Annotated in this window: 56 protein-coding genes and 5 pseudogenes (2 of these 61 cut by a window edge); 28 read left to right on the forward strand and 33 right to left on the reverse strand. The window is 59.6% G+C overall.

The features are described from left to right. The 3 genes in view from G6N74_RS21250 to G6N74_RS21260 are tightly spaced (at most 27 nt apart) and all read right to left on the reverse strand, a layout consistent with a single transcriptional unit that may run on beyond the window. On the reverse strand, positions 1–241 hold the start of the coding sequence (locus G6N74_RS21250) for an ABC transporter substrate-binding protein (protein WP_165120015.1). The gene continues 1,037 nt to the left of window position 1, outside the view; only the first 241 of its 1,278 coding nucleotides appear in the window; its start codon is at positions 239–241; its stop codon lies off the left edge, out of view. A 27-nt stretch (positions 242–268) separates the two neighbouring features. Beyond that, positions 269–1,330, reverse strand: a complete 1,062-nt coding sequence (locus tag G6N74_RS21255; RefSeq protein ID WP_165120016.1) for a maleylacetate reductase — start codon at positions 1,328–1,330, stop codon at positions 269–271. After that, entirely contained in the window at positions 1,327–2,187 is an 861-nt protein-coding gene (locus G6N74_RS21260; protein ID WP_165120017.1) for a dioxygenase family protein, read from the reverse strand. The genes G6N74_RS21255 and G6N74_RS21260 overlap by 4 nt, the downstream gene beginning before the upstream one ends. Positions 2,188–2,267: 80 nt before the next feature. Here G6N74_RS21260 and G6N74_RS21265 point away from each other — a divergent pair, with 80 nt between their 5' ends. Then, the gene (locus G6N74_RS21265) at positions 2,268–3,218 is read left to right on the forward strand and encodes a LysR family transcriptional regulator (protein ID WP_165120018.1); all 951 of its coding nucleotides are present in this window, start codon (positions 2,268–2,270) and stop codon (positions 3,216–3,218) included. Between the two features lie 39 nt (positions 3,219–3,257). On the opposite strand, the gene G6N74_RS21270 is transcribed toward G6N74_RS21265, so the two are convergent. The 10 genes from G6N74_RS21270 to G6N74_RS21315 all read right to left on the reverse strand — a co-directional run bounded on the left by G6N74_RS21270 (position 3,258) and on the right by G6N74_RS21315 (position 12,594). After that, positions 3,258–3,854 carry a flavin reductase gene (locus tag G6N74_RS21270; RefSeq protein WP_165120019.1) on the reverse strand — a complete coding sequence of 199 codons (597 nt, stop codon included), beginning with the start codon at positions 3,852–3,854 and terminating at the stop codon, positions 3,258–3,260. Next, the gene (locus tag G6N74_RS21275) at positions 3,851–5,077 is read right to left on the reverse strand and encodes an acyl-CoA dehydrogenase family protein (protein ID WP_165120020.1); all 1,227 of its coding nucleotides are present in this window, start codon (positions 5,075–5,077) and stop codon (positions 3,851–3,853) included. Before G6N74_RS21275 ends, G6N74_RS21270 begins: the two co-directional genes overlap by 4 nt. An 80-nt stretch (positions 5,078–5,157) precedes the next feature. After that, complete coding sequence (locus G6N74_RS21280) at positions 5,158–5,937, reverse strand: alpha/beta fold hydrolase (protein ID WP_165120021.1); 780 nt, start codon at positions 5,935–5,937, stop codon at positions 5,158–5,160. A 25-nt stretch (positions 5,938–5,962) separates the two neighbouring features. Next, positions 5,963–6,976 (reverse strand): zinc-dependent alcohol dehydrogenase, encoded by a 1,014-nt coding sequence (locus G6N74_RS21285; protein ID WP_165120022.1) that lies wholly within the window; start codon positions 6,974–6,976, stop codon positions 5,963–5,965. Further along, positions 6,973–8,010, reverse strand: coding sequence for a branched-chain amino acid ABC transporter permease (locus G6N74_RS21290; RefSeq protein WP_165120023.1), 1,038 nt, complete (start codon positions 8,008–8,010; stop codon positions 6,973–6,975). The genes G6N74_RS21285 and G6N74_RS21290 overlap by 4 nt, the downstream gene beginning before the upstream one ends. Before the next feature lie 4 nt (positions 8,011–8,014). Then, positions 8,015–8,872 (reverse strand): branched-chain amino acid ABC transporter permease, encoded by an 858-nt coding sequence (locus tag G6N74_RS21295; protein ID WP_165120024.1) that lies wholly within the window; start codon positions 8,870–8,872, stop codon positions 8,015–8,017. Further along, positions 8,859–9,587, reverse strand: coding sequence for an ABC transporter ATP-binding protein (locus G6N74_RS21300; RefSeq protein WP_091918264.1), 729 nt, complete (start codon positions 9,585–9,587; stop codon positions 8,859–8,861). Before G6N74_RS21300 ends, G6N74_RS21295 begins: the two co-directional genes overlap by 14 nt. Further along, a complete protein-coding gene (locus G6N74_RS21305; protein WP_165120025.1) occupies positions 9,584–10,312 on the reverse strand; it encodes an ABC transporter ATP-binding protein in 729 nt (242 codons plus the stop codon). Before G6N74_RS21305 ends, G6N74_RS21300 begins: the two co-directional genes overlap by 4 nt. Positions 10,313–10,407: 95 nt before the next feature. Then, the gene (locus G6N74_RS21310; protein WP_165120026.1) at positions 10,408–11,706 is read right to left on the reverse strand and encodes an ABC transporter substrate-binding protein; all 1,299 of its coding nucleotides are present in this window, start codon (positions 11,704–11,706) and stop codon (positions 10,408–10,410) included. 69 nt (positions 11,707–11,775) lie between these two features. Continuing rightward, on the reverse strand, positions 11,776–12,594 hold the full coding sequence (locus tag G6N74_RS21315) for an SDR family NAD(P)-dependent oxidoreductase (protein ID WP_165120027.1): 819 nt from the start codon (positions 12,592–12,594) through the stop codon (positions 11,776–11,778). 293 nt (positions 12,595–12,887) lie between these two features. Here G6N74_RS21315 and G6N74_RS21320 point away from each other — a divergent pair, with 293 nt between their 5' ends. The 7 genes and pseudogenes from G6N74_RS21320 (at position 12,888) to G6N74_RS21350 (ending at position 17,152) form a co-directional block, all read left to right on the forward strand. Beyond that, a complete protein-coding gene (locus G6N74_RS21320) occupies positions 12,888–13,238 on the forward strand; it encodes an MbcA/ParS/Xre antitoxin family protein (protein ID WP_165120028.1) in 351 nt (116 codons plus the stop codon). 8 nt (positions 13,239–13,246) lie between these two features. Further along, positions 13,247–13,759, forward strand: a complete 513-nt coding sequence (locus tag G6N74_RS21325) for an RES family NAD+ phosphorylase (RefSeq protein WP_165120029.1) — start codon at positions 13,247–13,249, stop codon at positions 13,757–13,759. 640 nt (positions 13,760–14,399) lie between these two features. Beyond that, positions 14,400–14,587 (forward strand): annotated as a pseudogene (locus G6N74_RS21330) (ATP-binding protein); the annotation flags it as partial. Next, positions 14,564–14,881: pseudogene (locus G6N74_RS21335) on the forward strand (transposase); the annotation flags it as partial. The pseudogenes G6N74_RS21330 and G6N74_RS21335, both read left to right, overlap by 24 nt. 284 nt (positions 14,882–15,165) lie before the next feature. Next, positions 15,166–16,086 (forward strand): ABC transporter substrate-binding protein, encoded by a 921-nt coding sequence (locus G6N74_RS21340; RefSeq protein ID WP_165120030.1) that lies wholly within the window; start codon positions 15,166–15,168, stop codon positions 16,084–16,086. Positions 16,087–16,099: 13 nt separating this feature from the next. Beyond that, on the forward strand, positions 16,100–16,795 hold the full coding sequence (locus G6N74_RS21345) for a L,D-transpeptidase (RefSeq protein WP_165120117.1): 696 nt from the start codon (positions 16,100–16,102) through the stop codon (positions 16,793–16,795). A 6-nt stretch (positions 16,796–16,801) separates the two neighbouring features. Further along, positions 16,802–17,152, forward strand: coding sequence for a hypothetical protein (locus tag G6N74_RS21350; protein ID WP_246245848.1), 351 nt, complete (start codon positions 16,802–16,804; stop codon positions 17,150–17,152). Positions 17,153–17,241: 89 nt separating this feature from the next. Here G6N74_RS21350 and G6N74_RS21355 read toward each other — a convergent pair whose 3' ends face one another. The 3 genes from G6N74_RS21355 to G6N74_RS21365 form a co-directional block, all read right to left on the reverse strand. Then, the gene (locus G6N74_RS21355; protein WP_165120031.1) at positions 17,242–18,126 is read right to left on the reverse strand and encodes a hypothetical protein; all 885 of its coding nucleotides are present in this window, start codon (positions 18,124–18,126) and stop codon (positions 17,242–17,244) included. 502 nt (positions 18,127–18,628) lie between these two features. Next, the gene (locus G6N74_RS21360) at positions 18,629–18,913 is read right to left on the reverse strand and encodes a YMGG-like glycine zipper-containing protein (RefSeq protein ID WP_165120032.1); all 285 of its coding nucleotides are present in this window, start codon (positions 18,911–18,913) and stop codon (positions 18,629–18,631) included. 172 nt (positions 18,914–19,085) lie between these two features. Then, positions 19,086–20,279: a M14 family metallopeptidase gene (locus G6N74_RS21365; protein ID WP_165120033.1), complete on the reverse strand. Its 1,194-nt coding sequence runs from the start codon at positions 20,277–20,279 to the stop codon at positions 19,086–19,088. 205 nt (positions 20,280–20,484) lie between these two features. On the opposite strand from G6N74_RS21365, the gene G6N74_RS21370 reads away from it, so the two are divergent. The 3 genes and pseudogenes from G6N74_RS21370 to G6N74_RS21375 form a co-directional block, all read left to right on the forward strand. After that, on the forward strand, positions 20,485–20,805 hold the full coding sequence (locus tag G6N74_RS21370) for a hypothetical protein (RefSeq protein ID WP_246245849.1): 321 nt from the start codon (positions 20,485–20,487) through the stop codon (positions 20,803–20,805). 115 nt (positions 20,806–20,920) lie between these two features. After that, positions 20,921–21,085: pseudogene (locus G6N74_RS31550) on the forward strand (alpha/beta-hydrolase N-terminal domain-containing protein); the annotation flags it as partial. A 49-nt stretch (positions 21,086–21,134) separates the two neighbouring features. Continuing rightward, positions 21,135–21,767: pseudogene (locus G6N74_RS21375) on the forward strand (alpha/beta-hydrolase family protein); the annotation flags it as partial. Between the two features lie 366 nt (positions 21,768–22,133). Here the strand turns inward: G6N74_RS21375 and G6N74_RS21380 are convergent. Further along, on the reverse strand, positions 22,134–23,204 hold the full coding sequence (locus G6N74_RS21380) for a helix-turn-helix domain-containing protein (RefSeq protein WP_165120035.1): 1,071 nt from the start codon (positions 23,202–23,204) through the stop codon (positions 22,134–22,136). A 771-nt stretch (positions 23,205–23,975) separates the two neighbouring features. Between G6N74_RS21380 and G6N74_RS21385 the strand changes: the two genes are divergently transcribed. Next, the gene (locus G6N74_RS21385; protein WP_165120036.1) at positions 23,976–24,491 is read left to right on the forward strand and encodes a DUF1269 domain-containing protein; all 516 of its coding nucleotides are present in this window, start codon (positions 23,976–23,978) and stop codon (positions 24,489–24,491) included. A 41-nt stretch (positions 24,492–24,532) separates the two neighbouring features. Next, positions 24,533–24,871, forward strand: a complete 339-nt coding sequence (locus G6N74_RS21390) for a hypothetical protein (RefSeq protein WP_165120037.1) — start codon at positions 24,533–24,535, stop codon at positions 24,869–24,871. 12 nt (positions 24,872–24,883) lie between these two features. Here G6N74_RS21390 and G6N74_RS21395 read toward each other — a convergent pair whose 3' ends face one another. The 5 genes from G6N74_RS21395 to G6N74_RS21415 form a co-directional block, all read right to left on the reverse strand. Beyond that, a complete protein-coding gene (locus tag G6N74_RS21395; protein ID WP_165120038.1) occupies positions 24,884–25,945 on the reverse strand; it encodes an AI-2E family transporter in 1,062 nt (353 codons plus the stop codon). Positions 25,946–25,951: 6 nt separating this feature from the next. After that, positions 25,952–27,787, reverse strand: coding sequence for an SLC13 family permease (locus tag G6N74_RS21400; RefSeq protein ID WP_165120039.1), 1,836 nt, complete (start codon positions 27,785–27,787; stop codon positions 25,952–25,954). 85 nt (positions 27,788–27,872) lie between these two features. Beyond that, positions 27,873–29,075, reverse strand: coding sequence for a M20/M25/M40 family metallo-hydrolase (locus G6N74_RS21405; RefSeq protein WP_376767736.1), 1,203 nt, complete (start codon positions 29,073–29,075; stop codon positions 27,873–27,875). A 53-nt stretch (positions 29,076–29,128) separates the two neighbouring features. After that, positions 29,129–30,679, reverse strand: coding sequence for an AbgT family transporter (locus tag G6N74_RS21410; RefSeq protein WP_165120041.1), 1,551 nt, complete (start codon positions 30,677–30,679; stop codon positions 29,129–29,131). Between the two features lie 180 nt (positions 30,680–30,859). Next, positions 30,860–31,012: an MFS transporter gene (locus G6N74_RS21415; protein ID WP_165120042.1), complete on the reverse strand. Its 153-nt coding sequence runs from the start codon at positions 31,010–31,012 to the stop codon at positions 30,860–30,862. A 615-nt stretch (positions 31,013–31,627) separates the two neighbouring features. Here G6N74_RS21415 and G6N74_RS21420 point away from each other — a divergent pair. From G6N74_RS21420 to G6N74_RS21460, 9 genes are all read left to right on the forward strand, one after another. Continuing rightward, positions 31,628–32,557 (forward strand): TIR domain-containing protein, encoded by a 930-nt coding sequence (locus G6N74_RS21420; RefSeq protein ID WP_165120043.1) that lies wholly within the window; start codon positions 31,628–31,630, stop codon positions 32,555–32,557. Between the two features lie 1,090 nt (positions 32,558–33,647). After that, positions 33,648–35,870 carry a TonB-dependent receptor gene (locus tag G6N74_RS21425; RefSeq protein ID WP_246245850.1) on the forward strand — a complete coding sequence of 741 codons (2,223 nt, stop codon included), beginning with the start codon at positions 33,648–33,650 and terminating at the stop codon, positions 35,868–35,870. 181 nt (positions 35,871–36,051) lie between these two features. Next, on the forward strand, positions 36,052–36,861 hold the full coding sequence (locus G6N74_RS21430; RefSeq protein ID WP_312857903.1) for an iron-siderophore ABC transporter substrate-binding protein: 810 nt from the start codon (positions 36,052–36,054) through the stop codon (positions 36,859–36,861). Beyond that, positions 36,858–37,907, forward strand: a complete 1,050-nt coding sequence (locus tag G6N74_RS21435; RefSeq protein ID WP_165120046.1) for a FecCD family ABC transporter permease — start codon at positions 36,858–36,860, stop codon at positions 37,905–37,907. Before G6N74_RS21430 ends, G6N74_RS21435 begins: the two co-directional genes overlap by 4 nt. After that, a complete protein-coding gene (locus G6N74_RS21440) occupies positions 37,904–38,890 on the forward strand; it encodes a FecCD family ABC transporter permease (RefSeq protein WP_165120047.1) in 987 nt (328 codons plus the stop codon). The genes G6N74_RS21435 and G6N74_RS21440 overlap by 4 nt, the downstream gene beginning before the upstream one ends. Continuing rightward, positions 38,877–39,674 carry an ABC transporter ATP-binding protein gene (locus tag G6N74_RS21445; protein ID WP_165120048.1) on the forward strand — a complete coding sequence of 266 codons (798 nt, stop codon included), beginning with the start codon at positions 38,877–38,879 and terminating at the stop codon, positions 39,672–39,674. The genes G6N74_RS21440 and G6N74_RS21445 overlap by 14 nt, the downstream gene beginning before the upstream one ends. Before the next feature lie 323 nt (positions 39,675–39,997). Further along, complete coding sequence (locus G6N74_RS21450) at positions 39,998–40,537, forward strand: RNA polymerase sigma factor (RefSeq protein WP_165120049.1); 540 nt, start codon at positions 39,998–40,000, stop codon at positions 40,535–40,537. A 53-nt stretch (positions 40,538–40,590) separates the two neighbouring features. Then, positions 40,591–41,562 (forward strand): FecR family protein, encoded by a 972-nt coding sequence (locus G6N74_RS21455; protein ID WP_246245851.1) that lies wholly within the window; start codon positions 40,591–40,593, stop codon positions 41,560–41,562. A 278-nt stretch (positions 41,563–41,840) separates the two neighbouring features. Continuing rightward, entirely contained in the window at positions 41,841–42,380 is a 540-nt protein-coding gene (locus G6N74_RS21460; RefSeq protein WP_446685593.1) for an IclR family transcriptional regulator domain-containing protein, read from the forward strand. Positions 42,381–42,491: 111 nt separating this feature from the next. On the opposite strand, the gene G6N74_RS21465 is transcribed toward G6N74_RS21460, so the two are convergent. Genes G6N74_RS21465 through G6N74_RS21485 form a run of 5 tightly spaced genes read right to left on the reverse strand, consistent with a single transcriptional unit; the run spans position 42,492 to position 45,809 of the window. After that, a complete protein-coding gene (locus G6N74_RS21465) occupies positions 42,492–42,740 on the reverse strand; it encodes a M20 family metallopeptidase (protein WP_165120051.1) in 249 nt (82 codons plus the stop codon). After that, a complete protein-coding gene (locus G6N74_RS21470) occupies positions 42,737–43,522 on the reverse strand; it encodes an ABC transporter ATP-binding protein (protein ID WP_246245852.1) in 786 nt (261 codons plus the stop codon). The genes G6N74_RS21465 and G6N74_RS21470 overlap by 4 nt, the downstream gene beginning before the upstream one ends. Positions 43,523–43,532: 10 nt before the next feature. Beyond that, complete coding sequence (locus G6N74_RS21475) at positions 43,533–44,255, reverse strand: ABC transporter permease (RefSeq protein ID WP_165120052.1); 723 nt, start codon at positions 44,253–44,255, stop codon at positions 43,533–43,535. Next, positions 44,255–44,971: an ABC transporter permease gene (locus G6N74_RS21480; RefSeq protein WP_165120122.1), complete on the reverse strand. Its 717-nt coding sequence runs from the start codon at positions 44,969–44,971 to the stop codon at positions 44,255–44,257. Before G6N74_RS21480 ends, G6N74_RS21475 begins: the two co-directional genes overlap by 1 nt. Positions 44,972–45,011: 40 nt before the next feature. After that, positions 45,012–45,809 carry an SDR family NAD(P)-dependent oxidoreductase gene (locus G6N74_RS21485; RefSeq protein ID WP_246245853.1) on the reverse strand — a complete coding sequence of 266 codons (798 nt, stop codon included), beginning with the start codon at positions 45,807–45,809 and terminating at the stop codon, positions 45,012–45,014. A gap of 33 nt (positions 45,810–45,842) precedes the next feature. Between G6N74_RS21485 and G6N74_RS21490 the strand changes: the two genes are divergently transcribed. From G6N74_RS21490 to G6N74_RS21505, 4 genes are all read left to right on the forward strand, one after another. After that, positions 45,843–46,634, forward strand: coding sequence for an IclR family transcriptional regulator (locus G6N74_RS21490; RefSeq protein WP_165120053.1), 792 nt, complete (start codon positions 45,843–45,845; stop codon positions 46,632–46,634). A gap of 1 nt (position 46,635) precedes the next feature. Next, a complete protein-coding gene (locus G6N74_RS21495) occupies positions 46,636–47,403 on the forward strand; it encodes an SDR family NAD(P)-dependent oxidoreductase (protein WP_165120054.1) in 768 nt (255 codons plus the stop codon). Between the two features lie 59 nt (positions 47,404–47,462). Continuing rightward, entirely contained in the window at positions 47,463–48,302 is an 840-nt protein-coding gene (locus G6N74_RS21500; protein WP_165120124.1) for a polysaccharide deacetylase family protein, read from the forward strand. Positions 48,303–48,557: 255 nt separating this feature from the next. Then, positions 48,558–49,406: a transporter substrate-binding domain-containing protein gene (locus tag G6N74_RS21505; protein ID WP_165120055.1), complete on the forward strand. Its 849-nt coding sequence runs from the start codon at positions 48,558–48,560 to the stop codon at positions 49,404–49,406. A 393-nt stretch (positions 49,407–49,799) separates the two neighbouring features. Here G6N74_RS21505 and G6N74_RS21510 read toward each other — a convergent pair whose 3' ends face one another. Then, complete coding sequence (locus tag G6N74_RS21510; RefSeq protein ID WP_165120056.1) at positions 49,800–50,324, reverse strand: DUF1993 domain-containing protein; 525 nt, start codon at positions 50,322–50,324, stop codon at positions 49,800–49,802. A gap of 120 nt (positions 50,325–50,444) precedes the next feature. Here G6N74_RS21510 and G6N74_RS21515 point away from each other — a divergent pair. Together G6N74_RS21515 and G6N74_RS21520 are read left to right on the forward strand one after the other, a co-directional pair. After that, positions 50,445–50,546 (forward strand): annotated as a pseudogene (locus G6N74_RS21515) (IS5/IS1182 family transposase); the annotation flags it as partial. A 217-nt stretch (positions 50,547–50,763) separates the two neighbouring features. Then, positions 50,764–51,657 carry a LysR family transcriptional regulator gene (locus G6N74_RS21520; protein WP_165120057.1) on the forward strand — a complete coding sequence of 298 codons (894 nt, stop codon included), beginning with the start codon at positions 50,764–50,766 and terminating at the stop codon, positions 51,655–51,657. A 146-nt stretch (positions 51,658–51,803) separates the two neighbouring features. Here G6N74_RS21520 and G6N74_RS21525 read toward each other — a convergent pair whose 3' ends face one another. The 5 genes in view from G6N74_RS21525 to G6N74_RS21545 are tightly spaced (at most 36 nt apart) and all read right to left on the reverse strand, a layout consistent with a single transcriptional unit that may run on beyond the window. Beyond that, complete coding sequence (locus tag G6N74_RS21525; RefSeq protein WP_165120058.1) at positions 51,804–52,718, reverse strand: TIM barrel protein; 915 nt, start codon at positions 52,716–52,718, stop codon at positions 51,804–51,806. A gap of 23 nt (positions 52,719–52,741) precedes the next feature. After that, positions 52,742–53,512, reverse strand: a complete 771-nt coding sequence (locus G6N74_RS21530; protein WP_165120059.1) for a glycerophosphodiester phosphodiesterase family protein — start codon at positions 53,510–53,512, stop codon at positions 52,742–52,744. A 36-nt stretch (positions 53,513–53,548) separates the two neighbouring features. Continuing rightward, on the reverse strand, positions 53,549–54,430 hold the full coding sequence (locus G6N74_RS21535) for an ABC transporter permease (RefSeq protein ID WP_165120060.1): 882 nt from the start codon (positions 54,428–54,430) through the stop codon (positions 53,549–53,551). Between the two features lie 10 nt (positions 54,431–54,440). Continuing rightward, on the reverse strand, positions 54,441–55,367 hold the full coding sequence (locus G6N74_RS21540) for an ABC transporter permease (protein WP_165120061.1): 927 nt from the start codon (positions 55,365–55,367) through the stop codon (positions 54,441–54,443). A 9-nt stretch (positions 55,368–55,376) separates the two neighbouring features. Further along, a protein-coding gene (locus G6N74_RS21545; RefSeq protein ID WP_165120062.1) for an ABC transporter ATP-binding protein crosses the window boundary here: on the reverse strand, positions 55,377–55,466 show its final stretch. Its footprint extends 894 nt past the window's final position; the window shows 90 of its 984 coding nt (coding positions 895–984); its start codon lies beyond the right edge, outside the window; it ends in the stop codon at positions 55,377–55,379.

Here is a 55,466-nt window from a genome sequence, read left to right on the forward strand (position 1 = left end):
TCGACTGGCTGTCCTTGACGATGACCTCGATATCGAGCCCGGCCGACTTGGCAGCGCTCTTGAAGCCGTCAACGATAAACTTGTCGGCCTCGGCAAAGGCCGCGAGCGGCCCGGTCTGCGGGCTGACATAGCCGAGCTTGATCTTGGCGCCTTGGGCAATGGCCGGCATGGCTAGACCCGACGTCGCGACAAGCGCGCCGGTGGCGGCTGTATTCTTCAGCAGTTCGCGTCTGGTAATCATGTGCTTTCTTCCTCCCAAAAGAAACATTCAAAGCGGCGGGCGCCGTCCTCCCCAGGCATCCTGGAGCAGAGAACGGATGGAATCGCGGTCGATCGGCCGCGGATTATCATAGGGATTACGGGTGGCGATCTCGGCGGCGCGGTCGAGGTCACTCTCCGAAAGCCCGAAATCCCTGAGTGCCAGCGGCGAGCCGATGGACTTGGCGAAATCGTAAAGGCTCTGCCCCGGCGTACCGCCGAAGATATCGGAAACCGGCTGCAGCAGTTCCGGTACAGCCGCCGCGTTGAAGCCGATCGTGTGCGGCAGCATGATCGCGTGCGTTTCGGCGTGCGGGGTATCGAAACTACCACCCAATGTGTGGCAGATCTTGTGATGCAGCGACATCGCCACCTGGCCGAGCACGGTGCCGCACAGCCACGCGCCATAGAGCGCTTTTTCCCGCGCTTCCATGTCTTGCGGCTTATCGACGATGATGGGCAGAGCCTCCTTCAGCGCGCGAATGCCGTCCACGGCCATCATGTTGGTGATCGGGTTGCGGTCGCTGGCATAAAGCGCCTCGGCGGAATGGGCGATGGCGTTGAGCCCGCTCGTGACGCTCATGGCGACCGGCAGGCCGATGGTCAGCGCGGCATCGTAGATCACCACCTCCGGCACGACCTTCGGGCTGCGCAGCGTTGTCTTGATGCCGCCTTCGGTCTGGCCGAGGATCGGGGTGACTTCCGAGCCGGCATAGGTCGTCGGGACGACGATCTGCGGAATATCGGTACGATAGGCCATCGCCTTGCCGAGGCCGGTGGTGGAGCCTCCGCCGAGCGAAACCACACAATCGGCATCGAGTGCCGCTGCATGCGCGATGGCGCGTTCCGTCACCTCGACCGGCGTATGCATTGTCGCGCCGGGGAATACGCCGACCGCCAGGCCACCGAGACGCTTCGCCAGCACCTCGCCGTCAGCCGCCTGATGCGGTGTGGACAGAACCAACGCACGCTTGCAGCCCAGTTCCACGAGCCATCTGCCGACATCGGCACTGGCGCCCAAGCCGAAAACGATGCGGGCAGCGTTTCCCTGATACAAGAATTTCATCGTCATGCCGACTGACGCTCCTTCCTTGCCCGGATCATCACGAAGGTGAAATCAAGCGACCATCTGCCGTGTGACTGTTCCGGCATGAAGGCACCGATCAGTTCCTGCTTGACGCCGAAAAGAGCATCTTCGCCCAAATGGGGGTCGGCTCCGTCATAGACATGCGTTCTTATCGCCTCGAAACCCTCAGCCTTGACGATGAAGTGCAGGTGAGCCGGCCGACGCAGCGGGAAGCCGACAGCACCAAGCATCTGTCCCACAGGACCATCGCACGGAACGGCGTATCCCGCAGGCTTGACCGTGCGGTAATGGAAAGCGCCGTCGGCACTGGTCGTGAACACGCCGCGCAGATTGAATTCCGGCTGCATGTCCGGCTGCTGGTTCTCGTAGAAACCTTGGGCGTTCGCCTGCCAGGTCTCGATCGCCGCGCCTGAGACCGGCTTGCCATCGAGGTCGATGACATGGCCCGACACCTCCAGCGGCTCGCCTAAACCATCCAGGGAAATATTGGCGCCCAGCGGAAGCCTTGGCGCGTCCGGCCGGTAGAACGGTCCCCGGACCGTATTCGGGGTCGCGCCCTTTGGCCTGCGAGAATTGATTTCCTCCACTAGTGCCGTGATGCCGAGCAGATCCGACATAAGCACCCATTCCTGGCGCTTTTGATCGCTTGCGTGACCGACCTCCGTCAGGAACTCGATGGCTTTGCGCCATTCGGCGGAAGTGGGACGCGTTTCGACGATGAAACGGTGAAGGTGATCTACAAGGGACGACAGTGCCTTAGGCAGCTTCCCCGAGGAGTGCCGCGCCAGACGCTCCGCCACGATTTCCGCAGAATTGTTCTCGCTGAACGATAGAGCTGCCATGGTTCCTCCCACGGCTGCACGGTATCAACAAGTTGCGTAGCACTTGATAATTTTTTTGATCATTAATATTCCTTATTGCTATGAAGATCGATGAAAAGCATCTCATCCAGCTTGCGGCTGTCGTGCAGGCGGGCGGCGTCACCGAAGGCGCAAGCCTGCTCGGGCTAACCCAACCAGCCGTTTCGCGCACCATCGCGCAGCTGGAGAGGCGGGTGGGCGAGCCTCTGTTCGTCAAGGGCCGACGGCCGCTGCAGCCAACGCCGCTGGGTCGCGCGCTTGCCGACCACGGTCAGGCGATGCTGACTGCCTCGCGCAAGGCCTCCGCGCTGGTCGACGGCTTCCGCCATGGGCGCACGGGCGTGGTTCGTATCGGCGGCAGCCCCTTCTTCACCGACGCCCTCGTCGCCGGCATGATCGCCGAGTTCCAACACGCCTATCCCGAAGTCCGGGTCGAACAGAGTTATGGCTACCTTCCCGAACTGCGCGCCGCGATCAACGCCGACCGGATCGATCTTGCCGTCTGCCCCATCGACATTCTGGAGGAAGGCTCCGGCCTGCGCTTCCAGGAAGTTCTTCCGGGCCGCAACGTCGTCGCCTGCCGCGTAACCCACCCGCTGTTGATGCGGCGCAAGCTCGATCCCAAGGAGCTTCTCGACTATCCGTGGATTTCCCCGCCGCCAGGCAGTCCGCTTATGGCCGACCTGCGCAGCCTCGTGCTGTTCCTCGGCGCCACGGAGACGAAGATCCGTTATTACGGCGGCTCGCTGACTGCTGCGATCAACTACATGAAGGCAAGCGACGCATTGACGATCCTGCCGCACAGCGTGGTTTTCGCCTACCGCAACGAAAAGGCGATAACGGCGCTTCCGATCAACATTCCGCATCCCGAACGGGCTCTGGGCATCCTTCACCGTGCCGAGGACCTGGGCGCGCCGGCGGTCGAGGCCTTCTCGAACCACATCCAGAAAAGCTTCGAGAACCTGAAGCACCTGATCAAACGCCACGAGAACGCGGTCGTCTGGGGTCTGTGATGTTTGACGCACGCAGCGGCGAGGCCGCAAGCTGGCGCGTCAGAAGGTGGCCGAATCGTCGGGCCAAAGCAGGATCGGCACCCGGCTTGCGCCCGTGAGTGGATGCAGGCCGTGCCATCTCCGGTTGGCATAGACGAGCGTTTCCGCAAGGTGCATCTCTTGTGCGAATGGCGAGACCCCCAGCAGCTCGGCAGTGACGATGCAGGCGCCCGGAACCGGGAAGCGCTCGCGAACAGCCGCCCGAAACCACAGGTCGACCTGCGGGTAGTACGGCTCGCCGCTTGCGAGCCGCTCCCACCGCACACCATCGCCGAAACGGTCCTTGCCGCTCGTCGCACACAGTTGCGCAAGCTGCATGTCGTCCTGCCGCGCGAAATGCACCACGACGGTTTCGGCCCGTTTCGCCGCTGCCGCACTTGACGAGTTGTCCGACAGCGAGAAAGCGACGGTCGGCGGCGAGACGCTGATCGAGATCAGCGAACTCACCGTGAGCGCGACCGGCCCGTCACCAGGATCGGCCGTGATGATTGCAACCCCGGATGGATGATGACGGAAGGCCGTCAGGAACGCCTCCGCCACCCCCGCCTCTCCCACCGGAGCTGCCGGCCGAACCTGTTGATCCGGACGTGCGCTCATCTCTTTTCGACCAGATCGTAGAACTGCCAGGCGCGATCGCTCCACAGCCCACCGATCTCGCGGCCAGCCGCCGACACCATGTTGTTGTTGATCGTGAAGTGGTTGGCGGCCGTCAGCATCTCGCGATAGATGCGCTGCATGACGCCCTTGCGCAGCGATGCGCCCCCTGCTGCGCGATAGACGAACTGGCAGGCGTCGACGCCAGCCTCGTGAACTTCCGATTTCGCGAGATGGATCAAGCTGATCTGCCGGGTTGAAACCCGATTCCCTGCCTCGATCGACGCTTCCACCTCGTGCCATATCTCGAACAGGAAGGCGCGGGCGGCACGAACGCGTGCTTCAGCGCGTCCGTAGTCGAACCAGAATTTCTCGCTCTCGCCAAGCAGCCCCGCCCTGCCCGTCTTGGTCAATGCGAACTTGGCCACTTCGTCCAGCATGCGGCGTGACGCGCCGATCGCCCAGCCCGAATGGCCGATGGCGGCAAGACCGACGACGCCAAGGCTGAAGAACTCCTTCTGGCGCTGCGGCTCAGCGGTCAGGATCGGGAACACCATGTCATCGGCGATGAAGACATCCTTGGCGGCATAGTCGATGCTGCCGGTGCCCTGCAGGCCGAGCACCTCCCAGTTGCCGAGAAGGTCGTGGTCTTCGACGGGTGCGTGGGCACAAAGCACAATCACGTTGCCGTTCTCGTCCTTTGCGGGCTGGCCGTTGCCGTCATCGAGAAGCGCTGCGGTGTGGGTGTAGGTCGCGTGGTAGATACCGCTCGCGTAAGACCACTTGCCGTTCAGGCGATAACCGCCATCGACCTTCTTCAGCATACCGGTTGGCGTGCCTTGCCCTGAAAAGCGATTATCCTCGCCTGGCACGAACAGGCGCGCGATGGCGCTATCGGGCAGGAAGGCTGCCGACATGGCGCCGATGCAGGCATGCACCATCGACACCCAACCAGCCGCGCCGCTGTGGTAGGTGATCGCCTCGATAAGCTTCAACCCTTGTGTCGGCGAAAACTGGGCTCCGCCCTGTTCCTCACTGGCGAAGATATGCGACATCCTCAGCGGTGCGAGGGCTTTGAACGTCGTCTCGTCGAGACGCCCGAGCGCTTCCGTCTCCGCTGCATGTTCCTCAAGGACCGGTCCGATCTTGCGAACCTGTTCCATAAGAGCGTTGAAATCGGTCTTTGTCCCCCAATAGCCGGATGCGTGTTTCAGCGGTGCGTTCATCTCAATTCCTCCTTCGTCGATGGGTTGCGCGAGGTGCAGCGTTAGTCTGCCAACCCCGCAGTGAGGCGGTCCGCGAGGCTTCAGCCTGCGAGAAAATCGCCAAGCGCGCTTACGGTCTCCGGCTTCTCCTGCATTGCGAAATGGCCGGCGTCTGGAATGATCAACAATCGGGCATTGGGTATGCGTTCAGCCCAGATCGCAGCTTGCGGGGCCGGCAGCATGCGGTCCTTCTCACCCCAGACGACGAGCGTCTCGTTGGGTATCCGGCTCAGCCACCGTCCGAGATTGGGATGCCCCATGCCGTGGACACCGAGAATGCGTCCCAACGCCTGGCCTTCCTTTTCCCGGGCGGCCAGGAATTCATCCAGCGGCGGACATTCGGCACCGCCGGGGAAATAGCGCAGCGCGACATCGACATTGTGGGCGAGGTAGGCTGGAAGCGCTTCCGGGCCGATACTGGCGAGATCGGCGCCAGGGTGTTCGGGATGGTTGAGACCGGCAGGCGCATTCAGCACCAGCCGCGAAAACCGCTCACCGGCAACGACAGCCATCTCGGCGGCCATCCAGCCACCCATCGAATGGCCGACGAGATGCGGGCGGTCGAGACCGAGCGCGGAAACGAGGCGCAAATTGTGGGCAATCATGTCCTGCATGCCCACGAAATGGGACGCCTCGTCACTCTCGCCGAACCCTGGATGAAAAGGCAGATAGATGCGGAAGCGATCCGCGAGGCCTCGCGCCCAGTTGTGCCCCTCGAGAGTGGCGGCGCCATGCAGCGCGAGAACGGCGGGACCATTGCCGATCGCCTTGACGACCGTGCGCACGCCGTCGATGTCCAAAGTCAGGGTCTCGAATTCCATTTTTACTCCTCCACCGATCGTCAGTTCACCCGAGCGCGGGCGTAATCAGAACCTTGCATTGCGTTGTGCGGCGTCGCAGGCCCTCGAAGGTATCGGGAATGTCGATAAAGCCGATCCTCCCGGTCACCAGTGCCTGCGGCCGGTAGTCGCTCGGCCCGAGTGCGCGCAGCGCGGTTTCGAACTCGGCCATCGAGAAGAAGACGGCGAAGACGATCTGGATTTCCTTCGACAGCGCTGCGAAGGGATCCCATTCGTCGCCGCCGACGCAAAGCCCCACCGCGACTACCGTGCCGTGATGGCGAACCAGACGGCAGGCCAGGTCGATAAGGCCACGCTTGCCGACGCATTCGAAGACGATGTCCGGCTCTCCTCCGGCAAGCTCGCTAAAGTCTTTGGCGAGGTCCGGCCCCGACAGCGCGAAACCGGTCGCGCCTATCGCGGCCGCACGGTCCTGCTGGTGTCGATTGATATCGGCCACGACCACATCGCGGGCGCCGAACCGACGCGCCCAGAAGGCGACGAGAAGACCGATTGGTCCAGCACCGAGAACCAGCACACGATCGCCCGGCTTGATGCCCGAGCGCATGACGGCATGCAGGCCGACCGCCAGAGGCTCGGCAAGGGCGCCCTCTTCCATCGGCAAATCGTCCGGCAGATGCCGGCACTGCCGCGCCGCAACGGTTGTGTATTCAGCATAGCCGCCGCCAATCAGACGCATTTCCGGACACCAGGCGGGCTCGCCCCGGCGGCAACTGTCACAATGGCCGCAGCCGCGCATCGGCGCGACGGCCACACGGTCACCGGGTTGGAAATCGGTCACGGCGCTGCCGCAGCCGATGATCTCGCCAGCAAATTCATGGCCGAGGACGTCGGCCTTGTTGAGGCCGAAGGTCGAGGGATCCTCCGTCATGTGCAGGTCGGAGCCGCAGATGCCGCAGGCTACGACGCGCAAGAGCACCTCGTCCGCAGTCGGTTCGGGCCGGCTCACCTCATTGATGCGCAGCGGCAGGCCGATGCCATCGAACACCGCCGCTTTCATTGCCGTTCCTCCACCAATGTACGTCGTGTCGGAAACCAGGGCGCATCGACGACCTTGCAGATGAGGCCCCAGATACCGCCCCTGGCGAACAGCGCCATGAACAAGGTGAGGAGGCCGAGCACAACAAGATAGGTCGCGCCGTACTGGCCGAACCAGCGGTCGGCGAAGAAGTAGATGAGCGCGCCAATGATCACGCCCTCGAGTGAGCCCAGCCCACCGACCATGACGATGAAGATTGCGATGTTGGCCCAGTTGGGATCGTAGGCGGATGGCGGCGTAATCCGAAGCTGGGCCATGAAGTAGATTGCCCCGGCAAGCCCCGTACCAACGGCGGCGGCAACCCAGATGAGGAAGCGCAGGCGGCTTACATTGACGCCCTGGCTTGCGGCGGCGATCGGATTGTCGCGCATGGCGATCAACGCAAGGCCGTAGCGCGAACGCAGCAGCCAGTAACTGCCGCCGACGGTGACGAGCAGCATCAGTGCCGCAAGGAGAGAAATGCCGACTGCGCGTTCCGTGGCGGAGTAGCCGGTCATGACGCGAAGGCTCATGCCGGCGCCGGCGTTCACATAACCGAAGTTCGACGTCGCGAGCCGCATCACCTCGGCAATCACCCAGGTGCCGATCGCGAAATAGGGACCGTCCAGCCGATGCAGGAGCCCGTAGGTCGGGATCGCCAGCAGGGCTGGCGCTATCATCGCCAGAACCACGGCGACAAACGGATCGACGCCCCAGAGTTGCGCGATTATGAACATCATGTAGGCGGCGACACCGACGAAAGCCTGCTGGCCGACCGAGACGATGCCCGCATAGCCTGCAAGCATGTTCCACATCTGGGCGATGGCGATGTAGCAGCACAGCCGTACGATGTCGCGGATCAGCCCCTGGCTGGCCCACAGCGGCATGGAGGCGACCGCGACCAATACCACCACGCTCAAGATCAAGGCGACGATACTGGATGTCGTTCGGCGCTGAACCCGAACTCGGGGACCATCGAACGTAGTCGTCGAAGCTGCGGCGAGCGCGTCTGTCACGGCTTCAGTCCTTTCCGAGAAGACCCTGCGGTCGCAGGGCAAGGATGAGAAGGAAGACGAGATGGCCGGCAAGAATTCCGAAACCTGGATCGATGCGGAAGCCGATGGACTGGCTGATGCCGAGCACCATGGCGCCGAGAAAAGCACCCCAGATCGAGCCCATGCCCCCGATGATAACCGCCTCGAACGCATAGATCAGCTGGAACGGGCCGTCGGCCGGTGCCACGGTGGCCCGCATCGACTGGAAGACGGCAGCAAAACCAAGGATCGCCACGGCAACGGCCGTAGCGCCGGCATACACCCCTTTGGGATTGACGCCGGTCATTGCGGCAGCCTCCACATCCGCCGACGCAGCCCGAAGCGATCGACCGAACCGCGTGTAGCGCAGGGTTGCGTCCAGCCCGCCGGTAAGCAAGGTCGCGGTCGCCAGGACGATGACCGGAAGCACCCCGACATAAAGCGTGCCGAGCTGGAATGATGCTTGCGCGATATCGCCACCCCCGAGCGAACGAGTGTCCGCGGACCAGACCTGCAGCATGGCGTTCTGCAGGGCGACGGACAGGCCGAATGTTGCAATCAGCGAAGGAAGCGGATCCGCACCCACCACCCGATTCAGGATCAGGCGTTGCAGCAGAAGGCCGAGGATAGCCCCCAGCGCCACCAACACCATCAGAACCGTCCAAGGGCCGAGCGCGAAGGTGGCCGCCAGACTGATACCCGTCAGCGCAAGCAGGATCATCAGGTCGCCGTGGGTAATGTTCACGATGCGCATGACACCGAACATCAACGCCATGCCCAAAGCATACTGCGCGTAGAGACCGCCAAGCAGGACGCCCTGCACGAGACCGTCAAGCCACTGCATGGGCGCCTCCGAAATAGGCCGCGCCGATCACCTCGCGCGATATGTCCTGTGAGCGGCCCGTCAGGCTGACCCGACCTTCCAGCATGCAATACAGACGGTTGGATGCAGAGCGCGCCAATCCGACGTCCTGCTCCACGAGGATGATGGCCGTGCCATTGGCCGAGATCGACGGAATGGCCCGGTAGATTTCCTTCACGACCTTTGGCGCAAGGCCCAGGCTGATTTCGTCGCACAAGAGCAACCGCGGCTGATTGAGCAACGCCCGGCCTATTGCAACCATCTGCTGCTGACCGCCGGAGAGCGATTGCACCGGCACTGCCTGTTTTTCGCGAAGGATCGGAAACAGCTCGAAAACCCGATCGAGCGTCCAGGCCGTTCCTCGTGGTACAGCCGCGTGATCGATAGCGACCCTCAGATTATCGACGACCGACATGCCCGTGAAAAGGCGGCGGCCTTCCGGCACGATGGCGACGCCGTCGGACACCATGCGATTGGGCTTGCTCCCGCCCACGGGACGACCGTCAAGGCGCACCATTTCAGGCGCGACGCGCAACAGCCCCATGATGGACTTCAGCAATGTCGACTTGCCGGCGCCGTTGGCGCCGATCAGCGCGACGACCTCGCCCTCGGAGATCTCGAAGTCGATGCCGTAGAGCGCCTGGAAATCGCCGTAACGCGCCACCAGCCCCTGGGTTGAAAGAAGTGTGCTGCTCATCCTTCAACCCCCATGTAGACGCGCCTGACCTCGGGGTCCTTGATGACGTCTTCCGGCACGCCTTCGGCGATCTTCTCGCCGAAGTTCAGCACCATCATCCGGTCGGCCACGGCAAGAAGCGCGTGCAGAACATGCTCGATCCATACGATGGTGACGCCGCGATCGCGGATACGGCGGATAAGGGACACGAGTTCCCTGCCCTCTTCATCCGTCAATCCGCCGGCGATTTCGTCCAGAAGCAGGAGCTTCGGACCGGAAGCCAGAGCGCGCGCCAATTCGAGGCGCTTGCGGTCGAGAAGCGTGAGCGTGCCGGCGGAGCGGTTCGCCTTGTCCGAGAGCTCGCAGTCCCGAAGGATCTGCGCGCACCAGGCATAGCACTCGGCTTCCGAACGCCCGCCGCCGAACGACGCGGCGACGAGAAGGTTCTCGAAAGTGGTCATCCCAACATAGGGACGCGGAATCTGGTAGGTGCGGCCGATGCCGATGCGGCATCGTCGGTATGGCGGCTGGCCGACAAGCGGCTGCCCTGCGAAGGCCAGTTCGCCGCTGTCTACACGCAGATCGCCACTGACCAGATTGAAAAGGGTCGTCTTGCCCGCGCCGTTCGGCCCGAGGATACCAAGGACTTCACCGGTTCGAACCTCGAAACTGACATCATGCAGGACACGCAACGCGCCAAAGGCTTTGCTCAGTCCCCGTCCCTCAAGTATTACGCCGTTTGCCATGCTCCTCCGTTCCCGGTCTGCGACCGGTGGCGTGGCTTTCGCTATCCGGCCCTGACCTGTTCAACAGGCCAGGGCATGATCTTGTGCAGTCCGTCTCAGGCGGACCACGGCATGGGCTTCATCTTCTGCTCCGGTTCGAACAGCTTGTTGACCGAGTTGTCGACGATCTTGAGATCGTAGGGCCATTTCTCGCCCTTGACCCACTGGCCACCGAAGATGGGCGTGGTGGATACGTTCTTATGCGGACCGGAAGAGAAATCGACCTTGCCGACCAGCGTCTCCATCTTGGTGGCGACGAGCGCTTCGCGGTTGGCCTCTCGATCGAGCGGGTTGCTCGACCGCTTCAAGACGTCCAACGCCACTTCCCAGATTGCATGGCTGTAGCCCAGCGGCTGCGTCCACTGCTTCTTGGTCTCGCTCTCCCACAGATCGGCGATCTCGCGGCTGAGCTGTCCCGTGAGCGTGGATTTGAAGGGAAAGGCCGGCGTCCACCAGACCTCGGAGGACATGCCGTCCCCAAGAGGCCCGAGCGCCTGCACGCCTGAAGGAAAGAGAAGGGCAGCGGCAACCGTTACCGCCTTTGGCTTGTAACCTTGCTGCGCGCACTGGTTTACAAAGGTCTTCAGATCGTCCGGATAGGTGATGCCGCCGATGATGTCGCAGCCGGCCTGCTTGAACGCGCTGATCTGGGCGGAGTAATCATTCGTGCGCGGCTGGAAGAACCCTGGCACGACGATCTCAAACCCGGCTTTCTGGGTCGGTACGGGCAATCCATAATTGGTGTTGCCCCAGGTTTCGCCATCGGCGTTCTGCGGAAACAGCAGGCCGACCTTGCGGTTGGTGTCGATCGTGTTCCACAGGCCGACGAAAGTGTTGAGCGCCTCGTCGAGACCCCAGAAGAAGTGATAGGTCCATTTGAACGGCTTGTCCTGGCCACCGCGCGGGAAGATCACTGCCTGCCACGGCGCGCCGGTGGAGAGACACGGGCACTCGTAGAGCTCGGCCTGGTCTGCGGAGGGGCTCACCGTATCCGTGGTCGAGGCAGGCAGCAGCAGGTGCACCTCCTCGTTGAGAATGAGATCTCCGGCCACTTCCGCCGCCCGGTTCGGATTGGACTGGCTGTCGCGCATTATGATCTCGACATCGAAACGGCCAGCGGCTGTCTCGAGGCCGTTCTTCACGACATCCTTGACCTTGCCGAGCGCCCAGCCGTCGGTCTCTCCGAACAGTGCAAGCGGTCCGGTTGCGGGCGTTACGAAACCGATCTTGATCGTGCCGGCCGATTGGGCGCGGGCCACCATCGGCGCGCCCAGTGTCGAAGCCGCAAGCCCGGCGCCAATACCCTTCAGCACCGAACGGCGCGACGGTTGAGAAAAATTCGTCTTCAGGTCCATTATGGTCTCCTCCCTCAGTGTGTTTATGTTCCCGTCATTCGCCGGCCTCTCCCGAACCGGCGGCAACTGTCATGCGATGCGGTGCATTGCTCCCCCGTCGATGACGATCTGGCTGCCCGTCACATAGGAAGAGCATGGGGACGCGAGATAGAGCGCGAGGCCCTTGATGTCTTCGGTGTCCCCGATCCGGCCGATCAGGGATTGCGCCTCGAAAGCCTTGCGATCGGCGGGAATCTTCAATCTCCCGCCGGCAATGTTGGTCATGAAGGGGCCGGGCGAAATGCAGTTGATGAGGATACCGAATGCGCCCAGTTCCATCGCCATCTGGCGGACGAAATGATCCACGCCGGCCTTGGCAGGCATGTAGGGGGTTCCGACGATCGCCTCATTGATCTGCGCCGCAATCGAGGAGGTGACGATGATACGTCCGCCTCCCGTCGCCTTCATGTGCCGTGCGGCGTGCTTCACCGTGGTGTAGACGGAAGTGAGATTGACCTCGATGACACGGTCCCAGTGGTCGTCGTCCAGAACGTCGATCGCCCCTTCCGGGATGCGCTCGCCGGTGGTCGACAGGAAGCCGGGGCCTGCATCGATGCCTGCATTGGCGAAGACCACGTCGATCCGGCCATGGCGTTCAGCAACGGCATCGAAGGCAGCCGCCATCCCTGCGCGATCCGAGACGTCGAGAGCCTGGCCCCAGACGTCAGCGCCGTCACGCTGCAATTCTTTCACCACCACATCGAGATTGCCTGCATCACGGTCGAAAATGCAGACACGCGCACCGTTGTCCGCCATGACCTCGGCATAGGCGCGTCCAATGCCGCTCGCTCCACCGGTCACAATGACCGACCTGCCCCTCACATTGAACATTTCCTGCAATGCAGCCATGCCGTCCTCCCTCACATCGGAAGGTAGCAACAGCCAGCGCTACGTATGATCATTTTTTTGATGCTTAATATGACATATTGCTATGAAAGCGTCGCCCGAGCAGCGCGACGCAAAACAGCGAAAAGCCGGAATTTGGCAGGGAAAGTTCATCGAGCCCTGGACATGGCGCGCTCGGCAAGGCGACTGATGTGAACAATGCCGTTCAAACGGCACATAGACCCCACCTTGAATGCCGCCAAAACTGTCGCTATATTCCGTCAATAAAAGGGGCGTTCTCTCGGCGGGAGACCTAAATGGGCTTGGTTCAATACTACGACAACGGCTTCTTCGCCCCGCGCAAGATCGCGGATGCCTTTCGAACGACCAGCGAGGAAGTCGCCCGGACGGCAGGGCTCGGCAAGGACGCTGTCCAGCGCAAGGATCGCGTGCATTCGGACAAAACCCAGCGCCGGCTGCGCGAGATGGTCGAGGTAATCAATAAAGTGGAGCAGCGCTTCGGTTCGAGCCTTATGGCATATGCCTGGTATCGATCCGAGCCCCTGTCCGGCTTCTCGGGTCAGACGGCAATGCAGCTCGTTCGCAGTGGGCGTGCCGACGACGTGCTCGACTATATCGACGCGGTCGACGCAGGCGTACACGCCTAACCGGGTTGATGCTTTATCGGGGCAAGCTCTATCGAGCACTCAATCCTGTATATGCGCGCGAGCCGCTGTCCGGCCGAGGCGCCGAACTCTATGGCGGGCGGTTCAACCCGAAAGGCGTGCCGGCGCTCTATGCGTCCCTGTCGGTGATGACGGCACTGCGGGAAGCCAATCAGGTCGGCAATCTCCAGCCAACGACACTGGTTTGCTACGATGCCGAGATCGACGGTGTTTTCGATTGCCGGGATGAACAAGCCCTCGAGGCAGAAGGTCTGGATACAGCTGCGCTGGCAGACGGCACGTGGCGCGACCAGATGAAGGCAACCGGAGAGGCCGCGACGCAAGCCTTTTCCCGACGGCTGATTGCCGGCGGCTATCGTGCGCTGCTCGTCAGAAGTTTCGCCCCAGGCGCGTCCGAAGGCGATCTAAACCTCGTTCTCTGGAACTGGGGCGATGAGGCGCCTGCCCGTCTTAGCTTGATTGACGATGAAAATCGGTTGGCGGCAACGTCATCTCGTATCTGACCGCGCTGAGTGAGCCAGCGATCCAGATCAACCGGCATCTATTGCTGTGCAAAATAGATTTTGTGCATTGCAATATTTGATGCGATTGCTATCTTAAATTTGTCGGCCATCTACTCCTCCCAGATGCGATGCCGGTGTTGAATATGGTGCACCTCCTCCCGCACCGTTTTCGAAATCAAGCCCGCTGCCACCTCCTCCCGGCAGCGGGCTTTTTCGTTCCAGGAACGCTGCCTAGCGCATATCAAATAGTGTCGACCGCCGCGCTCAAGGCTTCTCATCAATCGACTGGCACAACTTCATCTCTTGCCAAGTAAGAGCATTCCAATTTTCCGCCAGCGAAGTAGCAGTCCTCAGTGTTACTGGGCAATTTGACGATTTTAGCCGGTTGTCCTGCATCAGCCGGTGAGCAGACTGCGAACACCTCAAATGGCGATTCATAAAGGTTGGCGTATTGCTTCACGCTACCAGCGATACGTGGTTGCAGCGGTGAGGCGTCGGGCCCCTCCCCGGCGTGGATTACCACGTCCCGCACGGGCAAGCCGCACACGTCGGCTTGCTCACTGTCGTCGTTCAGCGCGTTGTCGAGCAGCACCTTGGGTTCTTTCAGCAGGGCGTTGGAATAGGGATATGTCGCCGTTCCGATCTCGTCCTCGACGAGCTTGATTACCTGCCGTTCAGCGCGTCAGGCGGTGCACTGCTCTTCCATCTGCTGAGCAAGCTCTACGAGCACACCAGCGTCATCATCACCACCAACCTAAGCTTCAGCAAATGGGCCAGCATCTCGGCGATGCCAAGATGACCACCGCAGCGGAACGGCCAATCGTCCATTCCGATCGCGGAGCTCATTATCGCTGGCCCGGTTGGCTCACACGGATTAGCGAAGCGAAATTGGTTCGCTCAATGTCCCGAAAGGGCTGCTCACAAGACAACGCCGCGTGCGAGGGGTTCTTCGGCCGGCTGAAAACGGAACTCTTCTATCCACGAGATTGGAAGGCCATCACAATCGAACAGTTCGTCGCCGAGGTAGACGCTTATATTCGCTGGTACAACGAGAAGCGTATCAAGATATCGCTGGGATCGCTCAGCCCGGTCGAGTATCGTAAGAGCCTCGGCCTGAACTTATTTATAAAGCAGTCCAAGTTTTTATCCGCACCCCCGCCGGGTCAGCTCTCAATGGAAATCAACAGGCCTGTTGCTCCCCACAAATGCGGCTCCCGCCGAGCTGTGATAAAGGCAACCGTATTCGTCAATACCGATGGACCAAAGGGCAACTATCGGCCTCGCTTGCAAATTACCATTGTAACAAATCGTCCGGAACCGCTTTTGGACTTGCTGAACAATCGTTGGAACGGCGTGGAGGATAGGTTGTGACTCGGAATGTTGCGCTGCATCTGAGCGGAACCCTTATGCTACTGGTTTCCTGCGGCACGAGTTTCGCAGCTGATCTTGTAGTTGGCATGCCCAATTGGCCATCGGGCCAAGCGTCCGCCAACATCATCAAGTTCGGCATCGAGAAGGAGCTGGGACTGGATGTTGAAGTTCGTGAGATGGGAACGCTAACGATCTTCGCCGGACTGGATGCGGGCGAAGTGGATGTCCATCCCGAGGTCTGGTTGCCCAATCTCGACTCTCTCGTGAAGAGATACGTCGATGACAAGAAAACGGTCAAACTCAGCCCAAAGGAAGTTGCGGCCACACAAGGCATGTGTGCCACACGCGAAACTGCAGACACGTACGGAATCAAGGATATCGCGGATTTAAGCGATCCCGAGAAGACATCAGTTCTCGACACGGATGGCGATGGGCAGGGTGAAATCTGGATCGGCGCGGAGACCTGGTCATCGACGACTATCGAGAGAATACGTGCTGAAAGCTACGGCTACACCAAGACGGTGAAACTTCTGGAGATGCCGGAGGACTTGGCCATGGCGGCTGTCGATGCCGCCTCTGCAACGAATGAGCCGATCGTTTTCTACTGCTACAGCCCGCATCACGTTTTTGATCTCCACGACATCGTTCAGTTGACCGAGCCAAAACATGACGATGGCAAATGGAAAATCGTGCTGCCCAGCGACGATCCGGCAGGTTGGCTCTCCAAGTCGTCTGCGCCTGTGGGGTGGCCACCGTCGCATTTCCAGATCGCCTTCGCGACAAAGACGGCCGAGAGGTTGCCGAAGGTCGCGTCGTTTCTCTCCAGAATCGACTTCACTGCGAAGGAAGTCACGGAGATGAGCTATGCGCTGCAGGTGGAAAAACAGGATCCTGCGGCATTTGCCCAGAAGTGGATCGCGACGCATGAAGACCGATTGGAAAGCTGGACCAAATGAGCTGATGTTGAAGATGTCGCAACTTCCCGTACCCTACTTCACACTCAGCAGCCGTGCGGTTCGTGGGATCGCCGCGTGTCTGGCCCTCGCACTCGCTGCCGGGGTGACACTGGCGTATGCAGCAGAGACACAGATATTCGATCCCAAAACTCACAAGTGGGTCGAGTATGACCGTAAGAAGGCGAGGTCCTATTACGCAGCGCACAAACAGGTGCCGGAGACTTTTCGCCGACAGGTCGTGAAATTCAAGACCGCCGAGAAACCTGGCACCATCATCATCGACGGTAACCAGCATTTCCTCTATCTGGTCCAGCCGGGTTTCACTGCCATCCGCTATGGAATAGGCGTCGGCCGCGAAGGCTTTGGCTGGGCGGGTATCGTGCGGGTCGGTCGCACCGCGGAATGGCCGACCTGGACACCGCCTGCCGAGATGGTGGCGCGCGATCCGAATGCGGCAAAATGGGCGGGAGGCCAGCCGGGCGGTCCGGACAATCCACTCGGTGCGAGGGCCCTCTATCTCTACCAAGGCAACCAAGACACCATCTATCGGATCCACGGCACCCCCGAGCCTTGGACGATTGGTCTCGACGTCTCGTCAGGGTGCATTCGGATGAACAATGACGACATCACCGACCTTCATTCCCGGATCGAAGTTGGAGCGAAGGTTATCGTCCTCATGCAAGGTGCTTCACTCTACAAGGGAGTTTGACCGCCCATGAACCACTTCAGCGCCTGGCCATCCAAGCCGCTTCCGATCAAGAAGTGTGGCAACCGAGTGATGGTCTTCGCCGTGATTCTGGCCACGATCCAGATCATCGGGTGCATGGCCAACCAACCTGAACCAAATAGCGTCCGGAATACTGGCACGACTGCTCCGGCCGAACACCAACTGGCTTGTGCTTCCGCGGCGGCTGCGCCTTTGGGAGTGGACAGCTCCGCCATTCTGCCTGTCAGTTCTTCCCAAATCGATCCCCAGACGTTCCAGGTCATCGTCGAGGGCAAAGGCGCTCGCGCAAACTGTGTGATCGATGCGTCGGGTAATGTGGTCTCAGTTCAAAAAATCTGAAAACTCGAAACTGCGCGATCAATATAGAAACCGGCAGCATAGAGCCAACCGATCAGCTAAGCCGCTGCCGCCACGACAGCCGGATTGCCCTACTTGACTGTCACGGCGAATTCCGCCGTTGCTGGCGGCGTTTCAGGCCGGGCACGATCATGAAAGATGTAGACAATCGTGTAGTTGCCGGGAGTATCGAGGGAAATACCGGCGGTTGCGAAATTGGTGAAGTAGCCTCGCGACACGGGAAACGGCGGTGGGGAGTCAGCCTTGTAGGTATGCTCATTGGGAAGTGATTTCAGAATCTGGCCAGCGCGATCGCGAACTTCTATGTCGAGCCCTATCTCGTAACTGGCCATTGGCGTGCCGACGTCCTTGCGGCCGACATTCTCGAGAAAGGCGTAGATGAATATCTCCTCGCGCGGCGCAAAGACGTTGGTCGGGCGCTCAATGAGGTTGCTTTGCTTGAACGCCGCCTTGTCCGCTAGTGTCTTCTTGGCGAGCTTAATTGGTGGGAGCGCCGCCTGCAGGGCGACGGTTGCACCGTCGATGCTGATGGGCGCAACACGCTTGCCATCAGCACCTAGTGGCGTCGTGAAGTAGGATTGCACCATCGGATAGCAGAACGCGTTCGCTTGCGGGTGATCAAGAACAAAAATCATCGCTATGGGCGGCATCTTGGCGTTGCGGGTCTTGCCGAGTTGAACGAGCGCGCACATTGGCCATCTGGCGAGCACGCTCGCACCTTTAAGTGTTGGGTCGGTCTGGAATTGCTGCTCCACCTGGCGGAGCGACTCGTGAAACTCAGTCGAGTTTCTGTCCTGCGTGGTCGTTGTCATGAGCATAACGACATTGGCCGCCGCATGTGCCTTCTCCGCATCCGCCTGCGCCTTTTGCAGGACGCTGCCGTCCCCGCCGAGTCGATAGGTCCGCACGAGCTCCTCGCTTTTCAATGCTACGGTCGCACGCTGCCAGGCCTCCATATCGAACGTCCTTCGCCGCGATCACTCAGCACGAAGAAAGCAGGAACGCTTGCTTCCTCGGCCCGGGCGGAAACCACGGACAAGCTGGCAATCGCAAGACTCGCGACAAAATGCTTCATCGAACCCTCCATTCGTTCGCATCCCACCCAGGATGGTATTCACTCCATTACGATAGCACCCAGTGTATCATAGTAGTTGCAGTTGCCACTCAAGAGTCGGAAAACTTTGGCACTCAGGACAACGACTGTAACAAGCGGCCACAGTGTCTGGAGGCTGGGAGATTAGGCCGCGAAAGCGGACGGCGAGGATTGCAGCGTTTGTGCTCGGACCAGCCACGCAGGCATCTCTTGCTGGAGCAAGGCGCGCCGAGCATATCGAAGTACATGCCGAGCTTCAAACAATCTACGACAGCTCGCCATAACTCCTCTGCAAGTTCTAAGGAAAGCCGCAGTCCCGTAGTGCCACTACCTGGATTACGCCATGCGGAAAGAGCTTTGGATTCTCAGCATCGAGCCGCATAGATCGTGCCGTCCGGGCGCCGATAGCGACAATAACGGGGACCTTGTGGCGTCGTTGCAGTACCAACTACTGCGCCGAGAAGAGCGCCGGCGGCAGCTCCGCCCACGGTACTTCGCGTGTCGCCGCCGATTGCCTGGCCCGCCACCGCTCCCGCTCCCGCTCCGATGAGAGCACCCGTTCCAGCCCGTTGCTCCTGTTCGGTAGCCGCGCAACCGGCCAGGACGGCGGAAAGCAGAAGGACACTAATTATAGTCTTGCGCTTGGTCATTTCCATTTCTCCCGGCAATCCCGGTCCGAGAGACCGTCTCGAACCCGGTGAGCGTAATCCCGCTCAATTTTGAGCGTATCTCCGGCGCGGTGCGCCGATCTTGCGAGGCAGTCGAAACCTGGCAACCGTCTCGATTCAACATCCTGCATCCGGCAAAATCTTCCATGCAACCTCATTCGGGGTAGGTTACTGCGCCGTTCGTGGTTGCGTCGCGGAAAAGGATGAATACTAAAGGGTTGCCGGGCTCGGACATGGCATCGCTGCGCTGCCCTGTCACTTCTCCGGCAATGCCGCTCGTGTATTCCGCCACCACCTCGCCGAAGCTGTTGCGCTGAATGGCCACCTTCTGTCCGGGCTCGACCTTATCGTTGAGCTTGACCAGATGCTCGACGACCCCGCCCTCGGTTGCTAGAATCGGGAACGAACTATTGCCGACAAAGACACTCACGTCTTTGCCTGTGCGTCCCATCGACCCGGTGACGATGCCGTGATGCTTGAGCACGTTCATCGTGCCTTCCACGAAGAGCGCGATCATCTCGAGATCCAGGTGACGGGCCGCCCCGATCTCCGGGCAAAAGGACGGGATGCCCGCGGCGATAAATGCGTTGTGGAGGACACTGGGATATGTAGGATTATCGAAGATCTGGCCGACGGGGTAGAGCTCCACCATCGCCTTGATCTCGGGCACGTCCATCTCGGCAATATTGAATGCGGTGACCTCGAACCCGGTCGTTCCGGTATGGAAGTCGACCGCGAAGTCGGCGTTCGGCCGCAGCAGCCGGTTGAACAGCAGCCCGGCGTGGCGGCTGGTCGCGGTGACGTCGTTCTCATTGCCGGGCCACACGCGATTCATATCGACCAGATCGATGCCCCTACCCGAGTTGGGCCATCTGCGCTGCATGCTTTCGAGGGCCGGACGCGACACGTCCGTGACCGCCATCACCGTGCCCGACATCTCAGCCGGATCGAGCTGGTTCATCACGGTCTGGACCGTATGAATGGAACTCATCTCGTCGCCATGGACACCGCTGGTCAGGACGCCGCGCTTGCCCGGCTTTGCTCCCTTGGCGACCGTCACGGACACATACCAATGCTGCCCGGTCGGCGTCTCAACGCCCTGAAAATACAAAAGGTGCTTCTTGCCGGGTTGCAGGTCGTTGACGTCGAGCGCGCTGATGACCTTTTTGCCATCGATAACATCGCCGGTATAGGTCGTTCCGGATGCGGGGGAGGCTGAGGATGCCACCGGCTCCTGGGCAGTCGCCTCCTTCGAACCGGCTGCTAGGGCAACCGAAGCGCCGACCGTGGCGAGGGATGCAATCATAAAGTCTCGGCGGGCGAGACCTCCCTTTCGTTCCTCAGGCATGACAGACGGTTCTCCACGTAGCCTGGGTAACCACGGGTGTCGAAACCCACGCAGAAGATCACATTGGCGGTCAACTTAACCCTCTGTTCGGAAGAGTCATGAGCACAGAATCCAAAACATGGGCAGTCTGTCCCGAACTTGCAGCGCGCGCCGCCATTTCCTTGACAAGGGGCACTTGACGACTTGATGTCACACAAAGCGCCTCATGGAGGATATCATGCGTCGTCCCATTTTCGCTTGCCTGGGTGTCGTCCTCACCCTTGCCATCCTGCCCATGGCGTTGCCGACCACGGCGCAAGCCCTCACCATCAACCTGAGCATCGGCACCAGCCTAAACAATGGCCGGGCAATAACCTGCCGGGGTGGCGAGAGAATCCTGCGCAATCGTGGTTTCCGGGACATCCGGCGCGTCGATTGCCGCGGCCGGTTCCTCGTCTATCGGGCCTGGCGCGGCGGCAACCGGTTCGAAATCGCGGTGAGCGCCCACAATGGCCGTGTCATTGATGTGCGCCGCATCAGAAGATGAGGTCCTTGGGGTAATCCTGACTCCGTGCCCGTCCCGTCGTGTGCAGTGCAAGGCGACGGCTCTTGGCTGCGCGCCATCTGCGCCTGCTGCCCGGTAACCAAGGATGCTCGGAGTTATGGGATTGCGTGCAATCTTGGCGAGGGTCGCGAATTCGTTCCTTACTATCGGCGTGCTGGTCGGGGCGCTGGCCTTCGCCGCTTCTCTGACCCCAAGCCTGATACCGCGATCCTATCTCATCCAGGGCGTGCTCTCCGGGATCTCAGCGGCTCTCGGATATGGCACGGGCGTTCTTGCCTATTGGCTGTGGACCTATCTTGAGTTGCCGCAGAGAGGTATATGCCTACTGGTCATCGCTGCCGCGCGACAGCCGTCCAAAGCTCTATCTGCATGGCCCCAGCCTCGGCGCCATGAATTCCGAACTTTCGGCGAGCCTCTACGACATTATCGCCAATCCGTTTCAGGGCGCGCTTTGGAGCGGGCCTCCCTTTCCGAGCCGCACCTGGCGATCCGTTACCGATGATCGAAATGCCGGATCGCCCCAACGGCTCCCCCGTTTCCGGGACGCTTCGATCTTCCGCTTCACCAATCAGAATAACGTCCTCGAAATACCCGCTGCCTCATGGGGTCCGATCCGCATCGTGTACCTGCAATACGCCAGCGATCCGATTACGTTCTTCGGTGCCGCCACGCTCTACCGGGAACCTGACTGGATGAAAGGGCCGCGCGGTCCAGATGTATCAGAGCAGGTTCGCTGGTATCCACTTATCACGATGCTGCAGCTTACAGTAGACATGGCGATCGCAACGACCTCTCCCATTGGGTACGGCCATGTCTTTGCTCCGCAGCACTATATCGATGCGTGGCTAGCAGTAACCGAGCCGCCGAACATTACAGCTGAGGACGTTGCCCGACTGAAGACCTTTTTCTTTAATCGTGGTGCGACACCGGCAATCAGCGGATAGATGCAAACCTGCCGCGAAGCAGCGAAACTAGGGAGAGAATGCGATGAAGTTTCCCATCATTGTAACTGAACGGTAGGAGTGTCGACCCAGAATTCCCTTGGACCTCGCCTTCGATGCTGGTGGCGCCGTAATGGGCGATGGTGGTTGCAATACATTGAACGGCTGCGTCGACGTTGATGACTTGCGAAGGAGCGAAGTTCACCCAAGAGGCGCTCTTACATCCTGCACGCTCGCAGACAACGTTTTATGCGGTTCAGCATGGAGAACTGAGCGTCGATGCGGCAGATACGATTATGGCCCGCCTGAGAGGACAAAAGGGGGTCGACTTAATTCGCTCCCTTTTTCTGCCAATCGGACCCGGACCCTTCAAGCGGCAAGCACACGCAGCACTTGACCAAGTGTCTGCGGGGTTTCAGATCGATCCAAACAATCTTGAACGACGTCAAAGCCGTCGCTTGCCCATCCGATATCCCTCGCTTCTTTCGGCGAAATACCAAATTCGTGCCTGAACGTTCGACTGAACGCCGACGCATCGACGAATCCCCACTGCCCGGCTATCCGGAATATAGATCGACCGTCCATACTGTCGGCCAGTGCGGCGCGTATTCGCAGCAACCTTTGCCTTCGAATATACGAAGCAACGCCGCCCAGAGGCTCAAACAGCCTGTAGAGACGGGAGCGCGACACGCCAAGGTCAGCACACAGTATTTCTGAAGTAAGATTGGGGTTTGCCAGTTTAACATCTATCAATCGACGCGCGCGTCCCATCAGTGTTGCATCAATCGGACCCTGAGCCTCGGCCAACCGATCTCGTGATGGGGCAAGGCATACAGCTACAAGGCTGCGGGTGGCCTCAACAACATGAGGGACTTCCTCGGCCTGCAATTGCGGTAGTGAGCGGTCCAAGAGAAAAAGGTAATCCGCAAGCAATCTCCCCAAGCCTCCATCCAATTGAACGTCCAACATCCGATCGAGCATGACAGTCGAGGTAAATAGATCATGAGGGAAGAAAAGCATAAGCATGCCGTCATCGTTGACTTCGGTTTCCAACGAAGTTGCTAGACAGTGCAATTCTGGCATCGCCTTGGCGCCGAGACGCTGACCGTCTGGCTCCAAAGAATTAAACGGCAAGTTTATATACCAATGATCAAGAACGCGTTTACTCAGATGCCTCCGGCGGTGGGTATATCCTTTGCCGGGAAGCTTAGTTCGTGTGAATACCATTCTGCCCAAGTCCCACACCATTTGAATCGCCGGGAAGCGTTCTGGTTCACCGCTAACAGACGATATGTCCATCACTCCTTGATATGAAGAACGGAAAGCATCGAATTGATTGTGATCCGGAAATACAAGCGTTGTAAAATATACCGCGTGCCTAAGTTGCAGATTTTCTATTACATGTTCATTGTACGACCGCAATGCAGATTCCTGATACATTAGGAACGCTCCATATCAAATAATCGACTTAATTTATTCTAATTCCTAATATCTAGGAATTTGAAAGTTATTTTATCCCAGGTCACCAAGATGTAAACCGCACAGTAAAAAATTGACATTCCGCGGGCTAATCTGAAAATTTCCGGGATTCCTCGCGATTGCGAGTACATTTGTCTTCCGTGGCGCTTTAAATGCCGTTTGTGCCATCAAAGTTATGTGTTGCTTCACGAGAAGGGTGCTACTTGGCGGAGAGCATCACATGATCGGAACCGGATCAGAAATTGGTGGGTTCGGCTCCCTTGCATCCAAGCACTTTCCAGAGAACACTCGCTGAGCGTCAACAGCTTCAAGTTGAATGGCATCAAAGACCTTCGGGAAAGCAACGCGCCGCGCGGTCACCTCAAGGTGGTGCGGCTGACTAAATTGCCATGTTCATCCTAGCTGTGCTGGCGCCATCCCGGTTTAGGCCAGCGATCGAATAACACCCCGAACGCAATAGGAAATTTGGTTCGTTAGGCGCTTGTGCGTGCACAAATGTCGACGCGCGACCTCCAAGAAATCAATGCCAATTTCTAAGCTAGGAGTTCCTGCGGGCTCTGAATCGCTGGGTCCAGCGGAGCGTCCTATTCGAACGAAATGACGAGCCGCCGGGTCAAAAAAGAGACATAGAGCACACCGGTAGGACTCCGAGCTGATTTCTTCAGGCGCTTGAAGCCCTAAAATAGGGGACACCCTTGCGCAGCCTGGCGGCTGCCCTCCGCAGGAGCCTACATGTCGACCCTTATCGCAATTGTTTACCCCACCGAAGCGAAGGCAGAAGAAGTCCGTCAGACTTTGCTCGGATTGCAAAGGGAATATGTGATCAGGCTTGGCGACGCGGTCATCGCCACCAAGGCTGAGGCGGGAAAAGTCAAGCTGAACCAGCTTCTGAATACCACCGCCACCGGCGCGGTTTCCGGTAGCTTCTGGGGATTGCTCATCGGGGTGCTGTTTCTCAATCCGCTTGTAGGCGTGGCGGTGGGCGCGACTTCGGGTGCGCTCGGAGGCGCGTTGACCGATGTCGGCATAAATGATGCATTCATGAAAGAGTTGTCCGCAAGCATTGAACCGGGGAATGCCGCGCTCTTCCTGCTAATTCAGGAGATGACTGCGGACAAAGTTCTAAAGCAGATCCAGGGTTTCGGCGGCATTGTCCTCAAGACCTCACTCGACGAAACCAAGGAGCAGGTCCTGCGCGACGCGCTCCAGGGCCATTCCGGAGAAGCCGGTTCGGCGCTGCCAGCGTAGACCGGCATCAACGCTCCCGCTCGTCCAGGAGAAAGTGACCATTGTCCTCGACTGCAACCGTCATAGCCATTGCCATCGAGATGCTTTGCGGCGTGGCCGGGGCACTCGCCGTGGGGTGGTGGTGGCCCCGCCTTGGACTTGCCAAGATCACAACCGCTCTAATCGGCATGGTAGGAGGCTTTGCCCTGACCTTTGTCGCGGCGCAATTTCCCGGCATCGGCTACCTGGTTGGGCATGTTGAAAACGCTGCCGATTCGACGATGCGCGGGGTCGGCGGGCTAACTCCCGCTGTCCTGATCGGGGCCGGCGTGTCGGGCCTGCTCGGCGGCGGCATCTTGATGGCTGTTCTGGGCCTGATCCGGAGCCGCTTGAACGGTTAATTTCGCAGCGGGTTATTCCCGTTCATTCCATAAAACGCTCTCGACGTCTTCCACCTCATCGTCAGGCGCCCCCAACAATTGGGCAACCCATTTCGTTGCGGGGGCCTGGGCGCAGAAGGTCAGCAGGGTTATCGCGATTGGAACCCCGATGAAGGCGCCGAACAGTCCCCAGAGGAACATCCACAGGAAGACGGAAAATAGCACCAGAAAGGGAGACAGCGCCAACGCATTTCCCGCCACGCGCGGCTCTACATAGCTGCCGATCGCGAACTGAATGAGATTGAGACAGGCAAAGACAAACAGTGCAGAATACAGGGATTCGAACTGCGCCAACGCGTAGAAGGTCGGCAGTAGCGTTGCAATGAACGGGCCGACGAAGGGAATGAAATTCAAAGTGAAGGCGATGACGCCCCACTCCGCGGCTAGCTGCAGGCCGAGCGCCAGGGCAAATACGTAGACCAAACTGCCGGTTGCAACGCTCATGATCGCTCTGATCATCACATACCGGCGCAGCTTGGTCGCGGTGCGTTCGCCCCCGACGACCAGGACGCGCGCAGCGTCGCTGCTGATGATGCTGGGAATCTTGCGCGCCAGCGGGCCGACCTCGAGCAGGGCAAGTAGTACGTAGACCAGTACCACGATCCAGAACGAGATCATCGTATTCAGCCGGGCCGACAGACCCTGAATTGCCGCCACGATCCAGCGCATGTTGAAGTGCTCGGCCCACAGGCCGGCAACGGCGATCCCGTGTGTCTCCAGCCAGGCCGTCGCCAGTTCGTAGAGTCCCTGAAGCCGCGGCGTCTCCGCGATGAGTGATCGGCCGATCCGACCGAACCCCCAAGCCACGACAGACGCGAACACAATGAAGATCAGCAGCACCAGCAGCACAACAATAGCGAGCGCCAGAAGTTGCGGCAGGCGCGTCTGAAGCCGCTTTTGGAGTGGCCAGACTATCGCGATGATGAATAGCGCGGCAGCAACGGGCGCAATGACCGCATCTGCAAAATGGAGCACAGCCAGCACGAGAACTGCGCAGATAATGCCCAACAGTACCGGAACCCAGCTGGCCTTCATGGCAATTCAGAATCTCCAGATCATCGGCACTATGAACACAGCCACGACAAAGAACCAGAACAGTAGCGGCAGACCGAGCTTCCAATAATCCCCGAAAGCGTAACCGCCGGGACCCATGACCATCAAGTTGGTTGGGGTTGCAATGGGAGTAAGGAACGCCGCCGCCGCCGCAACCGCCGTGCTCATGAGAACCGGGCGGGGAGATATTCCCATGGTTGCCGCAGCTGCCACTCCGATCGGGATGACGATGAGAGCGGTCGCGGTATTGCTGATGAGCTGCCCCATTATGGCAGTCAGTACAAACAGGCCGGCGAGTAGAGCTACGGGACCGGCGTCGCCGATGAGCGCGACAAGATGCTCGGCCATTAGTTTCGCGGCGCCCGTCTCGATCATGGCGGTAGAGAGCGGCATCATTGCACCCACAAGGATCACCGTCGTCCAGTCAATGGCTCGATAGGATTGTTCGACGCTCATAATCCCTGACACGACGATCGCTCCGGCGGCGATTAGGCCGGCGACCGCTGGCGGGGTGATGCCGGTGGCCAGGAGTACGACCATCGCGGCTAGAATGGCAACGGCCTGGCCGGCACCTGGCCCCATAGGCACGGCCTGACGACGCACAAGTTCGGGCGAATTGACGACCAGGACATCCGGATCCTGGAGGCGGTGGTCGAGAGCTTTCCATGTTCCCTGCAGGAGCATCATGTCACCGGCCTGCAACACGATGCCTCCAGCATCTCGTGTTGCGTTGGTGGCGGCAACCTCCGCGCCGGCGCGCTGCACCGCAAGGACGATAAGGTCGCCGCTCTCAGTGACCATCCCAGGGAAAACGTTCTGGCCGATAAGGCCGGAGCGTGGCGGGATCACCACCTCTGCGAGGCCTGAGCTGCGATTGAACAGCGTGCCCTCTCCGTGACCGGACGCCGCCGCCTCGCTGAATGCGAGGTGTTTATCCGACGCGAAAGCGGCGGCCGACTCGGCGTCGCCCCGCAGCAGCAGATGATCCCCCTCGGCAATGACAGGCCTGCGCAGTGGGCTGGCCGTTTCACCCTCCTGAACGGCGACGAGGCGCAATTCGGGATAGGCTGCCAACTCGATCGCAGATGCGGGCACGCCGATGAAGGGCGAGCTTGCGCGCACGCGCATCTGGTACACGCCGCTGGCAAGGCCGTACTGCTCGACGAGCGTCTTCGCATGGCGGCTGAAATCCGCAGGCATGGTCGCGCCATTGCGTTCAGGCAAGAGCCGCTTTCCAAACAATATGATGATCGCCATAGTTCCCGCCAGCAGCGGTAAGCCAACAAGCGCGAATTCGAAGAAACCGAAGCCGCCCACCCCGGCGTCGCTGCCTGCATTCGAGACCAGGACGTTCACTGGCGAACCCGTCAGAGCGAGCTTCGAACCGGCATGCGCGGAAAAAACGAGCGGCAGGAGCAACTGTGCCGAGTTTCGCTTCAAGCGGACTGCGATGACGACCACAACTGGCAGGAGCGCGGCGACGGCACCATTGACGCTGATCAACGCTGTAAGGAGTGCGACCATGCTCATCGTCAGCATCAACAGGCGAGTGCGGCTCTCTTCGCCCGCGCCACGGATCAGAAGCTGACCAGCCCAAGCGGTGACGCCGGTCAGGTCGAGTCCCGCGCTGACAATGAAAAGAGAGGCTATGAAGATCACCGCGGGGTCACCGAAGCCCCCGAGCGCCTGGTCAATCGTCAAGACGCCGGTTGCCCACAGCGCTGCAGCAGTTGACATCGCGACAACGACGACGGGCAGCTTGTTCCAGACAAACAGGACGACGATGGCCGCGATGATGGTGGCAGTGTAGGCTATGGGGCTCAATCGCTTGTTCCTCCCTGGCTCTCCTCGAGCCGCCAAAAATTAGCACCGCCATCGGCCCAACTGCCGCCGAGCCGCGACGTGACTGCTACTCCTCCAGTGTCGCCATAAGTAAGCCGAGGCGGCAGCCCTTTTCGTATTCGGCAAGGTTCACATATTCCTTGATTGTATGGATCTCGGCTTGGCCCGCACCGATGGTGACGGTGGGAATGCCATGTTTGTCGAGCCAATTTGCATCGAGCCCGCCATTGGAGAAGAGGCAATTGGCCTTGATGCCCATCATCTCCAACGCCTTGACGGCGCGCTTCACAACCGGGCTGCTCTCTGAGAGTTTGAAAGGCGGATAGGCTGTCTGGTGATTGAACGCCACTTCTCCCGTGCGCCCTTCATGGTCCTTGACCTGTCCTTTTGCTTTCTCGAAGGCATCATCGTAACCCTTCGCAATCTTCGCCGCGAAGGCAGACTCAGGGCTACGAGCCTCGCCCTTGATGAAGACGTAGTCGGTGACAACATTGGTTGCATCACCCGCGGGCTTTCCGTCCTTTCCGCCGAAAATTCCGACATTGCTTGTTCCGCGGCCGTTCGGCTTGACGACTTTGCCAAACCAGCCTGCGTTCTGCGCCTCCGCCAAGGCAATCGCTCCGACCAGTGTTGCCGATATGCCCTTCTCGGGCGCAACGCCGGCATGAGAGGCACGGCCCTTGATCTCGACTTCCCAGTTTTCCTGTCCAACCGCACCGATGATCAGGTCCGACGCGAGTTGACCATCGACATTGACGCACATGCTCGGGCCACTGAGATCGGCTGCGTTCAACTCGCGTGCTCCATGAAGCCCACTCTCCTCGCGCACCGTGAAAAGCAGCGTGATTGGAGGATGCGGCAGCTTGTGCTTGATAAGTGTCTCGGCAAGCACCACGAGAAGGGCAACGCCTGTTCGGGCGTCGCCTCCTAGTGCTGTCGTACCGTCGGAGACAATGCGATCACCCTCTCGCCGGGGCTTGGCGCCTGCACACAGTGGCACGGTATCCAGGTGGGTTGAGAACAGCAGCCTGGGCCCGCCGCGCGTTCCGGGCAGATTTACGATGAGATTGCCGGTTTCCGTCGGCAGCGGAATCCGTGTGTTGGCGTCGTCGAAGCGGATTGCCGAAGCCGGCACGCCAGCAGCCTTCAGAGCATCAATGACGGCGGCCGCGATATTGGCCTCGTATCCTGTCACGCCTTCCACCGAGAGGAACCGCATTAAGTGATCTTCGGCGACGGCGACATCGAGGGGAATAGAGGAGGTGCTCATCATGTTCATCCTGTCACTTGAACCTTGATCGCTTTAAGCTTCCGCATGGACACTCAAAGCCCCCAAGGCAGGCCCAGCATCTGCCAGACCGCGAACAACGCCGTCCACAGGACGAACATCCAGACGACATAGGGCAGCATCAGTGCCACAACGGTGCCAACTCCAGCGTTCCTGTCGTAGCGTTGCATAAAGCCCACCACGAGTGCGAAATAGGCATTCAGCGGGGTAATCGCGTTCATCGGCGAATCGCCGACGCGATAGGCGGCCAGAACCGCCTCCGGCTCGACGCCGAGTTTCATCAGAAGCGGGACAAAGACGGGCGCGAAAATCGCCCACTTTGCGATGGCGCCAGTCAGCAGCAGATCGATGATCGCCACCACGACGATGAAGCCGAGCAGCAACGGCAGCGAGCCAATATTGGCCGCCTGGAGGGCACCTGAGAGGCTCAGCGCCATAACCGTGCCGATATTGGTATAGGTGAAATAGGCGACGAACTGGCTCAACACGAAGAATAGGAAGATCGTGCCGCCCATGTTCTTGATCGACTTCTCGATCGCCCCAATGACTTCCGTCAAAGTGCGCAGCGTTCCGGCGCCGATGCCGTAGCACCAGCCTGTCACCAGAAAGATCAGCATGATTAGCGCGATCAAGCCGTTCATGAACGGCGAGTTGCCGATCAGTTCGCCGGTGTCGGGATTGCGCAACGGCCCCCATGACGGGATCGTCAGGAAGCAGAAGACGATGATCAGGCCGAGCAGGCCGAGCCCGGCGAAATGCAAGCCGCGCGATTCCTGCTCGCTGAGTGTTGCGCCCTGTTCAGTCATCGTGCCGTCGGCCGCCAACGCGGGATCGTAGACGCCCAGGCGGGGCGCAATCATGCGATCGGTGATGAACGCCACGACCACGGCAAGGAAGATCACCGACACGATCGAGAACCAGATATTCGAGGCCAGGCTGATCGAACTGTTAGAGTCGACGAGACGGGCAGCGTCGTTGGTAAACTCGACGAGGACGGCATCGAGCGGCTTGATCAGCATGTTGACGGTGAAGGCGCCAGCCACGGCGGCAAAGCCCAACGCCAAGCCGGCGAGTGGGTTTCGCCCAACAGCCAGGTAGGCGACCCCGGCGAGAGGGATCAGAACCAGATAGCCTGCGTCCGCAGCGATACTCGAGAGGATACCGACAAAAGACAGGATATAGGTAAGCGCCCAGGCCGGAGACACGATCACGAGCTTTCGGATAAGCGCCGTGACCATCCCTGATTCCTCCGCCACGCCGGCTCCGATCATCGCGGCGATCATCAGTCCGACCGCGGTAAAACTCATGAAATTTGGGATGAGCGACGCATACAGGAAGCGTATACCGTCGGCATTCAACAGACTGCGGATCTCGGTGGTCGCGGTTTCAATCTCATGTGTCTCCGCGTTTATGCGCTCAAACGTTACCGCGGCGCCGAAAGCGCTGAATAGAGCTGATAGCACCATGACGATTACAATCAGAATCAGGAAGATGACGACCGGATGAGGAACCATGTTACCCACTCTTTCGACGCCATCGAGAAACCTCTGCATCGCGGTTTTTGGCGCTGCATTCGAGGTGGACATCTCTGCCTTCCCTTCCAGTTTGATCAGCTGCAGCGGATTACAGCGCCAAAAGCGCGCACTGGGCAATTCTCAGATCAACGGCTTTTGAGCTTAACTCTCTATGGCAGCGAGTCATGAGCACAGAATCCAAAGCCTTGGCGCTCTGTCCCGAAATTGGTCGTCGGCGATGCCTCACCGTGATCACCACCCGGCAAAAATAAACACAGAATTGGACAACCGGCGCAGACTTTGGACTTTGAGCCGATGTGTCCCTGCAAGGCGGACGTAGATCGCGATCGTCTTGCCGCGCTTTGCCTCGCTGGTGATCTGGTTCAGCCACGCCTCGGAGACCACGAACAACGTCTCCGAGGCAGCACCCAACGCCGACATTGAGCCAAGGGCTACTCTCTCCGCCTCATCCTTTGCTTTCCATCCGCCGCAACTCGCGACGGCCCCCCTCTTCCGTAGCCCCAACGAGCGCCTCGACATCTCTAAGATTTTCACTGTCGGCAAGAACCAGAGCCATACTCAGTTCATGCAGTGTATCTCTCGCGTTTTGCAACATGATCAGGAGATGCAACGTGACGGTCAGTCGGTTTCTAATAACGAAAAAAGGCCCGACACCCCTTTCGGAGCGGAGGGCTTCGGGAATTTCAATCCTCGAGAGTATAGCCAAGGGCACCTAAAGTTCTTTCTTTCTCATCTGAGATTCCCGACTGATAGATTCTGATGAGCGCTGCAGCTCGACATTCGAGATCTACGGGCGAGTCGTCGGGAAGACGCGCTTTATCAAAAACCCTAGTTGAGCTGCGCAAAATGCTCGGCGAGGAGACCGACCTCAAAGCCATCGCGGCAAAAAGACAATTTCCTATTCTATGTAGAGGCTTTCCACGTTATCGATCTGGCGACGGAGAAGCTTCACCGTGCACCTCGATTGTGAGCATGCACACAATCTGGCAGGAGAATGATATGGACAAGCCTCGCATATTCTTGGGCTCGTCGGGAAAGCAGGCGCAACTGTTGGAGGCCCTAACCAAAGGGCTCGATGACACCGCTCACGTCGAACCCTGGACGACGACCTTCAGTCCCGGAACTACCACGCTAGGTCGCCTTCTCGAGCTTACCCGCGAGGTAGACTTTGCCGCATTCGTCTTCGCCCAGGACGACTGGACGACCGCCAGCCCACCGGCCTCTCCCATGTTGGAGGCTGGTGTGGCTTCGCCGCGAGACAATGTGGTCTTCGAAGCTGGTCTTTTTGGCGGAGTCCTCGGCATGCGCCGTACCTTCATTCTCCATGCCAGAGGCTCGAAGTTGCCCACTGATCTCCTCGGCTTGACTTGTGTGCGCTACGATGAGGGCATCAGCTCTACCGAAATGGACACCGTCAACCAGAAGGTCCGGCAAGCAATTGAGAACGAAGGGCGCTTGGCTCGCATCGAGGGGCAATGGTGGCAGTTTTCACTAACATCGCGCACCGACCGCGAGCCTTCCGCCGTGAGTCTCTTGAACATTTCGCGTGACGGCGACGGCGCGCTCGAAATCACTGGCCGTGCTTGGCAGGAAGACGGTACGTTGTCGTCTCGATACTGGAGCGAAGCGGTTAAGGAGAAGCGGGATCCTTCGGGTATTTTCTACTTCTGGCGGGGGGAGCGTCCCTTGCATCCCAATGCTCCACAGTTGCATGGTACAGGAGAGATCAAGCTCGAGTCCGCCGATCGCGCATCCGGATACTTCACCACGCTTTCGGAGACGCAACCGGAAGTGAACGCAAGGACCTCCGGTGTCTACTTGCGCGCTGAGCCGAACGATTCAAGCATCCTGAACGGACGCGATGATCGCCAACGCTCGAAGCTGATCGCACAGCGGTTGAAGCATTGGAAGGGCATAAGAAACGTCTAGGGCGTTTTTCGACCGGTAGTCTGATTCAGAATTCCGGCTGGGATATGGAGGCCAGCATGGGAGGGCTAGCCGCTTTCGATGGGTTTACGTGCGCAACGTCTGGCGACAGGTGATTCAGGCATGAGCTTCCGGCCGGTGGGGCGATCCGGTGGCGTGCTATGTGACGGGAGACCGGGAGTTCGCGCTTAAGCGTCAGGGCGGAGATATACGTACGGGCCGTCTGAAAGCGCTCCGGCTCGGCCTCGTGTGTCAATCGGCGTCCAAAATTTCACGCCTTGTTGGAGTAAACCCTTCAGGTTGGACCACGCGAGCCTTCCAAACTAAGCCGTCTGCTGGGCGAGTTGGGTGCAAATTGCTCTGGCATTCGATAGCGAAGGCTGAGTGTAGCTGTTCACAAGAGATTCTACGCACTGCCATCATGCGCATGGGATTACGAATTTGACTTCCGCTTGGGCGTCAATGATGCCTGCTTTCAGAAAACGGCAAGACTGATCTCTACGGCAGGCATGGGCACTAAGCAGTCGCCCCTTCACGGAAGTCCGAACGTCGCTTTGCGTTAAACGTCCCCTTCCCTTCTGCATCTTATGTGACTTTGAACTGAGGTGGGTTCAGGTTTGAACTGCAACTTGCGAGAGATAACAATGGCTTATCGCTTGCAAGGAAGAGCCCGTGAAACACACTTCCCAAATCGATATGGAAAAAAGACGCAAGACATCCTGATTGGGCATCTGGGTGTAGCGGTAACCAACACGATCAATCCTCGGTAGAAATCGCAGCGTATCGATTATTTCTTCGCGGAGAGTCCCAAACGTTGGCCACCAATCGTCTCCCCTACGAGCGGAATGCGTAACCGCTTCTAATGGTGGACTGCGGCGCCTTGAACGCCGCATGATTGGGGGTTTTGATGACTAGGAATGTGTCCGTCAGGGCAATTTCGCGAGGGGCCCGAGCCAGGCTTCATGCTGCGCTTCTGGCAAGCACAGCGGTGCTCGTGTTCAATCCGCCAACACCGGCTACAGCGCAAGCGGCTGCACCGGCTCAGTCCGCCGAGCGATCAATTTCGGTTCCGGCGGGGTCTCTTACACCGGCCTTGAACAGCCTCGCCGCCCAGACCGGCCTTCAAATTCTCTATGATGCGGCTGTGGCTGAAGGTAAGACGACTGCAGGCGCGAGCGGCAACCTGACGCCCCAGCGGGCTCTGAACGCCGTTCTTGCGGGCACGGGCGTGGGTGCGCGTTTTGCCGGCAGCAATCAAGTGACGCTCAGCATCAACACATCTTCGGCAGGGGGAACTGGCGTAGACGCCAGCGGGGCACTCGTGCTCGCCCCGATTACGATCTATGGCGCGCGCGACGCGACGACGCTGAACGATACGACCGCGAGCGTCGGCATCGTGGATGCGAAGGCGATTGAAGACGGCCAGATCAGACAAACTCAGGATGCCTATCGACGTCTTGCAAACGTGCTGGACAGCGCGACGGTCAACTCCGGCTTCGTCATCCGCGGCATGAGCTCCGAAGGCTTCGTTCCGGGCGGCGCGCCGGTCGGCTCCCTCTATGTGGATGGCATTCTCCAGACCCGCTACAATGCCCGTTTCGGTGCGAGAAACCTTTGGGACGTCGAACAGGTCGAGGTCTATCGCGGACCGCAATCGACGCTCTCCGGCCGCGCCGCCATGTCCGGTGCCGTCTACATCAAGTCGAAGGATCCGACCTTCGACAAGGAAGTCGAACTGTCGGGCACCGTCGGCAGCAACCATCTGGTCGGCACCGCCTTCGTCGTGAACACGCCGCTCGTCGAGGACCAGGTCGCGCTGCGCATTTCCGGCGCGTTCGAGCGTTCCCGTTCCGACGTTTCCTATACGAATCTCGAGGATTACGCCGGCTATGACGACCTGACCACGGACCTCAGCGGGACCATTCGCGCAAAGCTGCTCCTCACGCCGTCAGAGATGCCGGACACCCGCGCCCTTCTGACCTATGCCTATTCAAAGGATCGTCCGAACGACCGACTGGTCGGCCTCGACAGCGGGCGCGGTGATTTCAACTTCATCACATATACGGAATATCGTTGGACCGAGGTTCACAATCTCGGCCTTGAAATCACGCATGATTTCTCCGACACGCTCCGCTTCACCTCGCAAACCGGCTTTCAGTACGGCATAAACACACGACGCTCCGTCGATGCGGACACGCCCGGCATCGACAATGGAATCTGGGGCACGGATGACGATTCGATATTCACCCAGGAGATGCGCCTGAACTACGAGGGCGACCGCTGGAAGTGGGTTGCAGGCGTTTTCGGCAGCCATCAGGTCTTTGACGGATGGTCGCGTTTCGTGGTGGCGCCTTACCAGCTGGACGACCAGCAGACCCGCAAGACGTCGAACCTGGCTGTATTCGGTGAAGCGACCTATGAATTCGCGGACAGCTGGTTTGCGACCCTGGGCGGAAGACTGGATTACCTGGAAGAGACGAACACCGAGCAGAACTCATTTATCATGTTCCCCGGTACGCCTGTCTTCTCCGGAGACCCGGCATCTTTCGACGAATTGAACTTCGTGCCGAAGATCGGCCTGTCAAAGGAATTCGGCGACAATCAAACGGTTGGTTTCACCTATACGCAAGGCTTCCGGTCGGGTGGCTCCTATGTCAATCGCAGCGATCCGACGTTCCCACTCGTAACGTACGATCCGGAATACTCCCAGAGCTACGAGTTGTCCTATAAGGGAACCCTGCTGGACGATCGCCTCAGGCTCAACGCCAATCTCTTCTACACGAAGTATGAAGACCAGCAGATCGAAATCCGCCCCCCATCTCCCATTCCGGGCTATCGAATAACGGAAAATGCCGCGTCCTCGCGCGCATGGGGTTTCGAAATCGAGCCAACCTATCAGGTCACCGATCAGTTCTCGGCATTCGCTTCGATTGGATATCTGAACACCAGGTTCCTCGAATTCGATCACGGCGGCTTGGGCGACCAGTCTGGAAAAGCCTTTCCGGAAGCGCCGGAATGGAGTTTCGGCTTCGGCGGTCGATATGAGTTCGAGAACGGCATCTATGTCGGCGCCGATGCCAAATACACCAGCGACTACAATTCACGTTTCGGCACGGGAGGCATGTACGACATCGACTCTCGCTTCATCGTGAATGCGCAAGCCGGCTTCAAGAAGGACAATTGGGAGATCACCGCCTTCGTGGAAAATCTCACCGATGAGAAATACTTCACGATCGTCGATCCCGATTACACCCCGGCCTTCGGCCAGGCTGGCCCCCGGCGGTCCTTCGGACTGAACCTTCGTACGAAGTTCTGACAAACCGGGATTGTGGGGCGAAAGCCCCGCAATCCTCTTTCTGCGTGCATCTGAAATGGTATCCGTCTTGCGCTTCTGGCTCGCCCTTCTCTTCCTCCTCTTTCCCCTCTCGATCGCGTACGCCGCTTGTCAGGGGAAGGAGATAGCGGAGGGTGTCTATAATCCGCCGTTCTGCGCACCAGTGGAGGCGAAGAGGATCGTCACGCTCGATCCGCTGTTGACGCTCGGCCTCCTGATCGAGCTCAAGGCGCCCGTCGCCGCCACGCCCTACATGGCCATCCAGGACGCCGTGGTGCTTGATTTCGTCAAGCGGTCGAAGATGGTCGACCTGGGCAATCCGAGGGAACCGAGCCTCGAGCGGATCGCGGCACTGAAGCCCGACCTCATCATCGGCAGCGCGGAGGCGCATTCCTCCATCTACGATACGGCATCGAAGATCGCGCCGACCGTCCTGACCAACCATATGGACTGGAAGAAGTATCTCAAGCTTCTCTCCGAGATCACCGGCCGCGAGGGTGCGGCCAATGAGGCGCTCGCCGCCTACGAGAAGCGCGTCGCCTCGATCCGCGACCGCGTGAAGAAGACGGACGTGACCGTCTCGACCGTCCGCTTCGCGCCTGGCCGCTTCGTCGTCTTCGTCGATGGTCCTGCCGCCTATGCGCCCTTTTCAGTTTTGCACGAGGCCGGCGTCAAGCGCACGGCCTACGAGACGGTGACCGACGGCACGATCGTCAAGCGGCCGGACTGGGAGGAACTTGCCAATCTCGATGGCGACATTCTCCTCTACGTCTCCGCCAGCGGCTTCGAGAGCGGACCGGACGATGCGCTCGAGAAGGAAGTCACTGGAAACCCTCTCTGGCAGCTCTTGCCCGCCGTGCGGAACGGCCGCGCCTACCGCGTCGACCGGGGACCCTGGCAGAGCTTCCACGGCATTGGCTCCGCCAATCGGGTTCTCGACGACATCGAGCGCTATATCCTGGCGGATCGATGAGCCGCAGCAAGGGCATGCCGGCTGCGCGGCCTTCGGGCAGTTTAAGCATGACCGGCAGGAGCAGGCTTCTCGCCCTGCTCCTTGTTTTATGTCTGCTTGTCGCGATATCGATGTGGGCTGTCACCCTCGGGACGGTGCGCATCCCGCTCCGGTCGGTAGGGAATGCGATCTTCGGTTTCGATGGCTCGCGCGAGCACCTGCTGGTGATGACGATCCGGCTCCCGCGCGTGCTTGCAGCCCTGCTCGCAGGCAGCGCACTCGCGGTATCCGGCGCAATCATGCAGGCAGTAACGAACAATCCGCTCGCCTCGCCGGGCTTGCTCGGCATCAATGCGGGCGCAGCCTTCACCGTCGTGTTGGTCATGACCCTCTTCGGGACGGGAACCAGCGACATCTATCTGTGGTACGCATTTTTCGGAGCCGGCTGCGCCGCGATCGTGGTCTACGGGCTCGGTTCTTTCGGCTTGGCTGGTCAATCGACCGTCGGGCTTGTTCTCGCCGGCGCGATCGTCGCGACATTCCTGACGGCCCTGACGAGCGCCGTTCTCATCTTCGACCAGAGCACATTGGATACTGTTCGGTTCTGGACGGCGGGGTCCGTAGCGGGCCGAACCATGGCACAGGCCGCTGCGGTCGCGCCCTACATCCTGATAGGGCTTGCGGCCGCCCTTCTCCTCGGCCGGCACTTGGTCACCTTGAGCCTCGGCGCCGATGCAGCGCGGTCGCTCGGACAGAACCCTCTGGCCTGGCGCGCGATTGCCGTCGTCCTCATCATCCTGCTCGCCGGCAGCGCCGTCGCCCTCGCCGGCCCGATCGGCTTCGTCGGGCTTGTCGTTCCCCATATCGCGCGCCTGACGATCGGCGTTGATTATCGCTGGATCATCCCGTTCAGCGCGCTCGGCGGCGCTCTGCTGGTGGTAGGCGCAGATACCGTCGGACGCATGCTCTTCACCAGCCAGAATTTCCCGGTGGGCGTGATAATCGCTTTGATCGGCGCACCGTTCTTTCTCTGGTTGGCCCGAAACAAGGCGGGAGGTGCGACATGACGCGGTTGCTCACCGTCCTGATTTTTCTCCTCATCGGCTTGATCTTGGCCAGCCTGGCATTCGGGGACATACCCCTGTCCTGGCGCGAGCTCTTCGAAACGATCACAGGATCGCCGGAGGCAAACTTACAGAACGTGATGATCGTCTTCGATCTGCGCCTCCCGCGGGTGCTGCTCGCTCTTCTCGTCGGCGCTGCGCTCGCGACGGCCGGCACGATCGCGCTGGCAGTCATGCGCAATCCACTTGCGGAGCCGGGCGTGCTGGGTATCAACAGCGGCGCGGCAGCCGCGGTGATGGTTGTCATCGTACTACTTCAGGATCCGCCCGCCGCCCTGCTGCCGGCAGCCGGATTCCTCGGCGCGGTCGCTATGACGGCGGCCGTATACCTTTTGTCATGGCGCGGCGGCACGTCGTCGCTGCGCATCATCCTCATCGGCATTGGCCTCAGTTCGCTTGCCGGTGCGGCCACGACTTTGCTTTCGACCTTCGGGGAGATCGGCGATGTCCAGCGGGCGATGATCTGGCTGGCCGGAAGTGTCTACGACGCCAATATCCTTAAAGTGAGACTGCTGTTCTTCTGGTTGATCATACCTATGGCGCTGGCATGGATGTCGTCGCGCGAACTCGACCTCATTCGCTTCGGCGACAATTCCGCGCGGAGCCTCGGCCAGCGGGTCGATCTGGTTCGCGGTGTCATGATCCTGCTGTGCACGCTCATTTCCGGTGCGGCCGTCGCGGCCGCAGGGCTGGTCGGCTTCGTCGGCCTCGTCGCGCCGCATATCGCCAGCCGGCTGGTCGGCCCGTCGCATGCCAGGATATTTCCGGTCGCCGCGCTGACCGGTGCAAGCCTTGTGGCATCGGCCGATCTCGTCGGGCGCGTGATCATCGCGCCGGCTCAGTTGCCAGCCGGAATCGTCACGGGCCTGATCGGAGCTCCCTTCTTCGCATATCTTCTATGGGGTCGCCGTCATGCCCGTGAATGACAAGAACACACCGGCGAAGCTGACGGGGCAGTGCGTATCCATTGCCTATGGTCAACACCGGATCGTCGAGGATCTCGACCTCATCGTGCCCGAGCGTCGCTTCACAGCGCTGATCGGGCCGAACGGCAGCGGCAAATCCACCGTCCTGCGCACCTTCGCCGGCCTCATGGCGAAAGCCGACGGGACCATCCTGCTCGATGGCCACAGCATCGATACGCTCTCCACCAAGGAGATGGCTAAACGTGTCGGCGTCCTTCTTCAGGGACCGGTGGCGCCTGAGGGGCTGACGGTGCGCGACCTCGTGCAGCAGGGCCGCTATCCGCACCGATCGTTGTTCGGGCGCTGGTCGGAGCAGGATCAGGACGCCTGCGAAGAGGCTCTGATGTTGACCGGCATGACGACGCTCGCAGATACGGCGCTCGACAGTCTTTCTGGAGGGCAGCGCCAGCGCGCATGGATCGCAATGACACTGGCCCAGCAGGGAGAGGTTCTCCTGCTCGACGAGCCGACAACCTATCTCGATCTCGCGCACCAGATCGAGTTGATGAACCTGATAACGGTTCTGGTGCACAAGCACGGCAAGACCGTCGTCGCAGTTCTGCACGATATCAACCAGGCGGCCCGCTACGCCGAGCACGTCGTCATACTGAAGGGCGGGAAGATCACAGCCGCCGGACCGCCCGACGAGGTGATATCAGCCGAGGCGATTGCGGATGTGTTCGGCGTCAAGTCGGTCATTATCCGCGATCCGGTCGCTGGAACACCGCTGTGCGTCCCTCTGTAGGGTGCGAAGAATCCTGACAGCTATCGTTTTGCTGTTACAAAAATGCAACATGACCCGCTTTTTTAAGGCGCAAGCCGAGATCGGAATTTCGCCCTTCTGCAGGGAATCGGGTAACAAAATCAGGCATAAAGATGACTTTTACAGTCTTGTTTTAGCGTCGCCCGGGTAGCCACCTTCGAACCATTCTAACCTATTGCACTTGCAGGCATTTTACAGATTCGATAGCCATTTCAAACGTTGCTGCCAAGGGAATGTGCAGGCTCTCAGCGCCTGGAAGTACCGGATAATTGCGTGTTCATCATTGGATCAGGAATAGAGTGCCAATGTCGAGTTCCCCCTCCCCGCTCGCTTGGGACAATCTTGAAAGCAATGATCTTCTGAACCGGGCGATGGAGGCGCATTATGCCGACATCATGGCCGCGGTCAGACGCAAGGGGCATCCACGTTCCACCGTCATGGACGTCGTTCACGATCTCTACGTCAAGCTTGCAGCCCAGCCCGACATCCTGCGCAACAAGCGGTCGATCAAAGCTTTCCTCTGCCGTTCTGCCATCAATCTCGGAATAGACAGGTTACGGCGAGAGAGCATGGAAGCGCGCCTCTTTTCCGGCACCGAACGAGAGGCTTTGTCGGTCGCCAGTGTTGGGACGGCGCCAGACCGTCAGCTCGAGATCGAAGCCCGGGTCGCCATTCTTCGCGATGCAATTGCCGAGCTGCCGACCCGCCGCCGCGTCGTCTTCATCCTGCACCGGCTGCACCATCTTTCCCCTGACGAGATCGCGGCAAAACTCAACATTTCCCGGAATATGGTCGATCGCCACCTTCGTCGGGCGTTCGCCCACTGCCTCGACTGCCTTCTTTAGATCGAGTACGAGTCCCTAATTGGCGATGCCAACCGTCTACTAGGCAGGACTGGATGCTGCTGGAGAAGCCAATGCCGGGCAATAGAGCGACCCGAGCTCAGCGAAAATGCAACGCAGAGGCAGCGGACTGGATTTTGCGCAACGCCGACCTCAAGCAATCCGTCGAAGACAAAGATCGCTTCAGGCAATGGTTGGACCAGGACCCGGAAAATCGTCGCGCTTACAGTGCCGCAGAACGCCTGCTGGGCGACGCGCGCAAGGCGATTGAATCCGACCCGGCTCTGCTCAACATCAACGTCAAACCCCGCAGTACAGCCAAGCCGCTCGCGGTATCGCTACTCTTGCTCGCCTGCGCCGCCACGGCCTTCCTGATGCTCGACGGGCCGATGCTCCTGCAGGCGGATGCGATTGCGGGAACCGACGAAATGCCTAGCCTTACGCTCGAGGACGGCTCGACCGTACAGCTCAACGCCTCCTCCGCGATCGCCGTCAATTTCGACGGGAAGCAGCGAAATATCCGGCTCCTGCGCGGGCAGGCTTTCTTTCAGGTTGCACATGCACCGGAGCGGCCTTTCACCGTCCAGGCCGGCACTACCCGTGTCACGGCATTGGGAACGGCCTTTGACGTACGTTTGGGCGAAGCCGATACGGAGGTGACCGTCACAGAAAACTCAGTCCTGGTGGAGTCGAACGACGCCACCAGGTCTTCCGTGCGCGTCACGCAAGGCGAACAAGCCACTTATGACCGCAACAGCGGCAAGACAGCAATCCAGCCTGTCGACCGCCTCGTGGCTCTGGCCTGGCAACGCGGGCAGATCGCCGTGGAAAACGCCCCGCTGTCCTATGTCGTGGAAGAGATGAACCGCCACTTTTCCGGGCGGATCGTCGTCGCCGGCACCGCGCTCGCACAACGCCGCGTGAGTGGCACGATAGCGATCGCCGATATCGACGCTGCGCTCGCGTTCATCAAACAGGCACTCACTGTGAAAGCGACCCGGATTGGCCCTCTGATCATCATTCGCTAGTGGGTCGCCTCGGAGGGCAAGGACTAGGAATTGTGATGGGTTTCCTCGTGCATCTTATACGACGTTCGGCGAACGGAGCATGAACATCCGAAAGGTGCTGTGCGGGTTTCGACCTCATTTCAGATCGCCAGTGCCGTCAACGTGTCGGCGAGCTCAGCCTATCGAGACGTTCAGGGGCTGGTGCATGCTGGCTTTCTCGACCCCGTAACCGGAGCCGGCTATGCCCTGGGCCGGCTTTCATTGCCTTCGACCAGATCATTCGAAGCAGCGATCCGCTGATAGCGGTCGCCACGCCGGTGATGCGGCACCTGCTGGAAAGTACAACCCACAAAGCGAGCGTCGTGCTATGCTGGCGCTTCCGCGACCAGGTCATGTGTCTGCATCAGGAACAGGGGGACGCACCCCATCCCGTGTCGAGTTATGGCCAGGGTGTCGCAATGCCATTCTTTCGCGGTGCATCATCGAAGGCCATCCTGGCCCACCTCGACGACAGATCACTCAAGAGGATCTACCTCGAAAACGAAATGCTCATCCGCGAGGGTGAAGGGCCGCAAAACTGGAAGCAATTCAAAGCCGCCCTGCGCGGCATCCAGCGCGATGGGTTTGCTATCACAGTGGCCGAAGTTGCGGAGGGACGCGTCGGTATCGCCGCTCCAATCCTGATGAACAAACGGGTTGTGGCTGGCGTCAGCATGGTGTTCGAAAGCGGCCAGGTCGATGCCGTGGGGCAGGCCGGTTTCCCCCAGCAGGTCGTTGCGGCAGCCGAGAGAATTTCCCTGGCCCTGTCTGAAGATCCAGGCACGATTTCTCGCGGTTAGCTGCCATTCGCCGCGCGCAAGGTGGAAATCACTTTGTGTCAAAAGTGGACGGCTCCCTAATCTACAGAGGGAGCTGCGTAGCCGCAAAACAGCTAATCGGGAGTTGTCATGTTATCGAGCGTTGAGCCCGTCGGACGGCACCGGTGCAGTAAGCAGCGTATCGCCAAAGCCCTCCAACGGCAGCGTTGTGGTCTTGATGCCATGATCGGCGAAGAACTTGGACAGGAGCATGCCGACAGCATCGACACCAACCTTGTCATAGGATCCGGAATAGGTGTTCACCGAAGTCGCGAGCAAGGACATCATGCTTTCCTGCTGCGACGAAATCCATTCGAAAATGGCGGCTTCACGACGCTTCATCTGCCCTGTCCCCGATCAGCCTGCTGACTGTTGGAAATGAATTTGCGAAACCGCTCCGATTTCGAATTGCCAAACACCAAGTCTGTAGGGCCGTCCTCTTCAATGACGCCCTCGTGTAGAAAGATCACGCGGTTCGCGACATCCCGGGCGAATGCTATCTCGTGCGTGACCAGAAGCATGGTACGCCCCTCGTTTGCGAGCGACCGCATTACCGCCAGCACCTCGCCAACCCTTTCCGGATCGAGAGCGGAGGTCGGCTCATCGAACAGCATCACCTGAGGATGCATCGCCAAAGCTCTTGCGATCGCGGCGCGCTGCTGCTGCCCACCCGAAAGGTGGGACGGATAGGCATTACGCTTGTCGGCGATTCCGACTTTCTCCAGCAGGGCGATCGCTTCCGCGACGCATTCCGCCTTTGGGCGGCGCTGAACATGGACCGGCGCCTCGATGAGGTTTTCAAGAATGGTCATGTGGGACCATAGATTGAAGCTTTGAAAGACCATTGCCGCCCGCGAGCGGATGCCGTCGATCTGACGCTGATCGCCAATCGCAAGGCCGGTACCGTGCTTCTTTAGCTTTACAGTCTCCCCGCCGACCGCCACGTCGCCGGCGGTCGGGATTTCCAGCATGTTGATACAGCGCAGCATGGTGCTTTTGCCGGAGCCGGATGCGCCGAGGATCGCGATGACATCACCCTTGTGCGCATCAAAGGAAATACCTTTGAGGACCTCGAGCGTCCCGAAGCTTTTGTGCAGGTTTCGGAGGGAAATCACAGGCTGCATGTTAGCACCTTCAGTCATTGGCATGCTCCGGATTGCCGGTTGTGGGCACGCCTCTCAGATGCGGCGTCAGCCACCAGTCCAGCATCGATACGACACGCGTCAGCAAAAAATTGATGATGAGGTAGATCGTCCCGGCAGCGATGAAGACCTCCACAGGCCGATAGGTCTCGGAGATCAGCCGCGCGGCGATGCCGGTGATTTCCATCATGGTGATGATCGAGACGAGCGACGTCGCCTTCACCATCAGGATCAGTTCATTGCCATATGCAGGTAACGCCTGACGCAACGCCAATGGCATGATGATCCGGCGGTAGAGAAGAAAGCCCGACATACCGCAGGCTTTTGCAGCTTCGATTTCACGCTTCGACACCGACTGCAACGCACCGCGCAGCACTTCGCTGCCATAGGCGGCGCCATTCAGGGACAGGGCCAAGATCCCGCACCAGTAGGCTTCCCGGAAAAACTGCCACAGGCCCAGGCTTTGCAATGTGGGACGAAACTGGCCCAGGCCGTAGTAGATCAGGAATATCTGCACCAGGAGCGGCGTGCCGCGAATGACGAAGACATAGGAGCCGGCGAGCATACGAACCAGGCGAAGGCGAGATACCTGCATCAAGGCGATCAGCATGGCCAGCATCAGCCCGAGCAGAAAAGCGAAGGCCGTCAGCTCGAGTGTGAGCGGAACGCCGGAGAGCAACTGAAGAAAGCTGTCTCGGATGAAAAGCGTATCCATCAGACGAGTCCTCCGGATATGCCGCGTCCCGCCCGTCGTTCAAGCCAGGAGAAGATGCGTTGCGACAACCATGTGATTGCCAGGAAAATAGCACCCGCAATGAGATAGAACTCAAACGGCTTGCGGGTCGATCCCGCTGCGATCTGGGCCTGGCGAAGAAGTTCGACCAGACCTGTTACTGAAATCAGCGCCGATTCCTTCAGCGCCATCTGCCATATGTTGCCTATACCCGGCAGCGCATGACGAAAGACCTGCGGTGCGATGATACGGCGAAACAAGAGCAACTGGCCCATGCCGGCAGCTTTCCCCGCTTCGATTTCGCCTTTCGCCAGCACGCGGAAGGCTCCGCGAAACACTTCCGCCTGATAAGCGCCGGAAACGACACCGATGGCGGTTGCCCCGGCCACGAAAGGCGGGACGCCAACAAAGCCTTCCTGCCCCCAGAGATTAAACAGCCCTGTGACGGCCATGCTGCCACCGAAATAAAACAGATAAATCACAAGAAGATCGGGTATGCCGCGCAAAATTGTCGTGTACGCATCGGCAGACAGGCGAACCGGTAGACTGCCTGCAAGCTTTCCCCAGGCAACCACGGCACCGATGATGCCACCAATCAAGAAGCCGCAGACTGCGACAGCGACGGTCATGAAGGCGGCGGCAAGCAATGCGAAGCCCCATCCGTCAGGTCCGAAACTCAACAGTTGCAGTAGCTCCATCATCTTTGCCCTGTCCTCTTATAACCGGTTGGCTGGTGGCCTAGACGTTAAACTGGAAGCCGTCGACCGTCAGCGTCTGACCGGTCATGAAGCACGGTTCTGATGTGGCGAGAAACGTCACAAGGCGTGCCACGTCATCGGCACAACCGAGCCGGCCGAGGGCGATCCCCTTGATCACCTCTTCGGCACGATCTGTCACGTTCGTGTCGATTTCGGTGCGGATCACACCGGGGCATATCGCATTGATCGAAATCACCGGACCCAGCTCCTTGGCGAGTGCGCGGGTCATACCCAGAATGCCTGCCTTTGCAGCCGCATAGGCAAAGCGGCTGACGGCGGCCGTTACTCCACCTGATAGCGCGTTCAGCGACGACATTGAGACGATACGCCCGTTGCCCTGACGAAGCATATGGGGAGCGGTATGCTGGATATAGTTGAAGCAGCTCTTCAGGTTGACGGCGATCGCCCGATCGAAATCGTCCTCGGAAATCTCCAGAATACCAACCGGCGCCGAACGCCCTGCGTTGTTCAGCAGAAAGTCGATGCGACCGAACGACTGGATCGTTTCGGCCACGATCTCACCCGCGCGCCGATGGCTTGAGACGTCGGCAATGAATGTCAGCGCCTGCTGGCCGAGCGTACCAATTTCCTCGGCGGTGTCGGCGAGTTCCTTTTCGAGCAGATCAACCAGAACCAGGGAATAACCGGCCCGTGCCAAATCCATCGCACATGCCTTGCCGATCCCTCGCGCCGCACCGGTGACGATTGCGACCTTCTGTTGTGCACTCATATTCAAACTGCTCCTTTTCAATAATCCAGGAACATGGTATGGCTCCATTTGTATTCTTCAATGCGAATTTGGTTCATATATATGAACAATAATAACGACTCTGAAGTGAAATCGGCAGTCCGCGTTCTCGAAATGCTCGAACTGCTCGCCCGCGCACAGAAACCACTCACCCTGAAAATGATCGTTGCCGAGCTGGGATATCCGAAAAGCAGTACGTTCAATCTGCTCGCCACCTTGGTTTCACGTGCCTACCTCACGCGCGATGAATCCGAAGCCTATCGCATACATGAAGCCTTCCGGAACGGTCCGGGCTGGGCAAGCGGCCGCGACGCGCAACTGATTGCGACCGCCCAGCCGATCATGGATGCGTTGCGTGACGCCGAAGGTGAAACTGTTTTCCTGGGCGCCCGCCGGAGGGACGGCCGCATCAAGCTCCTGGCCAAGAGCGTCAGCCACCAGCTGGTGCGCTTCGATTCGGACCTGACGGGGTCGGATGCGTCTTTCTGTACGGCAATGGGGCGGGTGCTGCTGGGATACTGGCGGCCGGAGAAGACGGCGGCATACCTCGCACGTGAACGCATCGTCCAGCTAACCGATCACACTGTGATCGATCGGGTGCAGATCCGCCGGATCATCGAGGCTGCGCGCGAGAATGGTTACGCGATCAGTGACGAAGAGGCCGTCGCCGGTGGCTCAGGTGTTGCAGCACCAGTGCGCGACGCCACAGGTGAAGTCATCGCGGCACTCAACATCGCAACGGTCACCGCTCGCTTTGCCGCCAATCGGGAAAGAATGATCGCTGCCGTGATCCGTAATGCTGACGAGCTCAGTTACAGGCTCGGCTACAAGACCCCAACCACGGAAAATCAGTAATATGGACATTCAATTCGAAGGAAAGCGGGTCCTTGTCACGGGCGCGGCCCGCGGCATCGGACGCGACATCTGCGAGGCATTTGCCGCAAATGGCGCAGCGGTTTTGGCAACAGACGTCAACGTGACGGAACTCGAGCCCTTGAGGCAAAGCGCTCTGGCGTCGCGAGGCGGATCGATCTCCACAGCCAGGCTTGATGTGACCGACGAGGCGGACATCGCAAAGCTGATCGAGGAGCAGAGCGCGGGCTACGACATCTTCGTCCATGTCGCGGGCGGCGTTCTCGGGCAGACACGCAAGCCGGTCGAAACGGTTCCGGCGGCGGACTGGGACAGCATCTACAGCGTCAATGTACGAGGCGCATTCCTTATCGCGCGTGCCGTTGTACCGGCGATGAAAGCGCGCGGCGAGGGAAAGATGGTGTTCATTTCGAGCGGGGCCGGACTGGGCGTCAGCCTGACAGGCATTCAGGCCTACGCCAGCGCCAAGGCAGCATTGATCAGCCTTGCTCGCCAATTGGCCCATGAGCTCGGCCCATTCGGTATCAATGTCAACGCCGTGGCCCCAGGCTTCCTGCGGACAAGCCCCGATTACGAGCGGCAGTGGGCGTCCTATGGCGATGTCGGCCAGCAAGCGATGCTCGAACAGATACCGCTTCGTCGTATCGGCCAGCCGGAAGACATATCGAACGCCGTACTCTTTTTGGCATCGCCGTTTGCCAGCTGGATCACAGGCCAAACCCTGTCCGTAAGCGGAGGGCCTGTGTCGTGAACCCCGATAGTGCAGCGCTTCCGACCTGGACGTGGCCCGAAGAACGTTTACAGGGGCTCATGAACCGCGCCCGCGCCGGACGCAGCCTCAGGCCCGCTTCATGGCCAGGCGGCGCCAAATGCGCCGTTGCCCTGTCATTTGATTCCGATCACGACACCTTCGAACTGCGCGACGGCGGCAAATCCATATCAGCCCTTTCACAAGGCCATTTCGGCCCGCGGCAGGGTATTCCCCGTATTCGCCGGTTGCTCGAAAACAATGGAATTCCAGCGACCTTCTTCGTCCCTGCCATTTCCGCGTTGCATTACCCCGACGAACAGGGTGCGCTCGTTGCCGAAGGGCACGAAATCGGCTTGCATGGCTGGATTCACGAACGCAACACGCTGCTCGACGAAACGACTGAACGTGATCTGCAATACCGTGCGGCCGACACGCTGGAACAGATCACCGGCATTCGTCCCGTCGGAATCCGCACACCCTCCTGGGACTTCAGTGAAAACACGCTGAAGATCACAGCCGAAATGGGACTGCTTTACGATTCTTCCTTGATGGCGGATGTGGATTGCTACGAGCTTCTGCTTCATGGCGAGCCAACAGGCGTCATCGAATTGCCTGTGGAGTGGATTCGTGATGATGCAGCCTACCTGGTCATGGACCGCTGGGGCGGTCTTCGTCCGCAGATCGCACCACACGACATTCTCCAGATCTTCATCAAAGAGTTTGACGCAGCATACGAAGAGGGCGGAATTTTCCAGCTGACCATGCACCCCGATATTATCGGGCATCGAAGCCGCATCTGGATTCTCAAGGAGCTGATCGCGCATATTCGAGACAGAAGGGACGTGTGGTTCGGCACACATGCGGACGTCGTACGCCATGCGAAATCGGCCTGCATGTAATTTTCCTTCAGGCCCTATTCCACTCATTGACGAATCCCGCAGCCGAAGCCTGGCCCGTAATCACGCGCTTGGATTCGGCTGCCAATCGCGGATACGTTCGTGCTTATTCTGAACAGAATTCACATGTGTGAACGTGATTTCCCTTTTCAGAGCTGAGGAGCGGGCTCAAACTCCAATCAGTCAGGCTCATCGCCCGGGGAATACCGAGCCAAGAAAGCCTGCGCATCCAAAACGGCCAAGAACAACGAGGGAACCATGTTCGGAAAATCGGCTTTCGCAGCAGCCACCGCGCTCTGTGCATTTTCAATGATGATGGGCGGGACCGCGCTCGCCAAAGACTGGAAGAAGGTCACGGTTGGCGTTGAAGGCGCGTTTCCGCCCTTCAATTCGACCAGCGCCACCGGTGAGCTTCAGGGCCTCGATCTTGACGTCATCAAGGAAGTCTGCAAGCGCGCAACTCTCGAATGCAACATCGTGGCGCAGGATTGGGACAGCCAGATTCCGTCACTCCTTTCCGGCAAGTTCGATGTGGTTCTGACCATGGGTCCGAACGAAGAGCGGCGAAAGGTCATCGATTTTTCAGATCCCTATGTCGTCACGCCCAATACCTTCCTGGTTGCCGCCGACGGTCCGCTGGCAAAGCTTCCTCATACAGGTGAGAATCTTTCCACCGATACCGAGAAGGGTCAGAAGGCCGTCGCCGAAATCAAGGAAGTCTTGAAGGGAATGACACTCGGCGCATCGCTTTCCACGAGCCAGTTGAAGTTCGTCGAGCAGAACTTTGGCGATGTCGTGGAGATCAAGACCTACAAGTCTTCCGAACAGGTGCAACTTGACATCGAGGGCGGTCGTCTTGACGGCCAGTTCGACAATGTCGTGTTCGCCCAGGATCGTGCCGCGGCCAGCAACGGTACCCTGACGACAAGCGGTCCCCTGCTCGTTGGTGGCATACAGGCGACCAACGTCTGCCTGGGCATCCGCAAGGCAGAGCCGGAGTTGCAGGCTATCCTCAACAAGGCCCTGACCGATATGTCCGCTGATGGCACACTTTCTGAACTGTCGAAGAAGTGGTTCAAAGTCGATCTCGCCCCTGCCAAAGGGTAAACTACCGAGCCCGTCCTTGAATGAAATTAACGACCCCGCTCTCGTAGCGGGGTTTTGCTTAGAAGGAGTTTAATCGCAATTCCATTTGCGACTGCCCCCAATTTTACCCAAGACCGAACTTTCGAGAAGTCAATTTCCGCGAGCCCGAAGTCGTTCCCCGCTGCATCTTATGCGGACTTTCCGCGCACGAAACACAAACATTGCAGATGCACCTTAATCTTCGATTCGACACCTAAGTCAGCTTGGGGGCCGGAAGCTGACTGCCAGCTTTTCGGCTGAAGATGAGAAAGACTGTCGTCCCCGCACCTCGCGACTAGGCCGTGAACTCATAAATGGCGGGTGGTCGCGGTGTTCGAGTGGCAACGGTCCTTTTGCTGGAGACCAAATTTCGGCTCAGAATGAACTGGTTCGCAGCCGACCCTCGTAATCACGTTTACCGAGCGGCACGCCTCGCGAGCGCAGGATGTTGTATGCGGTGACGGCGTGGAAATGGAAGTTTGGCAGAGAGAAAGAGAGAATGAAGGTCTCCGACGTGAAAGCAAGCCGTCGCGGACCGATCTGGAGGTCCAGGTGCTTGCCCGCGCAGTCGTTAATCTCTTCGGGGACGAACGCCTCCAGCGCCGTTTCTGCCTTGCCGATCATCGCCTGTAGGTCAGTGAAAGGAATAGGTCCGACCAAGGCGGGAGGGGTAAACGCGCCGGTCTTGAGCGCCTCGACCCCCCACACGGAATGATGCCATGCCGCTTCGATCTGAAAATGAAATGGTGCCATGTCATCGAAGAGGCGGGTGTTCACGAAATTATCGGGATCGACACCGGTGTTTAAAAAGTGGGTGGCCGCACGGTCGAGAAAGCCTCCGACGGATCTTACGGTTTGCAGGAAGGTCGGCACGCTGAGGTCGTAGAGTGATGTCCGCATTGCCTTCCCTCTCGAGCAATTTGAACCATAGCATCTGGCGTGATGGCCACAAAGGCAAGACAAGCGCGGTCATAAGCTGGCGGTCTTGCCCATTGGGTGGAACCCGGATTCAGCATCGGCATGAGCCGATACGATTTGACCGACTTCGAGTGGCGCGTTGTCGAGCCGCAGCTGCCCAACAAGCCGCGAGGCGTGCCGCGCTTCGATGATCGCCGCGTGCTGGGCAAAGGAAATCCTATTTTGCGCCGAACCTATTTGCGATCGGCGTCATGACAATGGGCAGCAGCACGCCGTGCTTGTTCAAAACCGTAACCCAAGTTTTGCGTTAAAGCCGTGCTGCTGAGTCCTAGAGCCAAGCTGGCCATCATAGGAGATGCCCAACTCTGCCTGTGGTGTCAACAACAAGGACGATTAGCGAAAGGATTAATTCATGTCGCTTATGAATATCCAGCTTCGCCACATCCGGTGCCTGCTCGCCGTCGCCAGTGAGAAGAACTTCGCGAGAGCGGCCGAAAGGCTGGCTGTCTCGCAGCCGGCGTTGTCGCAAACCATTATGCAACTTGAGGCGACGCTAGGGTTCGAAATCTTCCAACGAACCACGCGCAGCGTCACCCTCACCAAGGACGGCGCGACAGTCTGCGAATACGCCCACAAGCTCAACCGCTCGATGGAGACGTTCCACAAGGAGGTAAAAGCCCTCCAGCTGTCGATACACAATTTCCTCAGGGTCGGATATCTGATCGGCACTGCCGTGGAATTCATTCCGAAGATTACCCAGGAATTCGAACGGCGCCGGCCGAACGCGACGCTCGAATTCGTCGAATACGACTTCACCAATCCGGATGCCGGATTGTCGACGGAACTCGTGGACTGCAGCATTTTCTGTCCGCCGGTCGATACGCCGGGCATACATATCGTAGAGATCGCCCGGGAGAAATGCGTTGCCTGTTTGCCTGACGGTCATCCATTGAGCCTGCAGGATACGGTTCAGGTGGAACAACTGCTCGACGAACCCTTCATCGCCGCACCGGGAACCGGCGTATGGCGCGACTACTGGCTTGCCAGCCAGTACCGGCAGGGTCAGCCGGCCCGCGTCGTGTTCGAAGCCGCCACCGTTGATTCTGAATTGCAGGCCGTGGCCTTGCGTAAAGGCATAAGCATAACCGCGGAAAGCACTGCGCGTTTCTACGCCCGGCCCGGCGTTACCTTCCGCAAAGTCTCCAATATGGACGATTGCATCATAGCCATAGGCCACCGCCAGCCAGCAAACCCTCTTATCAAGGAGTTGATCGATGTGGCCGCACTTGTAACGCGGCTACCCGTCAAAGACTAACAAGGCCCGTCACCGCGGAATGAAGAGATTTCGGACGGCCTTGTTGCATGGACATACGTCTTTCGCCGTCTCACGACATCATGCCGGGTTATCTATCACCGCCGGCATAAAGACCGGCGGAGGGCCTCGACGGTTCAAAATTGCTGTCATTCGGCAGCCAAGGACGCGCCGTTGTTGTTCAGCGTGATCAGTTGTCGCGTGCGCTCCAGGCAGGCCGGCTGTTCGCTGCGGTAGCGCGGGCCGATTTCCATCATCAGAACCGTATCGGGGAGAAATTCCAGCTCACTAAAGATTCCCTCCCAGTCGATGTCGCCCCACCCCAACGGCATATGCAGGTCGCCTATGCCGAGTGCTGTGGATTCCTGCGGATGGTATGCCTTGTAGAAACCCTGCGGACGACCGAAGGAATCGTGCACATGCAGATGGCCCGTCACCGGCGCCATGGCGCGCAACTGCTCGCGGAAATTCAGCCCGCGATAAGTCGCTTCGATGTAGGCGTGGCTGAAATCGATCAGCGCGACGAGATTGGGGTGGTTGACAGTTTTCACCGTCTCCGCAAGCTCGGCCGGAGTCTGGCGATATTGACCCGGCTCCGTGGTGAAGATGTTTTCGAAGGCGACGCGGATGCCATAAGGCCTGGCGAATTCGGCAAGCTCGAACAGCGCCTCGCGTTCGCGCAGGTCAGCACTTGTGCGCTCGGCAATCTGGTCGGCGCGCAGGCAGCCGCCATGCTGGACAATGATGCGCGAGCCGATCCGGTCGCAGACCTCGACCAGTGCCTTGGCCGCGTCGAGCTGATAGCGCGACGTCACCGGGTCCATGAAATTGGACGAGACAAGGCCATGAACGGTGTAGCGAAACGGAAACTGGCCGGTCAATGCCACGAGCCGGTCCAGCCGCTCCTTTATCAACCGTCCGCCGGCGATGAGATCGATGCTGGTCAGTCCGAGTTCGACGGTATCGACGCCGAGGCCAGCCAGGCGGCGCAAGTCGGTTTCCAGGCTGTCGAGTTCGCCGTCGATGGAACCCGAATTGAAGCCGCTTGCGATGATATTGCTCATGATTGTCTCCGATCTTATTGAGTTCAGTGCGTCGGCTGCAGGAGATTTGACCTGCTGGACTGCGCTGCGCGAAGGGCGAGCGCGATGTCGGGGCTATCCGATGTCAGGTGGCCAATATCCCGCTCCAGCCATTGGCGGAGCGTCTCTTCGTCATTCAGGGTCCAGACGCATAGCCGTTCGAGCGGCAAGGTCCGAGCAATCAGGTCCCATTGAGCTTCCATCAGTTCGTGATGGACCGCAACGATCTCGACAAGGTCGTCGACCCGATCGAGAAACGCGGCGAGCCCGCCCTGCCTTTCGGCCCAAGCAGCATTCACCGAGACAAGACGTGCGATATGCGGCGCGTAACGGCGGCAATCCTCCAGGACGGAGGTGTCGAACGAGGTCAGATGCGTTCTTTCCTCCACGCCGAAGCGGGCAAGTTCCTGTGCGATGCGCTCGGCGATGCCCGGATAGGGCGTGCCGGTCTCGTCGAGCTTGATCTCCACATGCAGCGCAAGCCCGGTAGCCGGGGGAATGACATCGAGCACGTCGGCCAATGTCGGGATTCCCTCGTCCGTGCCTTTCAGTTTCATGCCTGCCCGCGCCTCGGGCGTCAGCAGCCGAACCGGTCCAGTACCCTCTGCCGTACGGTCAAGCATGGCGTCGTGAATGACCAAAAGTTCGCCCGCATTCGTCAGATGCACGTCGAATTCGACGGCATCCACGCCGAGTTGCAGGACGTTACGAAAGCCCGTCAGCGAGTTTTCAGCCCAGAGGTTGCGGGCGCCGCGATGGCCGGTGATGAGCGTCATGAATTTCTTCCTGGTTGCGGGTTAGGCGCGCCTGTTTCAGCGCACGGTCGGATCGAGCTTGTCGCGCAGCCAGTCACCGACCAGCGAGATGGAGAGTGTCGTCAGCATGATGACGGCTGCCGGCGCCAGCATGACCCAGGGCGCGCGCGTCAGATATTCGCGCCCGAAGCCGACCATATTGCCGAGGCTGGTCTCGGGCGGTTGCACGCCGAGGCCGAGAAACGACAGCCCGCTTTCCATCAGGATGATTTCCGGAAAGGTCAGCGTCATCGACACGATCAGCGTCGAAGCGACGTTGGGCAGGATATGGCGAAGATAGACGCGCGCCGGCGTGGCGCCGAGTTGCACGGCGGCAGCGGCATAACCCTGCGCGCTGGCGGAGATGGCAAGGCCGCGCGCGATGCGCGCATAGCGTTCCCAGCCATAAAAACCCATCAGGCAGACAAGCAGCAGCATCGAGGAGCCGAAGAAGGCCAGAACCGCCAGCGACATGATCAGAAACGGCAAGGCCGCCTGGAAATCGGCCAGCGCCAGCACCAGATGCTCGACCGCGCCGCGGAACTGCGCGGCGGCGAAACCGAGCGCGGTGCCGAACACTGCCGACAGGATCGTGGCACCGAAGGCGATGATCAGCGATACCCGGATCGACTGTATAAGCCGCGAAAGCACGTCCCGGCCCAGCTCGTCGGTGCCGAGCCAATGCTTCACATTGCCGGGCGGCGAAAGCCGGCTCGCAAGGTCCATCGCGGTGATGCCATATGGGCGAATTTGGTCGGCGAAAATGGCAATCAGCACCATCGCTGCGAGCCAGAAGATGCCGAGGCCGACGCTCAGCGGCACATTACAGCGGATCAACGCGATGAAGCCTTCATCTCCCCTGCCCGTCCGCTTAGCCGCCGGAAAATCTGCCGAAGCCATTCCCATCTCCTCAATGCGCAGCGCGCGAGCGCAGGCGCGGGTCGAGCCAACCATAGAGCAGGTCGACGATCAGGTTCGAGACAACCATCGTGGCCGCTATGACAAGCAAGATGCATTGCACCACCGCTAGATCGCGGTTGCTGACCGATACGATCAGCAGGCGGCCAATGCCCGGCCAGGAAAAGATCGATTCGACCACCACAGCACCCGCAATCAGCGACCCAACCATGAAACCGACGATCGTCACGATCGGCACGGCGGCGTTGGGCAAAGCATGGCTCCAGACGACGTCACGCCATTTCAGCCCCTTGGCCGAAGCCGTGCGGATGAAGGGCTGGCCCATCACCTCGATCATCGCGCTGCGCGAGAAACGGGCGAGGATGCCGATGCCCCCGATGCTCATGGTGATCGTCGGCAAGATGCCGTGCACCCACGTATCCTGGCCGCCTGACGGCAGGACGCCGAGAATGATCGAAAAGACCAGCACCAGGATCAGCCCCATGACGAAGGACGGGATGGTGAAGCCGAGGATCGCGAGCAGGATGACGCCGCGGTCGGCAAAGCTCTGCCGATGAAGCGCTGCGTAGATTCCGGCCGGTATGCCGATGACGAGCTTGAGGATCAGCGCGGGAATCGTCAATTGCAGCGTGGCGGGCACCCGTTCCAGCACGAGATCGAGCGCGGATGCCTTGTCGCGCATCGACACGCCGAAATCGCCGGTGAAGATCGATTTGAGATAGGCCAGATATTGCACCCATACAGGCTGGTCGAGGCCCCATGCCTTGCGGAACGCGTCGATCACATCCTGCGGCACGTCGGGGCCGAGCATGACCTGGGCCGGATCGCCGGACATGCGCAGCACGACGAAGGCGAAGGTCACCACAGCCAGAATGGTAATGATGGCCCTGAGCAGGCGCGTGAGAACGAAACTGATCATGTCATGCTCTTAGGCTGCGACCGGAACCGCGCCATCCGCCACGATATGGCAGGCAGCGGTGCGCCGGTTTTCGATCTGGCGCAGCACGGGCGCAGTGCT

The organism is Mesorhizobium zhangyense, from assembly GCF_011045115.1.
GTDB lineage: Bacteria > Pseudomonadota > Alphaproteobacteria > Rhizobiales > Rhizobiaceae > Mesorhizobium_M > Mesorhizobium_M zhangyense.

What these genes read in the sequence shown, in the direction of transcription:
- G6N74_RS21255 (WP_165120016.1), bottom strand. Translation starts at nt 1,330, where the DNA reads ATGACGATGAAATTCTTGTATCAGGGAAACGCTGCCCGCATCGTTTTC.
- G6N74_RS21260 (WP_165120017.1), bottom strand. Translation starts at nt 2,187, where the DNA reads ATGGCAGCTCTATCGTTCAGCGAGAACAATTCTGCGGAAATCGTGGCG.
- G6N74_RS21265 (WP_165120018.1), top strand. Translation starts at nt 2,268, where the DNA reads ATGAAGATCGATGAAAAGCATCTCATCCAGCTTGCGGCTGTCGTGCAG.
- G6N74_RS21270 (WP_165120019.1), bottom strand. Translation starts at nt 3,854, where the DNA reads ATGAGCGCACGTCCGGATCAACAGGTTCGGCCGGCAGCTCCGGTGGGA.
- G6N74_RS21275 (WP_165120020.1), bottom strand. Translation starts at nt 5,077, where the DNA reads ATGAACGCACCGCTGAAACACGCATCCGGCTATTGGGGGACAAAGACC.
- G6N74_RS21280 (WP_165120021.1), bottom strand. Translation starts at nt 5,937, where the DNA reads ATGGAATTCGAGACCCTGACTTTGGACATCGACGGCGTGCGCACGGTC.
- G6N74_RS21285 (WP_165120022.1), bottom strand. Translation starts at nt 6,976, where the DNA reads ATGAAAGCGGCGGTGTTCGATGGCATCGGCCTGCCGCTGCGCATCAAT.
- G6N74_RS21295 (WP_165120024.1), bottom strand. Translation starts at nt 8,872, where the DNA reads ATGCAGTGGCTTGACGGTCTCGTGCAGGGCGTCCTGCTTGGCGGTCTC.
- G6N74_RS21300 (WP_091918264.1), bottom strand. Translation starts at nt 9,587, where the DNA reads ATGAGCAGCACACTTCTTTCAACCCAGGGGCTGGTGGCGCGTTACGGC.
- G6N74_RS21305 (WP_165120025.1), bottom strand. Translation starts at nt 10,312, where the DNA reads ATGGCAAACGGCGTAATACTTGAGGGACGGGGACTGAGCAAAGCCTTT.
- G6N74_RS21310 (WP_165120026.1), bottom strand. Translation starts at nt 11,706, where the DNA reads ATGGACCTGAAGACGAATTTTTCTCAACCGTCGCGCCGTTCGGTGCTG.
- G6N74_RS21315 (WP_165120027.1), bottom strand. Translation starts at nt 12,594, where the DNA reads ATGGCTGCATTGCAGGAAATGTTCAATGTGAGGGGCAGGTCGGTCATT.
- G6N74_RS21320 (WP_165120028.1), top strand. Translation starts at nt 12,888, where the DNA reads ATGGGCTTGGTTCAATACTACGACAACGGCTTCTTCGCCCCGCGCAAG.
- G6N74_RS21325 (WP_165120029.1), top strand. Translation starts at nt 13,247, where the DNA reads ATGCTTTATCGGGGCAAGCTCTATCGAGCACTCAATCCTGTATATGCG.
- G6N74_RS21340 (WP_165120030.1), top strand. Translation starts at nt 15,166, where the DNA reads ATGCTACTGGTTTCCTGCGGCACGAGTTTCGCAGCTGATCTTGTAGTT.
- G6N74_RS21345 (WP_165120117.1), top strand. Translation starts at nt 16,100, where the DNA reads ATGTCGCAACTTCCCGTACCCTACTTCACACTCAGCAGCCGTGCGGTT.
- G6N74_RS21350 (WP_246245848.1), top strand. Translation starts at nt 16,802, where the DNA reads ATGAACCACTTCAGCGCCTGGCCATCCAAGCCGCTTCCGATCAAGAAG.
- G6N74_RS21355 (WP_165120031.1), bottom strand. Translation starts at nt 18,126, where the DNA reads ATGGAGGCCTGGCAGCGTGCGACCGTAGCATTGAAAAGCGAGGAGCTC.
- G6N74_RS21360 (WP_165120032.1), bottom strand. Translation starts at nt 18,913, where the DNA reads ATGACCAAGCGCAAGACTATAATTAGTGTCCTTCTGCTTTCCGCCGTC.
- G6N74_RS21365 (WP_165120033.1), bottom strand. Translation starts at nt 20,279, where the DNA reads ATGCCTGAGGAACGAAAGGGAGGTCTCGCCCGCCGAGACTTTATGATT.
- G6N74_RS21370 (WP_246245849.1), top strand. Translation starts at nt 20,485, where the DNA reads ATGGAGGATATCATGCGTCGTCCCATTTTCGCTTGCCTGGGTGTCGTC.
- G6N74_RS21380 (WP_165120035.1), bottom strand. Translation starts at nt 23,204, where the DNA reads ATGTATCAGGAATCTGCATTGCGGTCGTACAATGAACATGTAATAGAA.
- G6N74_RS21385 (WP_165120036.1), top strand. Translation starts at nt 23,976, where the DNA reads ATGTCGACCCTTATCGCAATTGTTTACCCCACCGAAGCGAAGGCAGAA.
- G6N74_RS21395 (WP_165120038.1), bottom strand. Translation starts at nt 25,945, where the DNA reads ATGAAGGCCAGCTGGGTTCCGGTACTGTTGGGCATTATCTGCGCAGTT.
- G6N74_RS21405 (WP_376767736.1), bottom strand. Translation starts at nt 29,075, where the DNA reads ATGAGCACCTCCTCTATTCCCCTCGATGTCGCCGTCGCCGAAGATCAC.
- G6N74_RS21410 (WP_165120041.1), bottom strand. Translation starts at nt 30,679, where the DNA reads ATGTCCACCTCGAATGCAGCGCCAAAAACCGCGATGCAGAGGTTTCTC.
- G6N74_RS21420 (WP_165120043.1), top strand. Translation starts at nt 31,628, where the DNA reads ATGGACAAGCCTCGCATATTCTTGGGCTCGTCGGGAAAGCAGGCGCAA.
- G6N74_RS21435 (WP_165120046.1), top strand. Translation starts at nt 36,858, where the DNA reads ATGAGCCGCAGCAAGGGCATGCCGGCTGCGCGGCCTTCGGGCAGTTTA.
- G6N74_RS21440 (WP_165120047.1), top strand. Translation starts at nt 37,904, where the DNA reads ATGACGCGGTTGCTCACCGTCCTGATTTTTCTCCTCATCGGCTTGATC.
- G6N74_RS21445 (WP_165120048.1), top strand. Translation starts at nt 38,877, where the DNA reads ATGCCCGTGAATGACAAGAACACACCGGCGAAGCTGACGGGGCAGTGC.
- G6N74_RS21450 (WP_165120049.1), top strand. Translation starts at nt 39,998, where the DNA reads ATGTCGAGTTCCCCCTCCCCGCTCGCTTGGGACAATCTTGAAAGCAAT.
- G6N74_RS21455 (WP_246245851.1), top strand. Translation starts at nt 40,591, where the DNA reads ATGCTGCTGGAGAAGCCAATGCCGGGCAATAGAGCGACCCGAGCTCAG.
- G6N74_RS21465 (WP_165120051.1), bottom strand. Translation starts at nt 42,740, where the DNA reads ATGAAGCGTCGTGAAGCCGCCATTTTCGAATGGATTTCGTCGCAGCAG.
- G6N74_RS21470 (WP_246245852.1), bottom strand. Translation starts at nt 43,522, where the DNA reads ATGCAGCCTGTGATTTCCCTCCGAAACCTGCACAAAAGCTTCGGGACG.
- G6N74_RS21475 (WP_165120052.1), bottom strand. Translation starts at nt 44,255, where the DNA reads ATGGATACGCTTTTCATCCGAGACAGCTTTCTTCAGTTGCTCTCCGGC.
- G6N74_RS21480 (WP_165120122.1), bottom strand. Translation starts at nt 44,971, where the DNA reads ATGGAGCTACTGCAACTGTTGAGTTTCGGACCTGACGGATGGGGCTTC.
- G6N74_RS21485 (WP_246245853.1), bottom strand. Translation starts at nt 45,809, where the DNA reads ATGGAGCCATACCATGTTCCTGGATTATTGAAAAGGAGCAGTTTGAAT.
- G6N74_RS21490 (WP_165120053.1), top strand. Translation starts at nt 45,843, where the DNA reads ATGAACAATAATAACGACTCTGAAGTGAAATCGGCAGTCCGCGTTCTC.
- G6N74_RS21495 (WP_165120054.1), top strand. Translation starts at nt 46,636, where the DNA reads ATGGACATTCAATTCGAAGGAAAGCGGGTCCTTGTCACGGGCGCGGCC.
- G6N74_RS21500 (WP_165120124.1), top strand. Translation starts at nt 47,463, where the DNA reads ATGAACCGCGCCCGCGCCGGACGCAGCCTCAGGCCCGCTTCATGGCCA.
- G6N74_RS21505 (WP_165120055.1), top strand. Translation starts at nt 48,558, where the DNA reads ATGTTCGGAAAATCGGCTTTCGCAGCAGCCACCGCGCTCTGTGCATTT.
- G6N74_RS21510 (WP_165120056.1), bottom strand. Translation starts at nt 50,324, where the DNA reads ATGCGGACATCACTCTACGACCTCAGCGTGCCGACCTTCCTGCAAACC.
- G6N74_RS21520 (WP_165120057.1), top strand. Translation starts at nt 50,764, where the DNA reads ATGAATATCCAGCTTCGCCACATCCGGTGCCTGCTCGCCGTCGCCAGT.
- G6N74_RS21525 (WP_165120058.1), bottom strand. Translation starts at nt 52,718, where the DNA reads ATGAGCAATATCATCGCAAGCGGCTTCAATTCGGGTTCCATCGACGGC.
- G6N74_RS21530 (WP_165120059.1), bottom strand. Translation starts at nt 53,512, where the DNA reads ATGACGCTCATCACCGGCCATCGCGGCGCCCGCAACCTCTGGGCTGAA.
- G6N74_RS21535 (WP_165120060.1), bottom strand. Translation starts at nt 54,430, where the DNA reads ATGGCTTCGGCAGATTTTCCGGCGGCTAAGCGGACGGGCAGGGGAGAT.
- G6N74_RS21540 (WP_165120061.1), bottom strand. Translation starts at nt 55,367, where the DNA reads ATGATCAGTTTCGTTCTCACGCGCCTGCTCAGGGCCATCATTACCATT.